Origin of the sequence: Pseudomonas sp. LSJ-87 (genome assembly GCF_032971465.1) — a bacterium.
GTDB lineage: Bacteria > Pseudomonadota > Gammaproteobacteria > Pseudomonadales > Pseudomonadaceae > Aquipseudomonas > Aquipseudomonas putida_Z.
Window position 1 is genome coordinate 53,662 of record NZ_JAWJYQ010000041.1, and the last position, 42,680, is coordinate 96,341.

Sequence of the window (42,680 nt, forward strand, 5' to 3'; positions counted from 1 at the left end):
GTGCAGGCGGCCGCTGCCAAGGACGCCAAGGCCGAAGACATCGTCAGCCCTGGCCACATCTTCCCGCTGATGGCCCAGCCTGGCGGTACCCTGGCCCGTGCCGGCCACACCGAGGCCGCGTGCGACCTGGCGCGCATGGCCGGTTTCGAGCCGAGCGGCGTGATCTGCGAAGTGATGAACGACGACGGCACCATGTCGCGCCGCGCCGAGCTGGAAGTGTTCGCCGCCGAGCACGGCCTGAAGATCGGCACCATCGCCGACCTGATCCACTACCGCATGATCCACGAGCGCACCGTGCAGCGCGTCTCCGAGCAACCGGTGGAGAGCGAGCTGGGCGAGTTCAACCTGGTCACCTACCGCGACGCGGTGGAAGGCGACGTGCACATGGCCCTGACCCTGGGCAAGATCTGCGCCGAAGAGCCGACCCTGGTGCGCGTGCACAACATGGACCCGCTGCGCGACCTGCTGCTGGTCAAGCAACCGGGCCGCTGGAGCCTGCGCGCCGCCATGGCCGCCGTGGCCGAGGCCGGCAGCGGCGTGGTATTGCTGCTGGGCCACCCGCTGGACGGCGACGTGCTGCTGGCGCACATCCGCGAAAGCGCGGGCGATGCACCCGCCAAGGCACCGACCACCTACAGCACCGTGGGTGCCGGTTCGCAGATCCTGCGTGACCTTGGTGTGCGCAAGATGCGCCTGATGAGTTCGCCGATGAAGTTCAACGCGATATCCGGATTCGATCTGGAAGTTGTAGAATACGTGCCCTCCGAGTGACTTGAGGCGGCAGTGACGCCCTCCAGCTCGAGTCCATACCCCTGTCGAGGCCGCCAGCATGCGGCCTCGCTCTTGAAGATGAGAATATCGGAATGACCCTGAAGACCATCGAAGGTACCTTCATCGCCCCCAAAGGTCGCTATGCTTTGGTGGTTGGCCGCTTCAACAGCTTCGTCGTCGAAAGCCTGGTAAGCGGTGCCGTTGACGCCCTGGTACGCCACGGTGTCAGCGAAAGCGACATCACCATCATCCGTGCCCCGGGTGCATTCGAAATCCCGCTGGTGGCACAGAAGGTCGCCCAGCAAGGCGCCTACGACGCGATCATCGCCCTGGGCGCCGTGATCCGTGGTGGTACCCCGCACTTCGAATACGTGGCGGGCGAATGCACCAAGGGCCTGGCCCAGGTGTCCATGGAGTTCGGTGTTCCGGTGGCCTTCGGCGTACTGACCGTCGACTCCATCGAACAGGCCATCGAGCGTTCCGGCACCAAGGCCGGCAACAAAGGTGCTGAAGCTGCCCTGTCCGCTCTGGAAATGGTCAGCCTGCTGGCGCAGTTGGAGGCCAAGTGATTAGCGACGAAAGCGATCGTTTCAACCCGCGCGATCCAAAACCTGCGGATGCCGGCAAGCCATCGAAGAGCGCCAAGCGCCGCGAAGCCCGCAAGCTCGCGACCCAGGCACTGTACCAGTGGCACATGGCGCAGCATTCGCTGAACGAGATCGAAGCGCAGTTCCGGGTCGATAACGATTTCACCGATGTCGACGGTGCCTATTTCCGCGAGATCCTACATGGGGTCCCGGCAATCAAGGGCGAAATCGACAAAGCGTTGGTGCCGTGCATGACCATCGCACTGGAAGAGCTCGACCCGGTCGAGCTGGCCGTGCTGCGCCTGTCCACCTGGGAACTGATCAAGCGCGTTGACGTGCCGTACCGCGTAGTGATCAACGAAGGCGTGGAACTGGCCAAGGTCTTCGGCGCCACCGACGGCCACAAGTTCGTCAACGGCGTGCTGGACAAGCTCGCCCCGGCCCTGCGCGAAGCAGAAGTCAAGGCGAACAAGCGCTGATCCTGGCGCTTGCGGACCATGGGTGAGTTCGAGCTGATCAGCCATTACTTCGCCGCCGCGCCCTGTGCGCAAGGCGGTGAAGGCGTGGCCCTGGGCATCGGTGACGACTGCGCCCTGCTGAGCCTTCCCGCCGGCGAGCAACTGGCGGTGTCCACCGACACCCTGGTTGCCGGAGTGCATTTTCCGGCGGTGTGCGACCCCTGGTTGCTCGGCCAGCGCTCGCTGGCCGTGGCGGCCAGCGATCTGGCTGCCATGGGCGCCACCCCCATCGGTTTCACCCTTGCCCTGACCTTGCCCGAGGTCAGCGCCGACTGGCTGCAAGCCTATGCCAGCGGCCTCAACCGCATGGCCGGCCACTGCCAGCTGAGCCTGATCGGTGGCGATACCACCCGTGGCCCCCTGAGTATCACCATGACCGTGTTCGGCCGGGTTCCGGCGGGGCAGGCGTTGCGCCGTGACGGCGCTCGCCCGGGCGACCTGCTGTGCGTTGGTGGCGAGTTGGGTAACGCGGCGGGTGCCTTGCCGCTGGTGCTGGGCCAGCGCCAGGCTGATGCCGTGCTGGCGCAACCGTTGCTCGACCATTACTGGTCGCCATCGCCACAGTTCGCCCTGGGCCAACTGCTGCGCGGGCGTGCCACCTCGGCGCTGGATATTTCCGACGGCTTGCTGGCCGACTGCGGGCATATCGCCAAGGCCTCCCGTGTGGCGCTCGAGGTGAACCTGGAGCAGGTACCGGTGTCAGCCGCTCTGCAGGGGTTCCTCGGTGCCGAGGCGGCCGTGCAGGCGGCGCTGACCGGTGGCGACGACTATGTGCTGGCGTTCACCTTGCCGCCAGCCGAGCTTTCATCCCTGCAGGCGCAAGGCCTGGCGGCGTTCCATGTCATCGGGCGGGTGCTCGAAGGGCAGGGTGTCAGCCTGCGCGACCGGCAGGGCCAGGACATCACACCGCGGCAACGCGGCTATCAACATTTTAGGGAGACACCGTGACCGATCACCCCAACCAGGTGCCTGCGGAGTTCGTTCCGCCTTCGGTCTGGCGCAACCCGTGGCACTTCATCGCCTTCGGTTTCGGTTCCGGCACCTTGCCCAAGGCGCCGGGCACCTGGGGCTCGCTGGTGGCCATACCGTTCATCCCGCTGTGGCAGATGCTGCCCGACTGGGGCTACTGGCTGTTGCTGGGCGTGAGCATGCTGTTCGGCTTCTGGCTCTGCGGCAAGGTCGCCAATGACCTGCGCGTGCACGATCATGAAGGCATTGTCTGGGACGAGATCGTCGGCATGTGGATAACCCTCTGGCTGGTGCCGGAAGGCTGGCAGTGGCTGCTGGCGGGGTTCCTGATGTTCCGCTTCTTCGACATCCTCAAGCCGTGGCCGATCCGCTGGGTCGACCGCCATGTGCATGGGGGCGTCGGGATCATGCTCGACGATATCCTGGCCGGCGTGTTTGCCTGGCTGGGGATGCAGGTTCTGGTGTGGGCGGTTGCCTGATACAGGGAGCGTGTGAATGGCCATGAGGACGGTGCTGCTGGCAATGCTGCTGAGCGTTGCCCCGTGGGCGGCGGCTGCCGAAGGTGTGCCGAAGCAGATCCACCTGGTCAGCGAAGAGTGGCTCGACTACACCAACGCCGACGGTACCGGGGTGGCCTGGGACGTGCTGCGCAAGGTGTTCGAGCCGGCCGGGGTCAAGGTGGTGACCCAGAGCGCGCCTTACAGCCGTGCGATCGGGCTGGTCAAGCGTGGCGAGGCTGACGCCTGGGTAGGCTCGTACAAGGACGAGAACGACGACAACCTGTACCCGCGCTGGCACTTCGACATGGACCACATCTACGCCCTGGGGCTGGTCAGCAAGCCTGTGCCTACCCAGCAGACCATAGGCCATTACCGCCTGGCCTGGGTGCGTGGCTACGACTTCGGCAGCTACCTGCCCAATGTGCATGACTTTCGCGAAGTCCAGCGCCGCGAAGGCATTTTGCCGATGCTCGAGCATGACCGCGTGGACTACTACATCGATGCGCTGACCGAGATCGACTACGTGCTCGGCCAGACCTCCCAACCCGAGCGCTTCCGTCGCACCCATGTGGCCGAGCTGCCGCTGTACCTGGCCTTTGCCCGCAACGACCAGGCCAAGGCCCTGCGCGACCTGTTCGACAAGCGCATGGCCGAGCTGGTGCCCAGTGGCGAGCTGAAGCCGATCTTCGAGCACTGGCAACAGCCGTATCCATTCAGCCCGAATAGCAAACCGCATTGAGGCGCAGAGCACCAAGGCCTGTGCGGTCCCTGTGGGAGCGGGTTTACCCGCGAACACCGGCGAAGCCGGTGCCAGGCACCGCGTTACCTTCTTCGCGGGTAAACCCGCTCCCACAGAAGCCCGCGTAGGGGGCAGGGTTGATCGATGGCCTAATAAGCATCGAACTTTTCGATCTTAAGCCACGGTATTCAGCCAGCCCACATCCCCCAACCTGCTGATACAATCGGCCCACGAGAAATTTTCAACTTATTCCAGGAGCACAACGTGCCCGTCGTCTTTGTTGCCGCCTCTAAACTCCCGACTCCCTTCGCGACCTTCACCATGCATGGCTTCCTCGACGAAGCCACTGGCCGTGAGCACGTGGTGCTCAGCCTGGGTGACATCGCGGACGGCCAGCCGGTGCTGGGGCGCCTGCACTCCGAGTGCCTGACCGGCGATGCCCTGTTCAGCCAGCGCTGCGACTGCGGCTCGCAGCTGGAAGCCGCGCTGCAGGCCATCGCCCGTGAAGGCCGTGGCGTGCTGCTGTACCTGCGCCAGGAAGGCCGTGGCATCGGCCTGCTGAACAAGATTCGCGCCTACGAGCTGCAGGATGGTGGCGCCGATACCGTCGAGGCCAACGAGCGCCTGGGCTTTGCCGCCGACCAGCGCGACTACGCCATGTGCCTGCCGATGCTGGAGCACCTGGGCGTGAAGTCGCTGCGCCTGATGACCAACAACCCGCGCAAGGTCAAAGCCCTGACCGACATGAACATCGTCGTCGCCGAGCGCGTACCACTGCACACCGGGCACAACCCGCACAACCGCTACTACCTGGCAACCAAGGCCGGCAAGCTGGGCCACATGCTGGGTAACGAGCACCAGGGCGAGGTTCCTCAGGCGTGACCCGCGCCGAGGTCAAGCGGCGCCTGGCGCTGGCCTGGTGGCAGTACCTGGCGGTGGGCCTGGTGCCGCTGCCAGTGATGGCCTGGGCCTTCGGTGGCGGTGATGCGCTGGCCTCGGTGCTGGCCATGCCACTGTTCATTGCTGGCGCGGCGACCATGTTCCTCAGCCTGCCGCGCTTCGGTGCCTACAAGCGCGCCCTCATCGCCACGTCCAAGGTGCTCGGCACTGGCGAAGAGCCTGCCGCCTGGATCGAGTTGGCGCGGGTGCGGCGCCTGGCCATGCTGTATGCCTGCTTCCCGGCCTGGGTCGCCGCCTTGTCGGTGCTGGTCGGCCTCGAGGCGGTGCCGCAGATCCTGCTGGCGTTGTCCACCGCAGTAGTGCTGTACCTCTATCGCATTCCACGCCAGCTCGGCTGATGCGCCTGCTGCCCGGCCTGCTGGCGCTGTTCGCCTGTTCCGCACTGGCCGCCGAACCCCTGCGGGTGGTCAGCCTGGCCCCGTCGATGAGCGAGATCATGCTCGAACTGCAGGCCGATGACCTGTTGGTAGGTGTGCTCGACGGTGGCGAACGGCCGGCGGCGCTGCACGAGCTGCCCTCGGTGGGGCGCCAGGGGCAGCTGGACCTCGAACGCCTGCTCAGCCTTAGCCCCGACCTGTTGCTGCTGTGGCCGGGCAGCGTGCCGCCGGCCCAACGCGACCAGCTCAAGCGCCTGGGTATCGCTACGTACAGCGCAGAACCCCATGACATCGACCAGCTGATCGAGCAGATCGAAGCCATCGCCGAACGTATCGGCCGTGCCGAACAGGGCCATCGGTATGCCCAAACCCTGCGTGACCGGCTGCGGCAGCTGCGCCAGCAGTATCGACGGGACGAGCCCCTGCAGGTGTTCTACCAGGTCTGGGACCGACCGCTGTATACGCTCGGTGGCCGGCAGGTGGTCAGCGATGCCCTGGCCGTTTGCGGCGCGCGTAATGTCTTCGCCGATCTCACCCAGCCGGCGCCGCAGGTGAATGTGGAGTCTGTGCTGCTGCGCAACCCGCAGGTCATTCTGGCGGGTGATGAGGCGCAGCTGGAGAGTTGGAAGGCCTGGCCGCAACTGCGTGCGGTTGCCGATGATCGTTTACTGGTGGTGCCAGACAAAGGCCTGGAGCGGCCTAGTGGGCAGATGATCGAAGCTACGGCGCGCTTGTGTGCGCTGCTCGAGTCTAAAGCGCCAACGCCCAGGTGAGGTTCTGCGAGGGCTGCGCCCTCGATCGCTGGCAAGCCAGGCTCCCACAGGGATAGCGCATGACTTGAGGCTGGCGCGGTCGAGGTGGGAGCTGGCTTGCCGGCGATTGGGCCGCAAAGCGGCCCCCGGGGATTACAGGCCGAGCTTGGCCATGCGGGCCTTCACCGAAGCCCCGATCCCGGCCGCATCAAGCCCACACTCAGCCAGCATCTGCGCAGGCTTGGCATGCTCGACATAGATGTCCGGCAACCCCAGGTGCAGCAGCGGTTTCACGATCGCCTGGCTGGCCAGGAACTCACCCACAGCCGCACCGGCACCGCCCATGATGGCGTTTTCTTCGATGGTCACCAGCAGCTCATGGTTTGCGGCCAGTTCCAGCACCAGTGCCTCGTCCAGCGGTTTGACGAAGCGCATGTCGACCACGGTAGCGTTGATCTGCTCAGCCACCTGCATGGCCTCGGCCAGTTGCACGCCGAACACCAGCAAGGCGACTTTCTCGCCCTGGCGACGGACCACGCCCTTGCCGATTTCCAGCGGTTTCAGGTCACCACTGATCGGCGCGTTCGGGCCGGTGCCACGCGGGTAACGCACAGCCGCCGGGCCGTTGTACAGGTGGCCGGTGCTGAGCATCTTGCGCAGCTCGTTCTCGTCGCTTGGGGTCATCACCAGCATGCCCGGGATGCAGCGCAGGTACGACAGGTCGTAGCTGCCCGCGTGGGTCGGGCCGTCTTCGCCGACCAGGCCGGCACGGTCGATGGCGAACAGCACGTCGAGGTTCTGTACCGCCACATCGTGGATCAGCTGGTCGTAGGCGCGCTGCAGGAAGGTAGAGTAGATCGCCACCACCGGCTTGCTGCCCTCGCAGGCCATGCCGGCCGCCAGGGTCACGGCATGCTGCTCGGCGATCGCCACGTCGAAGTAACGCTCCGGGTAGCGCTCGCTGAAGTCGACCAGGTCGGAGCCTTCCTTCATCGCTGGGGTAATGCCCACCAGGCGGTTGTCGGCGGCAGCCATGTCGCACAGCCACTGGCCGAACACCGCGGAGTATTTCGGGCCGCTGGCTTTCTTCGGTGCGGCGGGTTTGTCGGCCGGCTCCAGCTTGGTGATGGCGTGGTAGCCGATCGGGTCGATCTCGGCCGGGGCGAAGCCCTTGCCCTTCTTGGTCACCACGTGCAGGAACTGCGGGCCCTTGAGGTCACGCATGTTGCGCAGGGTGGCGATCATGGTCGGCAGGTCGTGGCCGTCGATCGGGCCGATGTAGTTCCAGCCCAGTTCTTCGAACAGCGTGCCCGGCACCAGCATGCCTTTGGCGTACTCCTCGGTGCGACGGGCGATTTCCCAGGCGCCCGGCAGGCGCGACAGCACTTTCTTGCTGCCTTCGCGCATGCTCGCGTAGGTGCGGCTGGAGAGGATCTTGGCCAGGTAGTTGGACAGGCCGCCGACATTGCGCGAAATCGACATGTCGTTGTCGTTGAGGATCACCAGCATGTCGGCGTTGACTTCCTGGGCGTGGTTCAACGCCTCGAAGGCCATGCCGGCGGTCAGCGCGCCGTCGCCGATCACCGCGATCGACTTGCGGTCGCTGTTCTGCAGGCGGGCGGCAATGGCCATGCCCAGTGCGGCGCTGATCGAGGTGCTGGAGTGGCCGACGCCGAAGGTGTCGTACTCGCTCTCGCTGCGGCGCGGGAAGGCGGCGATGCCGTCCTTCTGGCGCAGGCTGAGCATGCGGTTACGGCGCCCGGTGAGGATCTTGTGCGGGTAGGCCTGGTGGCCCACGTCCCACACCAGCCGGTCGTCGGGGGTGTCGAAGACGTAGTGCAGGGCGATGGTCAGCTCGATGACACCCAGGCCGGCACCAAAATGCCCACCGGTCTGACCCACGGTGTAGAGCAGTTCCTGGCGCAGTTCGTCGGCCAGGGTCTCCAGGTCGGCTTCGGCCAGCCGGCGCAGGCCGGCAGGCGTGTCAGCGCGGTCGAGCAACGGCGTGACCGGGCGTTCGCGGGGGATCTCTTGAAACGTCGTGGGCATCAGGCGAGTCGTTATAGGTGTGTGAAGACGCGGCAGTTTACCCCATTGTAGGAAATACTGCCCATTCAGACGGGTGTTGCATCGGGGCTGCTTTGCAGCCTATCGCCGGCAAGCCAGCTCCCACAGGATGTTCACAATGCTCAAGGCCTGTGGGGGCTCTGTGGGAGCTGGCTTGCCGGCGATGGGCCGCACAGCGGCCCCAATCAAATCAGTTGCGACGTTCGACGATGTAGCGTGCCAGCGCTCGCAGCGGCTCGGCCTTGTCGTCGAACCCACTCAGTGCGACCAGCGCCTGGTCGCGCAGTTCGATCGCATAGGCCTTGGCCGCTTCCAGGCCCAGCAGTGCCGGGTAGGTCGGTTTGTCACGGGCGATATCGGCCCCCTGGCGTTTGCCCAGGGTGGCGGTGTCGCTTTCCACGTCGAGGATGTCGTCCTGCACTTGGAACGCCAGGCCGATGGCCTGTGCATAGGTCTGCAGGGCATCCAGTTGCGCCTGTTCGGCGCGGGCGCTGGCCAGGGCGCCGAGGCGCACGCTGGCTTCGATCAGCGCACCGGTCTTGTGCCGGTGCATGAACTCCAGCGCCTGCTGGTCCAGCTTCAGGCCAACCGAGCCCAGGTCGATGGCCTGGCCACCGACCATGCCTGCCGGGCCGGCAGCCTTGGCCAGGGCCTGGACCATGGCCAGGCGAATGCTGTCGGCCTGCGGGCTCAGGCGCGGGTCGAGCAGGGCGCTGAAGGCCAGGCTCTGCAAACCGTCGCCGGCGAGGATCGCGCAGGCTTCATCGAAGGCTTTGTGGGTGGTCGGCTGGCCGCGGCGCAGGTCGTCGTCATCCATGGCCGGCAGGTCGTCATGCACCAGCGAGTACGCGTGGATCAGTTCCACCGCACAGGCTGCGCCGTTGGCCTGTTCGGCCGGGGCGCCCAAGGCTTCGCAGGCCGCGTAGGCCAGTAGCGGACGAACGCGTTTGCCACCGTTCATCACGCTGTAGCGCATGGCGGCGTAAAGGCGTTCGAGTTCCTTGGTCGGGGCGACGAACAACGGTTCGAGGGCGGCGTCGACCCGCGCCTGGCAGCTGGCCTGGTAGGTGCCGATCATGCTTCCGGCTCCGCGTCGAAGGGCTGTGCTGCCAGTTCGCCATCGCGTTCCAGCAGGATCTGCACCTTCTGTTCGGCCTGGGCCAGGGCGCCCTGGCAATCGCGGGTCAGGGCGATGCCTTGCTCGAAGGCGGCCAGCGACTCTTCCAGCGACAACTCGCCGTTCTCCAGGCGCTCGACCAGTGCTTGCAGGTCTGCGAGGGATTGCTCGAAATCGAGGGAGGCTTTTTTGCGGGCCATGGCGACTGTCTCGGTGGCATTCAGAACGGCGCGACACTAGCAGAGCGGGGCGGGGGGAGCAAACTTCCGGCAACCTGAGGTTGGACTTGCCGGCCTCTTCGCGGGTAAACCCGCTCCCACAGGTACTGCACCGGTTCCGAGTCTGCGCGGTCCCTGTGGGAGCGGGTTTACCCGCGAATGGGCCGCAAAGCGGCCCCGTGCGGTGGATCAGGCTGGCTCTGCTTCCAGCTCCAGCATGGCCTCACGGTACCGCGCCAGTTCCTCGATGGTCAGCACCGGCAGATTGTATTGCCGCGCATACACCGCCACCTGTTCGCCACGGGCCATCGTGCCATCGGGGTTCATCAGTTCGCACAGCACTGCCGCCGGGCGCAACCCGGCCAGGCGTGCCAGGTCCACCGAGCCTTCGGTGTGGCCACGGCGGGTCAGCACCCCGCCATTGCGGGCGCGCAGCGGGAACACATGCCCCGGGCTGACGATATGGCGCTGGTCCGCGGTGGAGCGCAGTGCCGCGCCAATGGTGGTGATGCGGTCCTGGGCGGACACCCCGGTGGTGATGCCTTCCGCCGCCTCGATGGTGACGGTGAAGCCTGTGCCATGGCGGGCCTGGTTGTTCTGCACCATGGGTGCCAGTTGCAGTTCGTCGACGGTGGCCTCGTCCAGGCACAGGCAGACGATGCCGCTGCAATCGCGAATCATCATGGCCATGGTCTGCAGCGAGATGTTCTCGGCGGCGGCGATGATGTCCGCTTCGTCCTCGCGGTCGTCGTCGTCGAGCAGCAGTACAGGGCGCCCGGCCTGGAAGGCGGCGATGGCGGCGCTGACATTTGGGAATTGCGGGTGGTGCCTGGTGGACATGAAACGCTCCTCGTGAATGATCGATGAACGTCTCGGGGCGAACAAAATGCGCGCGCAGGGGCGCCCGGATGGCCCCTGCCTGACGCCTTCTTTCATCCGGACTATGACCGTCGGCTCTGGAGTCTCACCAGATCTGCTGACCCCCGGCATGGCCGGGGCGCTCGCGGGCTCATCTTTCGATTTACCGCCGGTGGGGACTTTCACCCCGCCCTGAAGACCCGCCAAGCATACAGCACATTGCCACCTCGCTGGCAACCCACGGCTCTACGACCTTTGGCGGTATCATTCGGCTATGCATTCGAGGAACAGCCCCATGGACATTCTCCAGGTCGCCGGCGGCAAGCCGGTCAAGTTGTGGACCGACGGCGTACCGGTGGAAGACGACGCCCGCAAGCAACTGCTCAACACGGCCAGGATGCCGTTCATCTTCAAGCACCTGGCAGTGATGCCGGACGTGCACCTGGGCAAGGGCTCGACCATTGGCAGTGTGATACCCACGGTTGGCGCGATCATCCCCGCCGCGGTGGGTGTGGATATCGGCTGCGGCATGATCGCCGCGCGCACGTCGCTGCACGCCCGCGACCTGCCGGACAACTTGCATGGCCTGCGCAATGCCATCGAGCACGCCGTGCCGCATGGCAAGACCTTCGGCAAACATGACCAGGGCGCCTGGGCCGATGTGCCCGCCAAGGCGGACAAGGCCTGGGGGCAGTTGGCCGGGCGCTTCAAGGCCATCACCGACAAGTACCCGCGCCTGGAGAAGACCAATAACCGCCATCACCTGGGGACGCTGGGCGGCGGCAACCACTTCATCGAGGTGTGCCTGGACGAGGCCGACCGCGTCTGGTTCATGCTGCACAGCGGCTCCCGGGGCGTGGGCAATGCCATCGGCAACCTGTTCATCGAACTGGCCCAGGCCGACATGCGCCAGCACCTGGCCAACCTGCCGGACAAGGACCTGGCGTATTTCGAGGAAGGCAGCCGCCATTTCGCCGACTACGTCGAAGCGGTGGAGTGGGCGCAGGACTACGCCAGGCAGAACCGCGAGCTGATGATGCTGGCGGTGGTCGGTGCGGCTCGCAAGGCGCTGGGCAAACCGTTCGAGGCCAGCCTGGAAGCGGTGAACTGCCACCACAACTATGTGCAGCGCGAGCAGCATTTTGGCCGAGAGGTGCTGGTGACGCGCAAGGGGGCGGTGTCGGCGCAGAAAGGGCAGTTGGGCATCATTCCCGGCTCGATGGGGGCCAAGAGCTTCATCGTGCGAGGGCTGGGCAACGAGGAATCTTTCTGTTCCTGCAGCCATGGTGCCGGCCGGGTGATGAGCCGGACCAAGGCCAAGAGCCGCTTCACCGTGGAAGACCAGCGGCGGGCCACGGCGCATGTGGAATGCCGCAAGGACAAGGAGGTGATCGACGAGATCCCCATGGCCTACAAGGACATCGATGCGGTGATGCGCGCGCAGCAGGAATTGGTGGAGGTGGTGCACACCTTGCGGCAGGTGGTGTGTGTGAAGGGCTGACGGGGTGCTGCCTGTGCCGGCCTCTTCGCGGGTAAACCCGCTCCCACAGGGATCGAGTGAACCTATGGGGCACAGGTTGGCATGAAAAGATGAAGCCTGTGATGGCGCAGGTTGCAACTGAAAGTGAAGCCTGTGGGGGCTCTGTGGGAGCGGGTTTACCCGCGAAGGGGCCAGTGCAGGATTATCGAGACATCCCTTCAATCACCCGCTTCAGCGAAGCCGGCAACATCGGCCCATGCCCCAGCCCGTCAATCCGCTCGAACCGTGCCTGCAACCCCGGCACCTTGGCCAGGTCTGCCACCAGCTCCCGCGCTGCCCGTTCTCCATCCCCTTGCACCGGCATGCGCGGGTTAGCCGGCTCCTCACTCCCGCGCATCAGCAACAATCGAGGCCGGCTGCTACCCAAGCGCTGGTCAAGCCCCTGCGCCTCACGCACGATCGCACCGTCATGCCACCACAGCGAAGGGCTGGCTGCCACATAGTCACTGAAAGCCCCAGGCCGGGTGAACAGCGCATGCAGCACGGCCAACCCACCGTAGGAATGCCCCCACAACGTCTGCCGCTGCAGGTCGATCGGTGCCACACCCGCCACCAGCGGCCGCATGCGCTCGCTCAGCAGATCGAGGAACTCGTCCACGCCACCGCTCGGTTGCCCGGTCAACGGATCCAGTTGCGCAGCCGGCCCAGGCAACGCCGGGGTGTAATCATAGGTACGCCCGACCCGCTCGATCCGCTGATCGGTCTGGTACCCCACGGCCACCAGCAATGGCGCCTGGCCGGCGGCAAGCTTGCCCAGCAGCAGGCTGTCCAGCGCCCCCAGCGCGGCGTTGCCATCGAGCATCCACAGCACCGGGTAACCCGCCGCTGGCGCCGGGCGGTCTGGTTTGCCTACCCACAAGCGGTAATGACGCTGGCCATCGGCCGAGTCCAGGTCGAGCTGGCTGAAGCGGTAGGCCAGGTCCTGGCGCTGCAGCAGCGAGGTATCCATCCTCTGTTGATGCTCGGGCTGCGCCACGGCAGCAGGGGCCGCAAGGGCCAGTGCCAAAGCCAGCGTCAGGGTCATCTTGCTCATCAGGTGTCTCATCAGGGCTTTGCAAGGAGCGCAAGGCAGAAACGCCAAGATGATAATCAGTCCTGATTGAGCGTAAAGCGCATTAACTTTCTAAACAGTTCCGGGCCATCGGCAAAGTCATGTGCAGGCACAGGCCTGGGTGACCGTTGCTGGCCCACAAGCGACCGCCTTGCAGTTCGATGGCGCGGCGGGCGATGGCCAGGCCCAGGCCGAAGCCCGCGCCGCTTTCGGCCAGCCGCTGGTAGGGCTTGAAGATGCGTTCGAGCTCGGCGTGCGGCACCCCGGGCCCCTGGTCACTCAGGCGCAGGTGCCAGCAGTCGCCCTCCAACCAGCCATCCAGGCTGACCCGGCCCTCGGCCGGCGAGTGGCGGATGGCATTGCGCATCAGGTTTTCCAGGGCTTGGGCCAGGCTGTCCAGGTGGGCTTGCACCACGCAGTCGGGGCCGAGCGAGCAGGGCAGGCGGGCGCGGTCCCAGCCGCTTTCGAAGCAGATGTCCTGGCACAAGGCTTCCCACACCGAAACCATCAATACCGGTTCGGTCGGCAAGCTGGGCTGTTCGGTGTCCATCCAGGCGAGGTCCAGCGTGTCCTCCAGAAGCTTCTGCATGTCGGCGACCTCGCGGTCCAGGCGCTCGCGCAACTGGGCCGGCGGCAAGCCGCTGTCATGGGCGATGCGCAGCCGCGCCAGCGGCGTGCGCAGTTCGTGAGACAGCGTGCGCAGCAACAGGCGCTGCTGCTCCAGGCTCTGGCGCAGGCGCCCGGCCATGTGCTCGAAGGCCTGCGCCAGTTCGCCAAGCTCATCGCGCCGCTCCTGCAGGGGCAGGGCCGGGCTGTCGAGGTCGTCGGCGCGCAGGGCGTCGGCGCGGTCGCGCAGGCGGTTCAGTGGCACCACAAGGTGGCGGTACAGCGCCAGAACCAGCAGCAGGGCGAGTAGCGTGGGGGCAACGCCATGGGTGATCACATGGGTCCATGGGGTCAGGCCGGTAGGCAACAGGTGTTCGGGCAGTTGCATTACCAGGCGACCGTGCTCGGGGTGTTGCGGGAACTCGATGCTGACGTAGGGCAGTTCATCCTGCAGGCGCCGGCTCATCGGCCAGTCGAGCTTGCGCATGAAAGTCAGGTGGCTAGCTTCCTCAGCGCTCAGTGGGGTGCTGCCAAGGCTCTGCAGGTGCGGCCCGACCAGCGCCACCCAAGTGCCCTCGGCCTGTTCCAGTTGCCTGCGCCAGGCCTCGGCACCCTCCGCGCCGCCTTGCTCCCAGGCCTGTTCGGCTTGCTGTGCAAAGCGCGCCAGGTAGTCCTGGTCGGCTTGGGACAGGAAGTAGGTGCTGCGCTCCACCGACAGGCCCCAGGTCCAGATCAGCCAGGTCAGCAACAGGCAGAAGCCAACCTGCAGTACGGCCAGTTTCCATAGCAGGGGATGACGGCGCATCAGGCTTGTTCCGTGTCGACCAGGATGTACCCCTGGCCGCGTACGGCCTGGATCTGCAGGTGCTGGGCATCGATGTCGGCCAGCTTGCGGCGCAGGTTGCACACATGCACATCCAGGCCGCGATCCAGGCGGGTGTAGGCCCGGTGCAGCACGGTCTGGTAGAGAAATGGTTTGCTCAAGGCTTCGGCGGGGTGGGCCCGCAGGGTGGCCAGCAAGCGGAATTCGGACGCGGTGAGGCCGGCAGCCTTGCCGTTGTGGATAACGTCCTGGCGGTCCTGGTCGAGCATCACCTCGCCGACATCGGCACGCAGCGCCGTACCACGATCGAACGCCACACGCCGCAGCAATGCATCGACCCGGGCGTCCAGCTCGGCCAGGCTGAAGGGCTTGGGCAGGTAATCGTCCGCGCCCCGGGTAAAGCCACTGATGCGATCCTGCTCGGCCCCCAACGCCGACATCAGCATGACCGGCACCGCCTGCTGCTGGCGCAACTCGTCGAGCAGGCTGAGGCCGTCGATGCCTGGCAGCATGATATCCAGCAGCACCAGCTCGAACCGTGATTGCTGTATGGCAGCCAGGGCCTGGGCGCCGGTGGCGCATGCGTGCACCCGGAAACCCCGGTTGAGGAAATGGCGTTCCAGGTCCTGGCGCAGGCGTGGGTCGTCTTCGGTGAGGAGAAGTGAGGTGGGCACAGCGAGCCTTGAATGAGAATTCGTATCAGTTACGAATCATCCCATTGCCGGCAGGGCGAGGGCAACGCCTGGATGTGTTAAGAAGGTTAATCCTGCTGCACCCCCGATTTCCCTTCGGTATCGTTCGCAAAAAGCAACTTGTTTCGTTTGCGAATTACTACCATTTGGGGAAAGGGTGTGTCATGAGCAGTTTCAAAAGTTTGGGGGACTCGCGACGGGTTCGGGGCTGGCTGGTGCTGGGGCTGTTGGCGCCGTTTTCGTTGTCGGCACTGGCCGAGACGGTAGCGACTCAGGCGTCTGCCGAGGACAGCGCGCTTGACCTGCCGGCATTGACCATCGAAGGCAACCGCCTGTATGACATGCTGCCGTCGGAAGAAACTGGCGGCTACAGCGTGGATGCCGCCACCGTGGGCACCAAGACCCCCGCAGCGCTCAAGGACATCCCGCAATCGATCACCGTCTACACCCAGGACTACGTCAAGGACCGCCAGTTCGTGCACCTCGATGACCTGGCCAAGTACACCGCCGGCCTGCGAACCCTGACCAACGACAGTGGCCGTTCGTCGATCTACGCCCGTGGCTACGAGTACAGCGAATTCAATATCGACGGCCTGCCGGCGCCCATGGCCAGCATCTTCGGTACAGTACCGTCGCTGGCGGCATTCGACCGTGTCGAGATCATGCGTGGCCCGGCCGGGCTGTTCAGCAGCACCAGCGAACTGGGCGGCATCGTCAACATGGTGCGCAAGCGCCCGACCGCCGAGTTCCAGGGGCACGTCGAAGGCAGCTATGGCACCTGGGACACCAACCACGAAGAAATCGACCTGAGCGGGCCGCTGGATGATGCCGGCCGCGTGCGCGGGCGCTTCATCGCCTCGCGTGACGACAACAATGGCGAGGTCGACTACAACGCCAACACCAGCAACAGCTACTACGGTGCGCTGGACGTCGACCTGGACGACGCCACCACCCTGTCGTTCGGCCTGATTCATGAAGTGAAGAACATCACTCCGCACAATGGCTATCCGGCAACGCTGTCCGGCGAAGTACCCGACTTCAGCCATTCGAAGTTCCTGGGGGCTGACTGGAATTACTTCGACGGCAAGACCACCGACCTGGTCGCCGAGCTGACCCACCGCTTCGACAACGGCGGCTATGGCCGTGTCGCAGCCCGTGGCTCGCATCGCGACACCAATTACCTGTACGCCTTCACCGCGACCAACGCCACCACTGGCGCGAACTCCGAGCGCGCCAGCGCCCGCGATTTCACCCAGGACACCTACTCGCTGGACGCCAGCTACAGCCAGCCGTTCGAAACCTTCGGCCAGGTCAGCGAATTCGTGGTCGGCAGCGACTACAAGAACTACGACACCGAGTACCTCAACGGCACAACCAACCTGGGCGCCATCAACGTCGATACATACTCGCCCAAGCAGTTCGCCAAGCCATCGCCCAACTACAGCACCGAGACCGGTATGCAGGAAGAGGAATACGGCCTGTACTCCAAGGTCACCTTCCGCCCGGTCGAGCGTCTGGCGCTGATCGCCGGGGGCCGCTTCAGCTGGTACCGCGGTGATTTCTACACCACTACCCTCAGCAGCGGCGCCACCACCAACGACAGCAAGCGCGTGGATGGCCACTTCACCCCGTATGGCGGCCTGGTCTACGACCTGACCGAGAACCATGCGCTGTACGCCAGCTATTCGCAGGTTTTCAAGCCGCAGTCCGACACCGACAGCAATGGCCGGGTGCTCAAGCCGCGTGAGGGCGAGCAGTACGAGTTCGGTCTCAAGAGCAGCTACTTCGGCGGCGACCTGAATACTCGCTTTTCGGTGTTCCGCCTGACGGACAAGAACCGCGCGACCACCGTGTATGACGCCGACGGTGTCGCTACCACTGACTCTGTTGCATCCGGCAAGACCCGTGTGAAAGGCGCCGAAGTGGAAGTGAGCGGCAAGCTGGCGCCGAACTGGGAAGTGCTGGCCGGCTACACCTGGATGGAAACCGAAACCCTCAAGGGCGATGCCGAAACCACCTTCTTCATCATGCCGCGCAACCAGGCATCGCTGTGGAGCAAGTACACCATCAGCCAAGGGCCGCTGAACGGCCTGGCCATTGGTGGCGGTATTTCGGCGATGAGCAACTTCTATTCCGAGAACGGCGGTGTGCGCATCGACGCGCCAGGCTATGCGACGGTGGATGCAATGCTGTCTTATCCGGTTACCTCGAAGCTGACGGCCACCTTCAACATCAACAACCTGTTCGACCGGGACTACCTGTCGCGGGTGGGGTCGACCTCGACGTTCAACTTCTACGGGCCGTCGCGGAGCATGATGGTTGGGGCGCGGTATGACTTCTGATAATCAGATTTTTCCCGTTGCGCGTAGGCCATTTCTGAAATAGCTTCCTAGCGCCCTTGAGCCATTGCGGTGGTGTTCCTGGCGGCCTAGTGTGGCCCTGTCGTTGCCAAATCAGCGACCGGGCCTGCAAGCCCGCTCAGAGAACGATTACCGATCACCAATAGCCAATGGCATGCCATTGCGCGCGCTTGATGGTGGCTGCGTACGGGAGGTTTTCGAACCTGCCGGTTTCGTTCTCTGCCGGTCTTGCAGACCTGTACGTGGCCGCCACCCATCACACTGCAAGTAATGAGTGGCGGTTCTAGCCAATCAACTGAGAACCCCACCATGCTTAAGATTGTCCCCGATCCACCCCACGATATTCATTCCCTTGAAGACACCCTGATCCAGGCCACGGACTATGCGCTGTGCGCTGCGACCGTTGTGCATCAGGCCATGCTGCTGCAGCCCAAGTCGCCGGCGTCGGTTTTGATGATGACGTCGATGCATGAACTGGAGACGCTGCGGGCTTTGCTGGAGTCGGCATTGATTCAGGTGCAGATGCCCACTGGGGCCAGAACTTTGCACTGAGGCTTGAGAGATGTGTTGTCTGGGCGGGCCCTTTCGCGGGTAAACCCGCTCCCACAGGATCACCACAGTCTTCAAGACTTGCACAGTACCTGTGGGAGCGGGTTCACCCGCGAAAGGGCCCGTCCAGGCAGTCGAGAATTTTCAGGGGATTCAAAAATGACCACAGAAGACACCCATTTCACTGTCGGCAAGACCACGTTCTACCAAGGCGAACATGGCACCCACCCACTGTTCCGCATCGAGCCCGGCATCCCCTGCCGCGATGCCCGCGAGCAGTCCTCAGAGTTGATGGGCTATGTCCGCGAACTGACCATCACCGGCCTGATGGATGAGAAGCCGATGATGATCTGGGCTGCGCATTACTTGAGTGCGATGGCCAAGGCGCTGATGGATGATGCTGAGTTGGGTATGAAGCAGTGAGTATTTGCCTTCAGGTTGTGTGAAGGCCGCAAGGGGTTCGCCTTGGCAATTTCAGCGCCTGTCAGACCTGTCGGTATACACCTGATCGCCCGCTTGATTAGAGTGGCGCCTGGGGTAATACAGGCCAGTCAAGCCTTTCGACAAGCGAGGTGCAGGTGAGCGTTGATATCGAGTGTGTGGTGGTCGGGGCCGGTGTGGTCGGCCTGGCGGTGGCGCGTGCCTTGGCCCAGGCTGGCCATGAAGTGCTGGTGGTGGAGGCGGGCGAGGGTATTGGCGTCGGGGTCAGCTCGCGCAACTCCGAGGTGATCCACGCCGGCCTGTATTACCCCGATGGCAGCCTCAAGGCGCAGCTGTGTGTCGAGGGCAAGCAACGCCTGTATGCCTATTGCGACAGTCGGGGCGTTGAATACCAGCGCCTAGGCAAACTGATCGTCGCCACCGATGCGGCCCAGGTCGAAGGCTTGCAGCGCCTGCTGGAGCAGGGCCGGCGCAATGGTGTCGATGACCTGCAATGGCTCGACGCCGACCAGGCGCGTGAGTTGGAGCCGGCGCTGTCATGTGTCGCCGCGCTGTGGTCGCCGTCCACCGGCATCATCGACTCCCACGGTTTGATGCTCGCCCTGCTGGGTGACGCCGAGGCTGCGGGCGCCACCTTGGTACTGCATACCCCACTGCTTGCCGCGCGGGTGATCGAGGCCGGTTTCAGCCTCAACATGGGCGGTGCCGAGCCGATGAGCCTGACCTGCCAGCGGCTGGTCAACTGCGCTGGGTTATCGGCAGTTGAAGTCGCTGGGCACATCACCGGCCTCGACCCGGCCCATGTGCCCCAGGCCTATCTATGCAAAGGCAGCTATTTCAGCCTGAGCGGTCGTGCGCCATTTCGGCACCTGGTGTACCCCGCACCGGAACACGCCGGCCTGGGCGTGCACATGACCCTCGACCTGGGCGGCCAGGCGCGCTTCGGCCCGGATGTGGAGTGGGTGGAACATATCGACTACCCGGTAGACCCCCGGCGCGGCGACAGCTTCTATGCCGCCGTACGGCGCTATTGGCCCGACCTGCCCGACGCCAGCCTGCAACCGGCCTACAGCGGCATCCGCCCGAAAATCAGCGGCCCGCTGGACCCGGCGGCGGACTTTGTCATCAGTACGCCCGCCGAGCATGGTGTGCCGGGGCTGGTGAACCTGTTTGGCATCGAGTCACCGGGGTTGACCAGTTGCCTGGCATTGGCGGATCGCGTGCTGCATACCCTGCGTGACAACTGAGGGCAGTGCGAAGCTGCCTTCAGTCTTTATGCATGTGCTGCTTGCCATCGCGATGAGTATGGGCCTTTGAATGCCCCTCATCATGCTGGCCTGCGCCCGAGGCCTGCTCACCGTGGTGGCCAGGCACGTTGCCGCGGTGCTGGCCTTCATGGTTGTGCATTTCACTTTCGCCACCACCATGCTGGTGGCCGCCACTGGCCGCGACCATCGTTTTGTATTGTTCGGCGTTCAACTGGGGTAGCTGGTCCAGGAAGGCGACGATGCCCCAGATGTATTCATCGCTCATGCTCTTGCCCCAGGCCGGCATGCCGGAGGCCTTGATGCCGTGCTTGATGATCCAGAACGCCGCAGCGGGGTCGCCACCAATCCCGCTTTTGGCCAGGTTGGGGGGCGATGGATACAGAGCCTGGCTGAGCTCGGTCTTCTCGACGCCAGGGGCAAGGTGACAACCGATGCACATGGCATTGTAGTTACCGGCGCCGGTACCAATCAGCGCTTCATCTTTCAGGTCCGGCACCTCGATGTCCCTGGCCCGTACTGCGATCGAGCGGTCCCGTGCCATGGCCAGAAAGGCATGCACGGCGGGGAAATGGGGATCATCGGCCCCGACGTTGACCAAGCCGGAGTACGCAGCACCCAGCACGGCCGCGCTGGCCACCGCGCCTGCTGCAACAAGCGTTGTTATTGTTCTTTTCATGTCTGGTTCTCAAAACCACATGCGGATACCGGCCACGAAACGCGCTTCATCCACATCACCACCCTCGTCGCGGATGAAATCGGCGGTCTTGCCGTAGGAGCGGTTCCAGGTGACGCCGATGTAGGGGGCGAACTGGCGGACAATTTCATAGCGCAGGCGCAGCCCGACTTCGGTATTTGCCAGGCCGGAACCGACGCCGCGCACAGGGTCGTTCTTGCCGTAGAAATTGGCTTCAGCGGTCGGCTGCAGGATCAGGCGGTTGGTCAGCAGAATGTCGTAGTCGCCTTCCAGGCGCGCGGCAGTCTGGCCGTTCTCGCCAATGAACGCGGTGGCTTCGGCTTCGAAGTCGTAAAGCGCCATGCCCTGGATACCGAACGCCGCCCAGGTCTGGGGGGATTCAGGCTTGAAGTCCTGTCGCACCCCGGCAACCACATCCCACCATGGGCTGATCGAGCGGCCGTACAGCAGCTGCAATTCGGCATCCTCGGTGACACCGTTGGTACGTTCACCTTCGGAGCGGATCCACAGCCGGTTGATATCGCCGCCTACCCAGCCCGAAGCATCCCAGGCCAGCGTGCTGCCTTCATCGGCGTCCTGGTACTCGAGCTGGTCCAGCAGGAAGAAACTGTTGATAGCACTGTCGTGCATCTGATGCCCGCCCAATGGGGGGAAGGCTGCCTGGCGGTCGGCGTCGGTCAGGACCGGGATCGGGGTACGGCTGGTCGTCGGCGTATCCGTCGAGCCGTGGTTCATTTTCGAATGGTCCATCGCTTCATGGTTCATGGCTCCATGATCCATGGACCCATGATCCATGCCCGGCATGCTGCCATGATCCATCTTGCCGTGGTCCATCATCGAATGGTCCATTTCTTCAGCGGCGAAGCTGGGCGCAGCGCCCAGCACGCCGAGCGAAACGGTCAATGCCAGCAGCGATGGTCGTGCCAGGCTATTGAGCATCTTTCCCTGCCTTGGCTTTGTCGCTGCCATGGGATTCCATCATCTTGCCGTGGTCCATGCCTTGCATCGAGCCATGGTCCATTCCTTTCATGGCGTCGTGGTCCATGCCCTTCATCGAACCGTGGTCCATGCCCTTCATGGCGCCATGATCCATGCCCTTCATCGAACCATGGTCCATGCCTTGAGCACCCTTGGCTTTTGCGCCATCGGCAGGCTGCTGGTTGTCGCCAGACCACGACGGCGGGGCATATACGGCAAACAGGCCGGCCATCACGGCAGAAAGGAAAAACGCGCTTCGTTTCATTGGTTTGCTCATCTCGGATCTCCAGTTCATTCGTCCACACGGACTTCGCGGAACATGCCCATTTCCATGTGGAACAGCAGGTGACAGTGATAGGCCCAACGTCCTAAAGCATCTGCAGTGACGCGGTAGCTTCGTTTTGAGCCAGGCGGCATGTCGATCGTGTGTTTGCGCACCATGAAGTTGCCGTTCTCATCCTCCAGGTCGCTCCACATGCCATGCAGGTGGATGGGGTGGGTCATCATGGTGTCGTTGACCAGGGTGATGCGCAGGCGCTCGCCATACTTGAGGCGCAGTGGCTCGGCATCGGAAAACTTGATGCCGTCGAAGGACCAGGCGAACTTCTCCATGTGGCCGGTGAGGTGCAGCTCGATTGTGCGACCCGGCGCGCGGCCGTCCGGGTCCGGGAAGGTGCTGCGCAGGTCCGCATAGGTCAGCACACGGCGGCCGTTGTCACGCAGGCCGATGCCTGGATCGCCCAGTTTTGGTGTCGGGGTCATGGTCTGCATGTCGACCAGGGGGTTGTTGGTCTCGGAGTCTGGGTGGCTCTGCATGGGCGCGCTGGTACCAGCCATGTCGCCATGGTCCATGCCGGCCATGTCGCCATGGTCCATGCCTGCCATGCTGCCGTGATCCATGCCTGCCATGTCGCCATGGTCCATGCCCATATCGCTCATGGAAATGATCGGCCGTGGATCGACAGCTGGAACAGGGGCTTGCAAGCCTTCGCGAACAGCCAGGGTGCCCCTGGAATACCCGGTACGGTCCATGGATTGAGCGAAGATGGTGTAAGCCTGCTCGCTTTCGGGCTCGACGATGACATCGTAGGTTTCGGCAACGGCGATGCGGAACTCGTCGACCGCAACGGGTTTGACATGCTGCCCATCCGCCGCGACAACCGTCATCTTCAGGCCGGGAATTCGCACATCGAAATACGTCATGGCCGAGCCATTGATGAAGCGCAGGCGGATTTTCTCGCCCGGCTTGAACACGCCCGTCCAGTTACCGTCCGGGGCCTGGCCGTTCATCAGGTAGGTGTAGGTGTAACCGCTCACGTCAGCGAGATCGGTGGGGCTCATTTTCATCTCGGCCCACATCTTGCGGTCGGCTACCGCGGCGGACCAGCCCATTTCGCTCACATCGTTGACGAAATCACCCACCGTGCGCTTGTGGTAGTTGTAGTAGTCAGACTGCTTCTTGAGCTTGGACAGCACCCGTGCAGGGTCTTCATCCGTCCAGTCGCTGAGCATGACCACATAGTCCCGGTCATAGGTGAACGGCTCAGGCTCTTTCGCGTCGATGACCAGGGCACCATACACCCCGACCTGCTCCTGGAAACCGGAGTGGCTGTGGTACCAGTAGGTGCCGTTCTGCTGGACCTTGAACTTGTACTCATACATGCCGTCTGGGGCGATGCCATGGAAGCTCAGGCCCGGCACGCCGTCCATGTTCGCCGGCAGGATGATGCCGTGCCAGTGGATGGAGGTGTCCTGCTGCAAGCGGTTGCGCACACGCAGCGTGACGGTATCGCCTTCGCGCCAGCGCAGGATGGGCCCGGGAATGGAGCCGTTGATTGCCATCGCTGTACGTGCAGTGCCGGTAATGTTGACCGGCAGCTCACCGATGTAGAGGTCGAAGTCGGTGCCGCTCAGCACATTCGGTTGGCCGGGGCTGGTCACGGCCCAGACCGGCGCGCGCCACATGCCCAGCCCGCCAAGCAGTCCGGTAGCGGCCAGGCCTTTGACGAAGGAGCGTCTGGTGGTTTTGCTTTGCATGCCGTTGCGTCCAGTCAGTCGAAAAGTTGCTGGTATTCAGGCGGTTGAACGCCCCAGCCCGTGGGGCGAGAAGCCCCACAATCTTCCCTAACGCTAGCGGACCTGCGCTGTCAGCTGGCTGAGCTTCAGATTACTTTTCTGTAAGCTTGTGGTGGGTCAAATTCAGTAAGCGCGCCGCGCACCCTGTGGGAGCGGGTTCACCCGCGAACAATGTGACGCGGTGTATGGCACCGGCTTTGCCGGTGTTCGCGGGTAAACCCGCTCCCACAAGGCCCTGCGAAATTTTTGGGTTATGTATTCTGTGGGAGCGGGCGTGCCCGCGAAGGGCTGCAAAGCAGCCCCATCAAGGGGCTCTTTGGCCTGGCCGCTACTCGATGCGCAGCGCCGCCACCGGATGCAAGCGGGCCGCCCGCACGGCCGGGGCCAGGCCGGCAAGAATGCCGAGCACCGCCGCCAGCAGCAGCGCCAGCAGCAGAAACAGCGGTTGCAGCGCCAAGGGCAGGCTCGGCATGGCCAGGTGCAGTAGCCCCAGCAGCATGCCCATCAACAGCAGGCCAAGCAGGCCACCGGCCAGGGACAGCAGCGTCGCTTCAGCGAGAAACAACCCAAGTACCTGCCGCGGACTGGCGCCAATCGCCCGCAACAGGCCGATTTCTGCCGTGCGCTCGCCCACAGTGGTCGTCATGATGGTGAGAATGCCGACGGCGCCGACCAGCAGCGAAATGCCCCCCAAGGCACCAATGGCCAGGCTCAGGGTGCCGAGAACGCGGTTGAAGCTGCGCAGCATGTCGTCCTGGGTGGTCAGGCTGAAATCCTCCGCACCGTGTCGTTCGCCGAGCACCTCGCGAATCTGCCGGCTCAATGCCCGTGAAGTGGTAGCGGCGCCGAACACCACATGGGCTTTGACCACCCCGGTGCGGTTGAACAGGCTTTCCGCCCAGTCCACCGGGATGTAGGCGATATCGTCGAGGTTGAAACCGAGCAACTGGCCTTTCTCCGCCATCACGCCGATCACCCGGAAACGCACGCCGCCGACGCGGACCAGCTCACCCAGCGGGTTGCGCGCCCCGAACAGCTCGGTACGCAGCTGATGGCCGAGCACCACATAGGGCGGCGAACGGCCGTCACGGGCCGGGGGCAGGAACTCGCCCAGGCTCAGTTGCATGCGCCAGGCCTGCGCCATCTGATGGCCGCCACCGAGAATGTCGCTGCGCCGGCTCAGTTGACCGAACTGGATATTCCCGCTGCCCTGAATGATCGGCACCGCCGCCTCGACATGCGGCAAGCGCCGCAGGGCGTCGGTGTCACTGATGGTCAGTGGCCGCACGCTGCCAAGCAGGCCGCCGAGGCCGCTGGTCTGGGTCTTGCCTGGGCGCACGGTGATGATCCGCGTACCAAACTGCGAGAAGTTCTCCAGCACATAGCCGCGCACGCCTTCGCCTATGGCCGTGAGCAGCGCCACGGCGGCTATGCCGATCGCTACCCCGAGCAGGGTCAGCAGGCTGCGCAGCGGGCGGCAGGTCAGCGCCGAGCTGGTCAGCCGGAAACCATCTTGCCAGCGCATCAGTGCGCCCCCGGCGGGCGTAGCGCCGCCACCGGCTCCAGCGCCGAGGCCCGAGCGGCCGGCAGCCAGGCGAACAACAGCGCCGTACCGAGTGCCAGCAGCACTGCGCCAGCCCGCGCCCACCAGGGGGCATAGAGCGGCAGATCGAATGCCAGGCGCCCCAGACAGAGCAAGGTTTCGGCCAGCAGCAGCCCTGCCAGTGCCCCTGTCAGGGCCAACAGCGCCGCCTCGCCGAGGAACAGCAGGCGCAGCTGCGCCGCCGTCACGCCTATGGCTTTGAGCAGGCCGATCTCGGCGCTGCGCTGGCTTACTGCAATCCAGGTCACGTTCATGATCAGGATGCCTGCCACCAGCAGGCTGATCGCGGCAATGCCAGCCACCGCCAGGGTCAGCACCGCGAGTATCTGGTCGAAGGCGCTGAGCAGGCTGTCCTGGCTGACCAGGGTGACGTCCTCCTCATCCTCGTGGCGCTCCTTGAGCGCGGCGAGTATCAGCTGCTTGCTACGGTCGAGAAAGCTCGGACCATGCACCTCGACAAACACCCGCGACAAGCCCTCGCTATTGAACAAGGCCTGGGCGCTGGCCACCGGGATGATCAACATCTCGGCGAAATCCATCCCCAGCGATTCGCCCCGCTCACCGAGGATGCCGACCACCCGGAAGCGCCGGTCGCCAGCGCGCAACCATTCACCCAAGGCCGGGCGAGCCCCGAACAGCTCGCGCCGGAGTTTGCCGCCGATCACGCAGACGGCCTCGGCCTGTTCAGGGTCCAGCGTCGGCAGGGGTTGGCCCTGGACGACCGTCAGTTGGCGAATGGCGAAGAAGTCCCGGGTGGTGCCCAGCGTCAGCACCTCACGATTGCGGTTGCCGACTATCACCTCCATCTGCCCGGCCTGCTGCGGCGCGACCCGGCGGATGCCCGGCAACCGGGTGATGGCCTGGACATCCTGCAAGGTCAACTCGTGTGGCGTCAGCCCGGTGAGCGGCGGCATTCGCCCGGTGGTTTCCTTGCGCCCCGGGAAAACGATGAGGATGTCGCGCCCGAGCAGCGAGAACTCGTTCAGGACGAAGGCCCGCGCGCCCGCGCCAAGACCGGTGAGCAGGTTGACCGCGACCACCCCGATAGCGATGGCCAGCAGTAGCATCAGGCTGCGTGAGCGATGCCCACGCAAGGCACCTAGCCAGAAGCCCAGGGCATCGGCAGCGCGCATCAGGCCAGCGCCCACTGCGGCGCAATACTGTGGATCCGCCCGTCACGCATGTGCAGCTGGCGCTGTGCACGGGCGCCCAGGTTGGCATCGTGGGTTACCACTATCAGGGTCAGCCCCTCGCCGTTGAGCTCCTCCAGCAGGCTGAAGACCTCTGCGCCGGCCTGGCTATCGAGATTGCCAGTGGGTTCGTCGGCCAACAGCAGCGCCGGTTGCATGACCATCGCCCGGGCGATCGCCACGCGCTGGCGCTGGCCACCGGACAGCTCGGCCGGGCGGTGGGCAATGCGCTCGCCCAGCCCCAGGCGTGCCACCAATTGGCTGCTGCGCTTGCGCCTTTGTGCCGCACCAATGCCGGCGAGGACCATCGGCAGCTCGATGTTTTCCAGCACCGTCAGCCGTGCGATCAGGTGGTAGGACTGGAACACGAAACCTATCAGTCGGCTGCGCAACTGGGCGCGGCGCGCCTCGCTCAGCGCCGCCGTGGCCTCGCCCTGCAGCCAGTATTCGCCGGCGCTCGGCGCATCGAGCAGGCCGAGGATGTTCAGCAAGGTCGACTTGCCCGAGCCCGACGGGCCCATCACCGCCATGTAGTCACCGGCGGCGATGTCCAGGTCCAGGCCATCCAGGCCCATCACCTGCTGTTCGCCCAACTGGAAGCTGCGGCTGCCGCCGCGCAGGCGGATCATTTCTTGGTCTCCGCGGCATCCACCGGGATCACCGCCACCGTATCCTTGAGCCCTTCCTGCTCGTGGCTGGCAACTATGCGTGCGTCCTCGTCCAGCCCTGCAAGCACCTCGGTCCAGCGCCAGTTGCTCAGCCCGGTTTGCACCTGCACCTCGCGCAACACCCGGGCGCTCGGGTCATATCGCAGCACACGCTGCCCCTCCAGCAGGGTCTCGGTGGGGATGCGCAAGGCACCCGCGTGCTGCTCCAGGAGGATCTCGACATCGGCGCTATAGCCGGTGAGCAGGGCCAGGTCTGCCGGCGGCTGGTCGAAGCGCACCTCGACATCGACGGTGCGCGCCTGCTTCTCCAGTTCGCGCACATAAGGCGCGATGCGGCTGACGCGGCCGGTGAAATGCTGACCACGGAAGGCATCCAGGCTGATCCGTACGGCGGTTCCGGGGTGAACCCGGGCAGCGTCCACCTCATCGATCGGTGCCTCTACAAACAGGCAGCTGTCGTCGATCAGGTCGACTGCCGGCGGTGTAGGAATACCTGGCGGCGAAGGGGTGACGAACTCGCCGAGTTCGCCGTTGATTTCTGCGACGATGCCGGCGAATGGTGCACGCAGGGTTGTCTGTTCCAGCAGTGAACGCTGCAACTGCAGGCTGGCGTCGGCCTCGCGGATCAGCACGGCACTGGCACTGCACATCAGTTTCGCCAGGTTGGCCTTGGTCGCCGCCTGATCGAGGCGGTCGGCGGCAATCAACTTGCGGTCGGCCAACTGGCCGAGGCGATCAAGGTCGCGCCGGTCCAGCAGAGCTTGCTGGCAGCGCTGTTCGCGGGTGTTGCGCTGGGCCTCCAGCCGCGCCTCGGCTTCCTGTAGCCTGGCCTGTTGCTCGTCCTGCCGCAGGCGCATGAGCACCTGACCCGGCTGGACCCGCTGGCCCTCGCTGACCAGCAACTCGGCAACCTGGCCGCCGACATTGAAGGACAGGTGCGAGCGTCGACAGGACTTCAGCGTACCCGCGCGCGTGTTGGCCACCACCATCTCCACCGGCCCCCGCTCAACTTCCAGCAGCCTGACCGGCAACGGCTGCGGTCGACTCAACCAGCCGCCCAACACCACGAGACAAGCCAGGATCGACGAGCCAATCAATAATTTGCGCATGGACTACACCTCCTCCCATATGGCTTGAGCCTAGATCAGGAGGGTGAAAGCTCCACGCGAAACGTCATTTATCCGACGATTTTCGGATGAGCGTTAGTATAGTGTCAGATAAATGGCGAATGAGATTTTTTTCGCTAACGCAGCGGCGATTCCCCGGCGATGGAAAGGCTGCAGAAGGTTTCAGAGGATGAGAATGGGGGCATTAAAAAGCCGGCTTGTGGCCGGCTTCTCGGGGACGCTTCCGACTAATTTATGGTAAGCCGCAATCGCCTTAACTGTGTGGCCATCAAGGGCCTGAAAGAGATGGCAGATGCCCGTGTGGGATATCGCCGAGCCCTCTGGACCGCGGCTCGCGCCGGTCGGGGCTGAATGTGCGGCGTAGCATACAAGGGCGCGCGCAGGATGCCCAGCAAAAAATGGCACAGGTTGTTTCAGTCGGGCCGTTGCTGGCGGAAATGCGACCAGTGGAACACCCAGCCCAGAATCTCCAGCCCTTGTGTCTGGCGCTGGGCGGTGGTGTAGCGTTCGACCGCATAGTTGCGCCGATCATGGCTGTGCAGGTACAGCGTGCCGTGCTGGCCGAGGCTGAGGTTGTTCACCCTGAGCACGCCGTTGTGCAGCAGGGCATAGGTTTCGCCCTCGAACACCTGGGTCATGCCCAGGTCGATGGCCAGGGTGGCCTGCAGCGGAATCAGCGGTGTCATGTTGCTGGCGGGCATCGCCAGGCAGATGGCGTTGTCGGCATGCACTCCCAACCCTTTCAGGGCTTTTGCGGGCAGGCACATGTGCTTGCCCGCCACGGGCGACAGCAGGCCGTTGTGCAGTTCGTAAAAGGGCACCTTCAGTGCCCGGCCGCCTTGCGCCGACAGCGGCGTGCGCGGGTTGGCGGGCGCCGGCCCTGGCGGGCAGCTGCGCAGGATCGGGTTGTGGTGTTTGGGGCCTTCGCCCGTGCGCAACCAGCGACGATGCACGCAGAACAGGTCGGCCATTTCGTCCAGCCGGGCCAAAGGCACGCCGCGCTTGAGCCAGTTGTTGACGTGCTGGGGGGTGACGCTGCGCTGGGCGGCGAAATCGGAAGAGGTCAGGCCACATTCGTGGAGGAGGGCTTTGAGTCGGTCGCCGGATGTGTTCATGGCGGCGAGTGTAGCGGCGGGGTGCCGGCAAGGATATGAACCAGATGTTGATGGGGCTTGTGTGAAAAGCGCCTGTTTGTAGGGCGTTGGAGTAGGACTGCGTAGGATTTTTTACTCTCCCAAGCAAGTGCACGGTTCCTGTGGGAGCGGGCCAGCAATTAGAATTTGAGCAAGGCAGTTGCTTCTGCGCAGGCAGGTCATCCAGTGCCAGGGCGACCAGCCATCCATCAGGCATAAAAAAACCCCGCCGAGGCGGGGTTTTTCATGCAACCGGCATCAGCCCTTGTAGGCAGCAACCGATTTGGTGATCGCGGCACGGGCGGCGTCAGCGCCTTCCCAGCCTTCGATCTTGACCCACTTGCCCTTCTCGAGATCTTTGTAGTTGGCAAAGAAGTGCTCGATCTGCTGGATCAGCAGGGCTGGCAGGTCGGTGTATTCCTTCACATCGACGTACAGCTGCGACAGCTTGTCGTGAGGAACAGCGATGACCTTGGCGTCGCCGCCGCCGTCGTCGGTCATGTTCAGCACGCCGACCGGACGGGCGCGGATAACCGAACCTGGGGCTACCGGGTAAGGGGTAACGACCAGCACGTCCAGCGGATCACCGTCATCGGCCAGGGTGTTCGGGATGAAGCCGTAGTTGGCTGGGTAGAACATCGGGGTAGCCATGAAACGGTCGACGAACAGGGTATCGCTGTCCTTGTCGATCTCGTATTTGATCGGCGCGTGGTTGGCCGGGATCTCGATGGCGACGTAGATGTCGTTCGGCAGGTCTTTGCCCGCCGGAATCTTGCTGTAGCTCATTGGGCAGTGCCCCCGTGTTTGACCAAAAAAGTGGCGGCGATTATAGGCACATTCTGCATGGGCATGCCACGCCTGGCCTGATGTGCGGCCCCGTCAGGCGTGGCTTTCGCGGTATTCCGGGTGTTCGGCCTGCAGCCGGCACAGGCGCGCCAGTGGGTCCTGGCGGTAGAACAGCGACAACTGGCGGTAGACCTGTGGATAAGCCTGTTGCAGCAGGTCGGGGGCACTAAAGAAGTACTCGCTGGTGACGGCAAAGAACTCCGCGGGGTTCTCTGCGGCATACGGGTCGATGGCGGTTTCGGCCTCGGGGTTGGCGTCCAGCTGGCGGTTGAGGTCGTCATAGGCCTGTTGCATGGCGGTTGCCCATTCATCCACGGGCATGCCGCTGTGCAGCGGCGGCAGGCCGTTGGCATCGCCATTGAGCATGTCGAGCTTGTGCGCCAGTTCATGGATGACCAGGTTGTAGGCCTCCCAGCCACCACTGGCCAGCACGCCGTTCCAGGCGAGGATGATCGGGCCCTGCTGCCAGGCCTCGCCGCTGTGCTCGCCGTCCCACACGTGCTCCACGCCACTGGCATCGCGGTGGCGCTGGGGGCTCTTGAAGTCGTCGGGGTAGAGGATGATTTCGTGGAAACCCTGGTACCAGTTCAGCTCGCCCAGGTGCAGCAGCGGCAACTGTGCCTGGGCCGCCAGCAACAGGCGCTGCTCGTCATCCGGCTCGACGCCGGGCAGGCAGGTGAGGTGCTTGTCGAGCAGGAACAGGATGCAGGCTTCACGCAGCCAGCGATCTTCTTCGTCCGTGATGCCATCCAGCATCGGCAGGCGCTCGCGCACGGCCTGCCATTGCTGGGGGGTGATGGGGTAGCGCGCCAGGGTGCGCTTGCGCCGCCAGGCGCTGAACGACCACATCTGCAGGTTTCAGTGGGCCTTGGCCGTGCGGCCCAGGCGGCCACGCAGCAGGCCGAGGATCATCGGCACCAGCGACAGGATGATGATGCCCACCACCATCAGCGACAGGTGCTGCTTGATGAATGGCACGTTGCCGAAGAAGTAGCCCAGGGTCACCAGGCCGCCGACCCACAGCAGCGAACCGGCGACGCTGAAACCGAGGAAGCGCGGGTAGTGCATGTGGGCGATGCCGGCGACGAACGGTGCAAAGGTGCGCAGGATGGGCAGGAAGCGCGCCATGGTCACGGTCTTGCCGCCGTGGCGTTCATAGAAGTCGTGGGTACGCTGCAGGTAGTCGCGCCGGAAGATCTTCGAGTTGGGGTTGTTGAACAACCGCTCGCCGGCCGTGCGGCCGATCACGTAGTTGGTGCTGTCGCCGAGGATTGCGGCGGCCATCAGCAGGCCGGCCAGCAGCAACGGGTCCATGCCGCCACCGGCGGCCACGGCGCCGGCAATGAACAGCAGCGAATCGCCGGGCAGGAAGGGCATGACCACCAGCCCGGTTTCACAGAAGATCACGGTGAAGAGGATGGCGTAGATCCAGGGACCGTAATTGGTGACCAGCAGATCGAGGTAGGCATCGAGATGCAGGATAAGGTCCAGCGGGTTGAAATCCATGTACAGCACCTGTGTTCTTGGGCGTAGGCTCGGTTACCTGGGGATGGGTAAATTTTCACACATGACAGGTGGGCCATTATACGGCTAAGTCAGGAACATGCCCGGGGAGTTTGTAGCGGGGGGTTACGACAGGGGGGTATTCCTGTACCGGCCTCTTCGCGGGTAAACCCGCTCCCACAGGTACAGCACCGACTTCAGATGCGCCGCTATGCCTGTGGGAGCGGGTTTACCCGCGAAGAGGCCAGCACAGTCAATCCTGGCTGATCGGCAGGATATAGCTCTTGAACTCGTTATCCTCACGAAACCCGATGGATTCGTAAGTCTTGTGCGCTACCTCATTGTCCGCACTGGTCGACACCCGCATGCGCACGGCGTTGGTTTCCTTGGCCATTTTCTTCGCCTCGCGCATCAGGTGGTCGGCCACCAGCATGCGCCGCGAGTCCTCGGCCACATAGATATCGTTGAGAATCCATACCCGCTTCAATGACAGCGATGAGTAGCTTGGGTACAGCTGGCAGAATCCCAGCAGTTTGCCGTCGTCATCATCGGGTAGCGCCAGGTAGATCACCGACTCATCCCGCTTCAGGCGCTTTTCCAGGAAGCTGCGCGAACTGTCGGGGTAGGGTAGCTGCCCATAGAACTCACGGTATTTGACGAACATCGGCGTGAGCAGGTCGAGGTGTTCCAGGGTTGCCTTGATGATGCGCATGTGCGGCCCTCAGAGTCCATTAGGGGAAACAGCGGATTGCCATCAGCCTTCAAGGGCATGCTGCCCAATGCGCGGTGCAAGTGCAATCCGCCTTCCGTGACATGTTTTTTACCCTTTGCCGAGCAGGAAGTTACCTTTCTGGCCGGTGCTGTGTTCACTCTCCAGGCTATGGACCTCGGCTTCGTCCTTCAGATTCACCCCGGAAAGCTGGCGCCGGCAGGCTTCGCGCATCAAGTACAGCAAGCGGTGCGCCGCCATGCCATAACTCAGGCCCTCCAGGCGGATGTTGGAAATGCAGTTGCGGTAGGCATCGGTCAGGCCGACCTTCGGTGCATAGGTGAAGTACAAGCCAAGGCTGTCGGGCGAGCTGAGCCCCGGGCGTTCGCCGATCAGCATCACCGTCATCCGGGCGCCCAGCAGCTCACCAACCTCGTCGGCCACTGCCACGCGGCCCTGCTGCACCAGCACCACCGGGGCGCTGGTCCAGCCATCGGCGGCGGCCTGTTCCTCGAAACGCGCCAGGAATGGCAGGGTGTGGCGGTGCACGGCCAGTGCCGACAGGCCGTCAGCGACGACGATGGCCAGGTCGACCCCGCCGGGGTTGGCCTGGGCGTGCTGGCGCAGCGCGGCAACCGAATCTTCGTTCAGCCGTCGCCCCAGGTCCGGGCGTTGCAGGTACTGGTTGCGGTCGCTGGCGGCGCTGTGCAGCACCAGGCTTTCGCGCCCGCGGTCACTCAGCTGGGTAGCCAGGCCGGCATGGTCGAAGGCCAGGTGCACGGCGTCGCGGGCCTGGGCGTGGGCAAACTGGAAGTCCAGCTGCGCACCGGTCGGCAGGCTGGTGCCGGTGCGGCCCAGGGCTATGCGCGCCGGGGTCAGGTTGCGCAGGGCCAGCCAAGGGTTGTCGGGGGTAGGCGTGCGGTGGTCCATGGTCATCCCTATGCAAGCTGTGCCAAGGCCTGGCGGAAGGCCGGCGGCAGGTTGTCACCAAAGCGCACCCGGCCATCGGCCTGGGTGAAGATGCCGGTGCGGGCCAGCCATGCCTCGAATTCCGGCCCGGGCTTCAGGCCCAGGGTCTGGCGCGCGTACAGCGCGTCGTGGAACGAGGTGGTCTGGTAGTTGAGCATGATGTCGTCGGAGCCGGGGATGCCCATGATGAAGTTGATCCCGGCCACGCCCAGCAGGGTCAGCAGGGTGTCCATGTCGTCCTGGTCGGCCTCGGCGTGGTTGGTGTAGCAGATGTCGCAACCCATCGGCACTCCCAGCAGCTTGCCGCAGAAGTGGTCTTCGAGGCCGGCGCGGATGATCTGCTTGCCGTTGTACAGGTACTCAGGGCCGATGAAACCGACCACGGTGTTGACCAGGAACGGCTTGAAGTGGCGGGCCACGGCATAGGCGCGGGTTTCACAGGTCTGTTGGTCGACGCCGTGGTGGGCGTTGGCCGACAGCGCGCTGCCCTGGCCGGTTTCGAAGTACATCAGGTTCTGCCCGAGGGTGCCGCGTTTCAGCGAAAGGCCCGCTTCGTAGCCTTCCTGCAGCACGTTCAGGTTGATGCCGAACCCGGCGTTGGCCGCCTCGGTGCCGGCGATGGACTGGAACACCAGGTCCAGTGGCACGCCACGGTTGATCGCCTCGATCGAGGTGGTGACGTGGGTCAGCACGCAGGCCTGGGTGGGGATGTCGTAGCGCTGGATGATGGCGTCGAGCATTTCCAGCAGGGCGCAGATCGAGGCGATGCTGTCGGTGGCCGGGTTGATGCCGATCATGGCGTCGCCGTTACCGTACAGCAGGCCGTCGAGAATGCTGGCGGCGATGCCGGCCGGCTCGTCGGTGGGGTGGTTGGGCTGCAGCCGGGTCGACAGGCGCCCGCGCAGGCCCATGGTGCCACGGAACCGGGTGACCACGCGGATCTTCTGTGCCACCAGCACCAGGTCCTGCACGCGCATGATCTTCGACACCGCGGCGGCCATTTCCGGCGTCAGCCCGGGTGCCAGGTTGCGCAGGCTGTCCTCGTTGGCCTCTTCGCTCAGCAGCCAGTCGCGCAGGCCACCCACGGTCAGGTGGCTGACCGGGGCAAAGGCTTGGGCATCGTGGGTGTCGATGATCAGGCGTGTTACCTCATCATCTTCGTAAGGGATCAGCGCTTCGTTGAGGAAATGGGTCAGCGGGATATTGGCCAGGGCCATCTGCGCGGCGACCCGTTCGCCGTCGTTGCTGGCCGCGACGCCCGCCAGGTAGTCCCCCGAGCGGGCGGGGCTGGCCTTGGCCATCACTTCCTTGAGGCTGTCGAAGCGGTAGACCAGGTGGCCGACCGTGTGTACGAAACTTGCCATACAGACTCTCCAGAGCCGCGGGTTGCCCCGCGGCGGGTGGCGGCGATCAGTGCAGGGCCTCTTCGGCCTTCTGAATCGCGGCGAATTCCTCTTCCGGTGTACCCGCGACCAGGTGGTGGCGGCTGTAGAAAGCAAAGTAGGCAATTAATACCGCATAGATCACTGCGGCGCCAATCACCACCCGTGGGTCGACCAGGAAACCGGCGACCACGGCGATGCAGGCCAGTACCAGTGCCAGGCCCGAGGTGAAGATGCCACCGGGGGTACGGTATGGGCGCTCCATCTTCGGCCGGCGGATGCGCAGGGTGATGTGCGCGGCCATCATCAGCACGTACGACAGGGTAGCGCCGAACACCGCCACCAGGATCAGCAGGTCACCCTGGCCGGTCAGCGACAGGGCAAAGCCGATGATCCCGGGGATGATCAAGGCCAGTACCGGGGCCTTGCTCTTGTTGGTTTCCGACAGTTTGCGCGGCAGGTAGCCGGCGCGGGACAGGGCGAAGATCTGCCGGGAGTAGGCGTAGATGATCGAGAAGAAGCTGGCGATCAGCCCGGCCAGGCCGACCAGGTTGACGAAGCCGCCCATCCAGGTGCTGCCGCCATAGGCTTTGGACAAGGCTTCTACCAGCGGGTTGCCGGACGCTTTCAGTGCTTCGGAGCCTGCGCCGCCGGGGCCGACCACCAGGATCAGCAGGGCGAAGGCCAGCAGCACCAGCATGGCGCCGATCAGGCCGCGTGGCAGGTCACGCTTGGGGTTCTTGGTTTCTTCGGCAGCCAGCGGCACGCCCTCTACGGCGAGGAAGAACCAGATGGCATAGGGGATGGCCGCCCACACGCCGACATAGCCGAACGGCAGGAAGCTGCTGGCGCCCACGGCGTCCGTTTTGGCGATGTCGAACAGGTTGGCTGCATCAAAATGGGGCACCATGCTTACCAGGAACACGGCCAGGGCGATGGCGGCGATGGCGGTGATGATGAACATCAGCTTCAACGCCTCACCCACGCCAAAGATGTGGATGCCGATGAACACGATGTAGAACGCCAGGTAGATCATCCAGCCGCCGATGCCGAACAGTGACTGGCAGTAGGCGCCGATGAACACCGCGATGGCGGCGGGGGCGATGGCGTACTCGATGAGGATCGCCGTCCCGGTGAGGAAGCCGCCCCAGGGGCCGAAGGCACTGCGGGCAAAGCCGTAGCCGCCGCCTGCGGTGGGGATCATCGACGACAGTTCGGCCAGCGAGAAGCACATGCACAGGTACATGGTGGCCATCAGCAGGGTGGCGAGGAACATGCCGCCCCAGCCGCCCTGGGCCAGGCCGAAGTTCCAGCCGGCATAGTCGCCGGAGATGACGTAGGCCACGCCCAGGCCGACCAGCAGGACCCAGCCGGCGGCACCTTTTTTCAGTTCACGTTGCTGGAAATAGTCCGAGCCGACTTTTTCGAAGTCGACGGAAGAGCCTGCCGGCGAGCCGGCGGAATGATCGCTTGGCATAGATTCACCTGTTGTTTTTCTTGGTGGCCGGACGGGTTCCGGGCCGATGGTGATGGGTACTGCAGGAAGCGAGCCAGAGCGGTTGGTGCTCTGGATATTGTGTTTGCAGGTCCGGCCTCATCGCCGGCAAGCCGGCTCCCACAGGTACTGCACAGGTCTGGAATCCCCTGCGATCCCTGTGGGAGCTGGCTTGCCGGCGATGGGCTGCAAAGCAGCCCCGAGGCCATCCCAGGTTTAGAAGAAGCCCAACGGATTGATGTCGTAGCTCACCAGCAGGTTCTTGGTCTGCTGATAGTGGTCGAGCATCATCTTGTGCGTCTCACGCCCGACCCCCGACTTCTTGTAGCCACCGAACGCGGCATGCGCCGGGTACAGGTGGTAGCAGTTGGTCCACACGCGCCCGGCCTTGATCCCACGGCCCATGCGGTAGGCACGGTTGATGTCGCGGGTCCACACGCCGGCACCCAGGCCGAACTCGGTGTCGTTGGCGATCGCCAGGGCTTCGGCTTCGTCCTTGAAGGTGGTGACGCTGACCACCGGGCCGAAGATTTCTTCCTGGAACACGCGCATCTTGTTGTTGCCCTTGAGCAGGGTCGGCTGGATGTAGTAACCGGTGGCCAGCGAGCCTTCCAGTTTCTCGACCTTGCCGCCGGTCAGCAACTCGGCGCCTTCCTTCTGGGCGATGTCGAGGTACGACAGGATCTTCTCGAACTGCTGTTGCGAGGCCTGGGCGCCGACCATGGTGTCGGTGTCCAGCGGGTCGCCGCGCTTGATCTGCAGCACCTTCTTCATCACCACTTCCATGAACTGCGGGTAGATCGACTCCTGTACCAGTGCCCGTGACGGGCAGGTGCATACCTCGCCCTGGTTGAAGAACGCCAGCACCATGCCTTCGGCCGCCTTCTCGATGAAGCTTGGCTCGGCTTGCATGATGTCTTCGAAATACACGTTCGGCGACTTGCCGCCGAGTTCGACGGTGGACGGGATGATGTTCTCGGCGGCGCATTTCATGATGTGCGAGCCGACCGGGGTCGAGCCGGTGAAGGCGATCTTGGCGATGCGCTTGCTGGTGGCCAGGGCTTCACCGGCTTCGCGGCCAAAGCCTTGCACCACGTTGAGTACGCCTTTTGGCAGCAGGTCACCGATCACTTCCAGCAGCACGGTGATGCCCAGCGGGGTCTGTTCGGCCGGCTTGAGCACCACGCAGTTGCCGGCGGCCAGTGCCGGGGCAAGCTTCCAGGCGGCCATCAGGATCGGGAAGTTCCACGGGATGATCTGCCCGACCACGCCCAGCGGCTCGTGGATGTGGTACGCCACGGTGCCTTCGTTGATTTCCGCGGCGCCGCCTTCCTGGGCGCGGATGCAGCCAGCGAAGTAGCGGAAGTGGTCGACCGCCAGCGGAATGTCGGCATTGAGGGTTTCGCGGATCGGCTTGCCGTTGTCCCAGGTTTCGGTGATTGCCAGCAGTTCGAGGTTCTGCTCGATACGGTCGGCGATCTTCAGCAGAACGTTGGAGCGGTCCTGCACTGAGGTGCGGCCCCAGGCGTCGGCCGCAGCGTGGGCGGCATCCAGGGCTTTATCGATGTCTTCGGCAGTGGAGCGAGGGAATTCAGCGATCAGCTTGCCATTCACCGGGGAGGTATTTTCGAAGTACTGCCCCTTTACCGGAGGAACGAACTCACCACCGATGTAGTTGCCGTAGCGGCTCTTGAAGGAAACCTTCGCGCCTTCGGTACCGGGATGTGCGTAACGCATGGTGTGTCTCCTGGCTATTGTGTTTGTTAGGGAGTTGGAAAGCGTAGAGCAAAGGTTGGGCCAGCGTTTCGAGCACCAGGCAAATCAATGACTTGGCTCGGTTCTTTGGGCCTGGCCCACGGTCGCTGTGCCAGCGCCGGTACGCGCGGGGGTGACACTTTGTGCCATTTGCGACACGTAACCGGAGGGTGCATTGCAAAGCCTTCCCGGGTGGAGGATGCTGGCGGGACTCTCTATCTGCGGAGAACTACAACAATGCAGAGCAATCATTTCAGCCGCCATGCCCAGCAAGTCCATACCGTCGCCCATGGTGGGGCCGGGGAGGGCGGCAGTGACCCGTCCATCGCCCGCTCCTGGCTGCGCTGCCTGGAGGACTACCACCTCGACCCGTCGGTGATCGAGGCCCCGGTGGTGCTCGAGCATGGGCGCCTGCTGGAAAGCCGCGAGCGCCTGCGCCAGGTGCTGCAGATTGCCGACCATGAAATGAACAGCCTGCACCAGCAGCTTTCCGGGGCCGGCCATGCAGTGCTGCTGACCGATGCCCGTGGGGTGATCCTCAATTGCGTCAGCGCGCCGACCGAGCGGCGCAGCTTCGAGCGCGCCGGTCTGTGGCTGGGCGCTGACTGGAGCGAGGCGCGCGAGGGCACCAACGGCATCGGCACCTGCCTGGTCGAACGCCAGGCGCTGACCATCCACCAGAACGAGCATTTCCGTGGCCGCCACACCGGCCTGACCTGCTCGGCCAGCCCGGTGTTCGACCCGCATGGCGAGCTGCTGGCAGTGCTGGATGTGTCTTCGGCGCGGCCCGACGTTTCCCGGCAGAGCCAGTTCCACACCATGGCCCTGGTCAACCTGTCGGCGAAGATGATCGAAAGCTGCTACTTCCTGCGCCATTTCGAACAGCAATGGCTGCTGCGTTTTCACCTGCAGGCCGAGTCGGTCGGCCTGTTCAGCGAAGGCCTGCTGGCGTTCGACGGTGACGGGCGCATCTGCGCCGCCAACCAGAGCGCGCTGAACCTGCTGGGCACGGTGCGTGGTGGCGTGCTGGGCAAACCGCTGGAACGCTTTTTCGCTTGCAGCCACGACGAACTGTTCAGCCGCGCCACGCCCGGTGGCAGCACGGCCTGGCCGCTGCATACCCTGGACGGGCGGCAGGTGTTCGCCAGCCTGCGTGGCCAGGCGCGCGCACCGGTGTGGTCGGTGCCAGCCGCCCAGCCGCGACCCGCACGGGAAGTGGAACCGCTTATCTGCCTGCTCGACCCGGCCTTGCAGAACGACTTCCGCCGCAGCGTGCGGGTGTTCGAGCGCGATGTGCCGCTGTTGCTGCGCGGCGAGACCGGCTGTGGCAAGGAGGCCTTTGCCCAGGCCGTGCACCAGGCCAGCGAGCGGCGTGGCAAGCCGTTCGTCGCCATCAACTGCGCCTCGATCCCGGAGAGCCTGATCGAGAGCGAACTGTTCGGCTACCGCGGCGGCAGCTTTACCGGTGCGCGCAAGGAAGGCATGCGCGGCAAGCTGCTGCAGGCCGATGGCGGCACCTTGCTGCTGGACGAGATTGGCGACATGCCACTGGCCCTGCAAACCCGCCTGCTGCGCGTGCTGGAGGAGCGCCAGGTGGTGCCGATCGGTGGCGAGCCGCAGGCGGTCGACGTGCGCATTGTCAGCGCTACCCACCGTGACCTGCTGGAACGGGTGGAGCAGGGCAGTTTCCGCGAGGACCTGTATTACCGGCTGAATGGCCTGGAAGTGGCATTGCCTGCGGTGCGCGAGCGCAGTGACAAGGCGCAGTTGCTGGACTTTCTGCTGCGTCAGGAGGCGCAGGGAGAACCGATCGATATCGAGCCCAGGGCGCGGCAGGCACTGCTCGACTTCGCCTGGCCGGGCAACGTGCGGCAGATGCGCAACGTGCTGCGTACCCTAGTGGCACTTTGCGAAGACTCCCGCATCGTGTTCCCTGATCTCCCCGCCATTGTTCGCGAGGGCTTCGCCCTCGATCGCCGGCAAGCCAGCTCCCACCTCGACCGCGGTGGCTTCAGGCCATGTGCAATCCCTGTGGGAGCCGGCTTGCCGGCGATAGGGCCAGGGCAGGTAGCACAAGACAGTTGCTCCCTCAGGGTGAATGGGGCTTTCGAAGCTGGTGCTGTACCTGTGGGAGCTGGCTTGCCGGCGATAGGGCCTGCCGCGTTGGAGGATGCCGAGCGCCATGCGCTGCTGGCGACCTTGGAGGCAAAACACTGGCACCTCACCCGTGTCGCCGAGCACTTGGGCATCAGCCGCAATACCTTGTATCGAAAACTGCGCAAACACGGCATCACCAGGGCCGACTGAGCGAAACATCTGGTGCGATTTGTCGCGCCCTGGGCTACCCTGCCTCGATGTTTTGCGAGGTCGACCATGCATATTCACATTCTCGGTATTTGCGGCACTTTCATGGGCTCGCTGGCGGTGCTGGCCAAGGAACTTGGCCACCGCGTCACCGGCTCGGACGCCAACGTCTATCCCCCGATGAGCACCCAGCTCGAAGCCCAGGGCATCGAGCTGACCCAAGGCTATGACCCGGCCCAGCTGGACCCGGCGCCAGACCTGGTGGTCATCGGCAACGCCATGTCGCGTGGCAACCCGGCGGTGGAATACGTGCTGAACAAGGGCCTGCCCTATGTTTCCGGCCCGCAGTGGCTGGCCGACCACGTGTTGCAGGGCCGCTGGGTGCTGGCCGTTGCCGGTACCCACGGCAAGACCACGACCAGCAGCATGCTGGCCTGGGTGCTGGAACATGCCGGCATGAGCCCGGGCTTCCTGATTGGCGGTGTGCCGCAGAACTTCTCGGTGTCGGCACGCCTGGGCGATACGCCGTTCTTCGTGGTCGAAGCCGACGAGTACGACAGCGCCTTCTTCGACAAGCGCTCGAAGTTCGTCCACTACCACCCGCGCACGGCGATCCTCAACAACCTTGAGTTCGACCATGCGGACATTTTCCCCGACCTGGCCTCGATCGAGCGGCAGTTCCACCACTTGGTGCGCACCATCCCCAGCGAAGGCCTGGTCATCCACCCCACCACCGAGCTGGCGCTGGAACGGGTGATCGGCATGGGTTGCTGGACCCCGGTGCAGACCACCGGCGAAGGTGGCCAGTGGCAAGCCCGTCTGCTCAGCCCCGACGGCTCGCGCTTCGAAGTGCTGTTCGACGGCGAAGCGCAGGGCGTGGTGGACTGGGCGCTGACTGGCCAGCACAACGTCGCCAACGCCCTGGCCACCCTGGCAGCGGCGCGCCATGTAGGCGTGGTTCCAGCCATGGGTATCGAAGGCCTGAGCGCCTTCAAGAGCGTCAAGCGGCGCATGGAGAAGGTTGCCGAAGTGCAGGGCGTGACCATCTACGATGACTTCGCCCACCACCCGACCGCCATCGCCACCACCCTCGACGGCCTGCGCAAGCGCGTCGGCGAGGCCCCGGTGATCGCCGTGATCGAGCCGCGCTCCAACTCGATGAAGCTCGGTGCCCACCGTGACGGCCTGCCGGAAAGCGTCAACGACGCCGACCAGGTGATCTGGTACGCCCCGGCCAACCTTGGCTGGGACCTGGCTGCCACCGCCGCGCAATGCAAAGTGCCCAGCGTGGTGGCCGACAGCCTCGAAGCGATCATCGAGCGGGTCAAGGGCCAGGCTCGCCCAGGCACCCATGTGGTGATCATGAGCAACGGCGGCTTCGGCGGCCTGCACGGCAAGCTGGCCGAGGCACTGAAGTGAGCGGGCCGGAACGCATCACCCTGGCCATGACGGGCGCCTCTGGCGCCCAGTATGGCCTGCGCCTGCTCGACTGCCTGGTGCGTGAGGACCGCGAGGTGCACTTCCTGATCTCCAAGGCCGCGCAACTGGTGATGGCTACCGAGACGGACGTGGTGCTGCCGGCCAAGCCGCAGGCGATGCAGGCCTTCCTCACCGAATATACCGGTGCTGCCGACGGGCAGATTCGCGTGTATGGCAAGGAGGACTGGATGTCGCCGGTGGCCTCGGGCTCCGGCGCCCCGGCGGCAATGGTAGTGGTGCCTTGTTCCACCGGCACCTTGTCGGCGATTGCCACTGGTGCCTGCAACAACCTGATCGAACGTGCTGCCGACGTTACCCTCAAGGAGCGTCGCCAGCTGATCCTGGTGCCGCGCGAAGCGCCGTTCTCCACCATCCACCTGGAGAACATGCTCAAACTGTCGCAGATGGGCGCGGTGATCCTGCCGGCGGCGCCGGGCTTTTATCACCAGCCGCAGACCATCGACGACCTGGTCGACTTCGTGGTGGCGCGCATTCTCAACCTGCTGAACATTCCCCAGGACATGTTGCCGCGCTGGGGTGAGCACCACTTCGGGGTGGATGATTGAAGCGAGCGCTGGCGGGTTTGCTGGCGCTGGTGCTGCTTGGTGGCTGCGCCACGGTGCGCACGCTGGATGCCAACAAGCCCGGGGCACCGGTGGTGTATGCCGGTACCCGGTTGGACTTGTATGTGATCAATGGCGGGTGCTGCCCGCGGGATCATTACGGGGCTGATGCGCCGGCGTATCCCGGGCTGGACCTGCCGGGGAGCATGTTGCTCGATACCCTGTTGCTGCCGTTGTCTTTGCTGACAGCGGCCGGTGTAGGCTTCCAGGCCACCGGCGGCCTGTAAGGGCCCTTTCGCGGGTAAACCCGCTCCCACAGGTACTGCACCAGGTCTGAAATCGATGCAAATCCTTGTGGGAGCGGGTTTACCCGCGAAGAGGCCCTGGCAGGTAAAGCCTAATTCTTGCCCAACCTGCGCAACTCATCCGACTCCACAATCCGC

General features: G+C 64.4%; 42 protein-coding genes and 1 riboswitch (1 of these 43 running past the window's edge). Of the genes, 18 read left to right on the top strand and 24 right to left on the bottom strand.

Features of this window, described 5'->3' with window-relative positions:
* From ribBA to RYH74_RS21230, 9 genes are all read left to right on the top strand, one after another.
* Nucleotides 1-771, top strand: the 3' portion of a protein-coding gene (gene ribBA / locus RYH74_RS21190) for a bifunctional 3,4-dihydroxy-2-butanone-4-phosphate synthase/GTP cyclohydrolase II (RefSeq protein ID WP_016484697.1). 321 nt of this gene lie to the left of the window's left edge; only the last 771 of its 1,092 coding nucleotides appear in the window; its start codon lies off the left edge, out of view; the stop codon is at nt 769-771.
* A gap of 92 nt (nt 772-863) precedes the next feature.
* Nucleotides 864-1,340: a 6,7-dimethyl-8-ribityllumazine synthase gene (gene ribE, locus RYH74_RS21195; RefSeq protein WP_003255395.1), complete on the top strand. Its 477-nt coding sequence runs from the start codon at nt 864-866 to the stop codon at nt 1,338-1,340.
* A complete protein-coding gene (gene nusB, locus RYH74_RS21200; RefSeq protein WP_003255393.1) occupies nt 1,337-1,837 on the top strand; it encodes a transcription antitermination factor NusB in 501 nt (166 codons plus the stop codon). The genes ribE and nusB overlap by 4 nt, the downstream gene beginning before the upstream one ends.
* Before the next feature lie 18 nt (nt 1,838-1,855).
* Nucleotides 1,856-2,824, top strand: coding sequence for a thiamine-phosphate kinase (thiL, locus tag RYH74_RS21205; protein WP_075044457.1), 969 nt, complete (start codon nt 1,856-1,858; stop codon nt 2,822-2,824).
* On the top strand, nt 2,821-3,324 hold the full coding sequence (locus tag RYH74_RS21210; RefSeq protein ID WP_004376077.1) for a phosphatidylglycerophosphatase A: 504 nt from the start codon (nt 2,821-2,823) through the stop codon (nt 3,322-3,324). Before thiL ends, RYH74_RS21210 begins: the two co-directional genes overlap by 4 nt.
* 16 nt (nt 3,325-3,340) lie before the next feature.
* Entirely contained in the window at nt 3,341-4,084 is a 744-nt protein-coding gene (locus tag RYH74_RS21215; RefSeq protein ID WP_317410082.1) for a transporter substrate-binding domain-containing protein, read from the top strand.
* A 264-nt stretch (nt 4,085-4,348) separates the two neighbouring features.
* On the top strand, nt 4,349-4,966 hold the full coding sequence (ribA, locus tag RYH74_RS21220) for a GTP cyclohydrolase II (RefSeq protein WP_003260612.1): 618 nt from the start codon (nt 4,349-4,351) through the stop codon (nt 4,964-4,966).
* Nucleotides 4,963-5,382 carry an MFS transporter gene (locus RYH74_RS21225; protein ID WP_075044459.1) on the top strand — a complete coding sequence of 140 codons (420 nt, stop codon included), beginning with the start codon at nt 4,963-4,965 and terminating at the stop codon, nt 5,380-5,382. Before ribA ends, RYH74_RS21225 begins: the two co-directional genes overlap by 4 nt.
* On the top strand, nt 5,382-6,194 hold the full coding sequence (locus RYH74_RS21230) for a cobalamin-binding protein (RefSeq protein WP_317410083.1): 813 nt from the start codon (nt 5,382-5,384) through the stop codon (nt 6,192-6,194). Before RYH74_RS21225 ends, RYH74_RS21230 begins: the two co-directional genes overlap by 1 nt.
* Before the next feature lie 132 nt (nt 6,195-6,326).
* Here the strand turns inward: RYH74_RS21230 and dxs are convergent, their stop codons facing one another.
* The 4 genes from dxs to ribB all read right to left on the bottom strand — a co-directional run bounded on the left by dxs (nt 6,327) and on the right by ribB (nt 10,415).
* Nucleotides 6,327-8,222: a 1-deoxy-D-xylulose-5-phosphate synthase gene (gene dxs / locus RYH74_RS21235; protein WP_317410084.1), complete on the bottom strand. Its 1,896-nt coding sequence runs from the start codon at nt 8,220-8,222 to the stop codon at nt 6,327-6,329.
* Nucleotides 8,223-8,430: 208 nt separating this feature from the next.
* Entirely contained in the window at nt 8,431-9,318 is an 888-nt protein-coding gene (gene ispA, locus RYH74_RS21240; RefSeq protein WP_085591990.1) for a (2E,6E)-farnesyl diphosphate synthase, read from the bottom strand.
* Nucleotides 9,315-9,557, bottom strand: a complete 243-nt coding sequence (locus RYH74_RS21245; protein WP_003255380.1) for an exodeoxyribonuclease VII small subunit — start codon at nt 9,555-9,557, stop codon at nt 9,315-9,317. The genes ispA and RYH74_RS21245 overlap by 4 nt, the downstream gene beginning before the upstream one ends.
* A gap of 207 nt (nt 9,558-9,764) precedes the next feature.
* On the bottom strand, nt 9,765-10,415 hold the full coding sequence (ribB, locus tag RYH74_RS21250) for a 3,4-dihydroxy-2-butanone-4-phosphate synthase (RefSeq protein ID WP_025337529.1): 651 nt from the start codon (nt 10,413-10,415) through the stop codon (nt 9,765-9,767).
* An 80-nt stretch (nt 10,416-10,495) separates the two neighbouring features.
* Nucleotides 10,496-10,637: riboswitch (FMN riboswitch) on the bottom strand.
* Nucleotides 10,638-10,728: 91 nt separating this feature from the next.
* Between ribB and RYH74_RS21255 the strand changes: the two genes are divergently transcribed.
* Nucleotides 10,729-11,934 carry an RtcB family protein gene (locus RYH74_RS21255; RefSeq protein ID WP_085705910.1) on the top strand — a complete coding sequence of 402 codons (1,206 nt, stop codon included), beginning with the start codon at nt 10,729-10,731 and terminating at the stop codon, nt 11,932-11,934.
* Nucleotides 11,935-12,115: 181 nt separating this feature from the next.
* Here the strand turns inward: RYH74_RS21255 and RYH74_RS21260 are convergent, their stop codons facing one another.
* The 3 genes from RYH74_RS21260 to RYH74_RS21270 all read right to left on the bottom strand — a co-directional run bounded on the left by RYH74_RS21260 (nt 12,116) and on the right by RYH74_RS21270 (nt 15,127).
* Nucleotides 12,116-13,006, bottom strand: a complete 891-nt coding sequence (locus tag RYH74_RS21260; RefSeq protein ID WP_317410085.1) for an alpha/beta hydrolase — start codon at nt 13,004-13,006, stop codon at nt 12,116-12,118.
* An 82-nt stretch (nt 13,007-13,088) separates the two neighbouring features.
* Complete coding sequence (locus RYH74_RS21265; protein ID WP_317410086.1) at nt 13,089-14,435, bottom strand: sensor histidine kinase; 1,347 nt, start codon at nt 14,433-14,435, stop codon at nt 13,089-13,091.
* Nucleotides 14,435-15,127 (bottom strand): response regulator transcription factor, encoded by a 693-nt coding sequence (locus RYH74_RS21270; protein ID WP_286100953.1) that lies wholly within the window; start codon nt 15,125-15,127, stop codon nt 14,435-14,437. The genes RYH74_RS21265 and RYH74_RS21270 overlap by 1 nt, the downstream gene beginning before the upstream one ends.
* Nucleotides 15,128-15,309: 182 nt before the next feature.
* Here RYH74_RS21270 and RYH74_RS21275 point away from each other — a divergent pair, with 182 nt between their 5' ends.
* The 4 genes from RYH74_RS21275 to RYH74_RS21290 all read left to right on the top strand — a co-directional run bounded on the left by RYH74_RS21275 (nt 15,310) and on the right by RYH74_RS21290 (nt 19,742).
* Nucleotides 15,310-17,487: a TonB-dependent siderophore receptor gene (locus RYH74_RS21275; RefSeq protein ID WP_317410087.1), complete on the top strand. Its 2,178-nt coding sequence runs from the start codon at nt 15,310-15,312 to the stop codon at nt 17,485-17,487.
* 327 nt (nt 17,488-17,814) lie between these two features.
* Nucleotides 17,815-18,057 carry a hypothetical protein gene (locus RYH74_RS21280; RefSeq protein ID WP_085693277.1) on the top strand — a complete coding sequence of 81 codons (243 nt, stop codon included), beginning with the start codon at nt 17,815-17,817 and terminating at the stop codon, nt 18,055-18,057.
* Between the two features lie 156 nt (nt 18,058-18,213).
* Entirely contained in the window at nt 18,214-18,477 is a 264-nt protein-coding gene (locus RYH74_RS21285) for a DUF3077 domain-containing protein (RefSeq protein ID WP_085693275.1), read from the top strand.
* A gap of 155 nt (nt 18,478-18,632) precedes the next feature.
* Complete coding sequence (locus RYH74_RS21290) at nt 18,633-19,742, top strand: NAD(P)/FAD-dependent oxidoreductase (protein ID WP_317410088.1); 1,110 nt, start codon at nt 18,633-18,635, stop codon at nt 19,740-19,742.
* A gap of 19 nt (nt 19,743-19,761) precedes the next feature.
* Here RYH74_RS21290 and RYH74_RS21295 read toward each other — a convergent pair whose 3' ends face one another.
* The 17 genes from RYH74_RS21295 to RYH74_RS21375 form a co-directional block, all read right to left on the bottom strand.
* Nucleotides 19,762-20,439, bottom strand: coding sequence for a c-type cytochrome (locus tag RYH74_RS21295; RefSeq protein WP_317410089.1), 678 nt, complete (start codon nt 20,437-20,439; stop codon nt 19,762-19,764).
* A 9-nt stretch (nt 20,440-20,448) separates the two neighbouring features.
* Nucleotides 20,449-21,396, bottom strand: coding sequence for a copper resistance protein B (locus RYH74_RS21300; RefSeq protein WP_317410090.1), 948 nt, complete (start codon nt 21,394-21,396; stop codon nt 20,449-20,451).
* A complete protein-coding gene (locus RYH74_RS21305) occupies nt 21,386-21,730 on the bottom strand; it encodes a hypothetical protein (RefSeq protein ID WP_317410091.1) in 345 nt (114 codons plus the stop codon). The genes RYH74_RS21300 and RYH74_RS21305 overlap by 11 nt, the downstream gene beginning before the upstream one ends.
* Complete coding sequence (locus tag RYH74_RS21310) at nt 21,727-23,472, bottom strand: copper resistance system multicopper oxidase (protein WP_317410092.1); 1,746 nt, start codon at nt 23,470-23,472, stop codon at nt 21,727-21,729. The genes RYH74_RS21305 and RYH74_RS21310 overlap by 4 nt, the downstream gene beginning before the upstream one ends.
* Nucleotides 23,473-23,839: 367 nt before the next feature.
* Nucleotides 23,840-25,036: an ABC transporter permease gene (locus tag RYH74_RS21315; protein WP_317410093.1), complete on the bottom strand. Its 1,197-nt coding sequence runs from the start codon at nt 25,034-25,036 to the stop codon at nt 23,840-23,842.
* On the bottom strand, nt 25,036-26,247 hold the full coding sequence (locus RYH74_RS21320) for an ABC transporter permease (protein WP_317410094.1): 1,212 nt from the start codon (nt 26,245-26,247) through the stop codon (nt 25,036-25,038). The genes RYH74_RS21315 and RYH74_RS21320 overlap by 1 nt, the downstream gene beginning before the upstream one ends.
* Entirely contained in the window at nt 26,247-26,933 is a 687-nt protein-coding gene (locus RYH74_RS21325) for an ABC transporter ATP-binding protein (RefSeq protein ID WP_039614639.1), read from the bottom strand. The genes RYH74_RS21320 and RYH74_RS21325 overlap by 1 nt, the downstream gene beginning before the upstream one ends.
* Nucleotides 26,930-28,081, bottom strand: a complete 1,152-nt coding sequence (locus tag RYH74_RS21330; protein WP_317410095.1) for an efflux RND transporter periplasmic adaptor subunit — start codon at nt 28,079-28,081, stop codon at nt 26,930-26,932. Before RYH74_RS21330 ends, RYH74_RS21325 begins: the two co-directional genes overlap by 4 nt.
* A gap of 431 nt (nt 28,082-28,512) precedes the next feature.
* Nucleotides 28,513-29,214 (bottom strand): XRE family transcriptional regulator, encoded by a 702-nt coding sequence (locus RYH74_RS21335; protein WP_085705921.1) that lies wholly within the window; start codon nt 29,212-29,214, stop codon nt 28,513-28,515.
* Between the two features lie 276 nt (nt 29,215-29,490).
* The gene (ppa, locus tag RYH74_RS21340; protein ID WP_003255365.1) at nt 29,491-30,018 is read right to left on the bottom strand and encodes an inorganic diphosphatase; all 528 of its coding nucleotides are present in this window, start codon (nt 30,016-30,018) and stop codon (nt 29,491-29,493) included.
* 93 nt (nt 30,019-30,111) lie between these two features.
* Nucleotides 30,112-30,927 carry a zinc-dependent peptidase gene (locus RYH74_RS21345; protein ID WP_247846846.1) on the bottom strand — a complete coding sequence of 272 codons (816 nt, stop codon included), beginning with the start codon at nt 30,925-30,927 and terminating at the stop codon, nt 30,112-30,114.
* Nucleotides 30,928-30,936: 9 nt separating this feature from the next.
* Nucleotides 30,937-31,584, bottom strand: coding sequence for a DedA family protein (locus tag RYH74_RS21350; protein ID WP_025337547.1), 648 nt, complete (start codon nt 31,582-31,584; stop codon nt 30,937-30,939).
* 250 nt (nt 31,585-31,834) lie between these two features.
* Entirely contained in the window at nt 31,835-32,293 is a 459-nt protein-coding gene (locus tag RYH74_RS21355) for a GNAT family N-acetyltransferase (protein ID WP_003257044.1), read from the bottom strand.
* A 108-nt stretch (nt 32,294-32,401) separates the two neighbouring features.
* On the bottom strand, nt 32,402-33,220 hold the full coding sequence (gene eutC / locus RYH74_RS21360) for an ethanolamine ammonia-lyase subunit EutC (RefSeq protein ID WP_025337548.1): 819 nt from the start codon (nt 33,218-33,220) through the stop codon (nt 32,402-32,404).
* 8 nt (nt 33,221-33,228) lie between these two features.
* Nucleotides 33,229-34,623 (bottom strand): ethanolamine ammonia-lyase subunit EutB, encoded by a 1,395-nt coding sequence (locus RYH74_RS21365; RefSeq protein WP_025337549.1) that lies wholly within the window; start codon nt 34,621-34,623, stop codon nt 33,229-33,231.
* Between the two features lie 46 nt (nt 34,624-34,669).
* Entirely contained in the window at nt 34,670-36,118 is a 1,449-nt protein-coding gene (gene eat / locus RYH74_RS21370) for an ethanolamine permease (protein ID WP_013970695.1), read from the bottom strand.
* 234 nt (nt 36,119-36,352) lie between these two features.
* Entirely contained in the window at nt 36,353-37,873 is a 1,521-nt protein-coding gene (locus RYH74_RS21375) for an aldehyde dehydrogenase family protein (protein WP_025337551.1), read from the bottom strand.
* A 255-nt stretch (nt 37,874-38,128) separates the two neighbouring features.
* Between RYH74_RS21375 and RYH74_RS21380 the strand changes: the two genes are divergently transcribed.
* The 4 genes from RYH74_RS21380 to RYH74_RS21395 all read left to right on the top strand — a co-directional run bounded on the left by RYH74_RS21380 (nt 38,129) and on the right by RYH74_RS21395 (nt 42,524).
* Entirely contained in the window at nt 38,129-40,198 is a 2,070-nt protein-coding gene (locus tag RYH74_RS21380) for a sigma-54-dependent Fis family transcriptional regulator (protein ID WP_317410096.1), read from the top strand.
* Nucleotides 40,199-40,264: 66 nt separating this feature from the next.
* Nucleotides 40,265-41,614: a UDP-N-acetylmuramate:L-alanyl-gamma-D-glutamyl-meso-diaminopimelate ligase gene (mpl, locus tag RYH74_RS21385; RefSeq protein WP_075044477.1), complete on the top strand. Its 1,350-nt coding sequence runs from the start codon at nt 40,265-40,267 to the stop codon at nt 41,612-41,614.
* Nucleotides 41,611-42,240 carry a flavin prenyltransferase UbiX gene (gene ubiX / locus RYH74_RS21390; protein ID WP_013970698.1) on the top strand — a complete coding sequence of 210 codons (630 nt, stop codon included), beginning with the start codon at nt 41,611-41,613 and terminating at the stop codon, nt 42,238-42,240. Before mpl ends, ubiX begins: the two co-directional genes overlap by 4 nt.
* Nucleotides 42,237-42,524 carry a YceK/YidQ family lipoprotein gene (locus RYH74_RS21395; protein ID WP_025337554.1) on the top strand — a complete coding sequence of 96 codons (288 nt, stop codon included), beginning with the start codon at nt 42,237-42,239 and terminating at the stop codon, nt 42,522-42,524. The genes ubiX and RYH74_RS21395 overlap by 4 nt, the downstream gene beginning before the upstream one ends.
* The last annotated feature ends 156 nt before the right edge of the window (nt 42,525-42,680 follow it).

Excerpts from the sequence above, each read along its gene's own strand:
- ribE (WP_003255395.1), top strand. The coding sequence starts at position 864 with ATGACCCTGAAGACCATCGAAGGTACCTTCATCGCCCCCAAAGGTCGC.
- thiL (WP_075044457.1), top strand. The coding sequence starts at position 1,856 with ATGGGTGAGTTCGAGCTGATCAGCCATTACTTCGCCGCCGCGCCCTGT.
- RYH74_RS21215 (WP_317410082.1), top strand. The coding sequence starts at position 3,341 with ATGGCCATGAGGACGGTGCTGCTGGCAATGCTGCTGAGCGTTGCCCCG.
- RYH74_RS21230 (WP_317410083.1), top strand. The coding sequence starts at position 5,382 with ATGCGCCTGCTGCCCGGCCTGCTGGCGCTGTTCGCCTGTTCCGCACTG.
- dxs (WP_317410084.1), bottom strand. The coding sequence starts at position 8,222 with ATGCCCACGACGTTTCAAGAGATCCCCCGCGAACGCCCGGTCACGCCG.
- ispA (WP_085591990.1), bottom strand. The coding sequence starts at position 9,318 with ATGATCGGCACCTACCAGGCCAGCTGCCAGGCGCGGGTCGACGCCGCC.
- RYH74_RS21245 (WP_003255380.1), bottom strand. The coding sequence starts at position 9,557 with ATGGCCCGCAAAAAAGCCTCCCTCGATTTCGAGCAATCCCTCGCAGAC.
- ribB (WP_025337529.1), bottom strand. The coding sequence starts at position 10,415 with ATGTCCACCAGGCACCACCCGCAATTCCCAAATGTCAGCGCCGCCATC.
- RYH74_RS21255 (WP_085705910.1), top strand. The coding sequence starts at position 10,729 with ATGGACATTCTCCAGGTCGCCGGCGGCAAGCCGGTCAAGTTGTGGACC.
- RYH74_RS21260 (WP_317410085.1), bottom strand. The coding sequence starts at position 13,006 with ATGAGCAAGATGACCCTGACGCTGGCTTTGGCACTGGCCCTTGCGGCC.
- RYH74_RS21265 (WP_317410086.1), bottom strand. The coding sequence starts at position 14,435 with ATGCGCCGTCATCCCCTGCTATGGAAACTGGCCGTACTGCAGGTTGGC.
- RYH74_RS21275 (WP_317410087.1), top strand. The coding sequence starts at position 15,310 with ATGAGCAGTTTCAAAAGTTTGGGGGACTCGCGACGGGTTCGGGGCTGG.
- RYH74_RS21280 (WP_085693277.1), top strand. The coding sequence starts at position 17,815 with ATGCTTAAGATTGTCCCCGATCCACCCCACGATATTCATTCCCTTGAA.
- RYH74_RS21285 (WP_085693275.1), top strand. The coding sequence starts at position 18,214 with ATGACCACAGAAGACACCCATTTCACTGTCGGCAAGACCACGTTCTAC.
- RYH74_RS21295 (WP_317410089.1), bottom strand. The coding sequence starts at position 20,439 with ATGAAAAGAACAATAACAACGCTTGTTGCAGCAGGCGCGGTGGCCAGC.
- RYH74_RS21300 (WP_317410090.1), bottom strand. The coding sequence starts at position 21,396 with ATGCTCAATAGCCTGGCACGACCATCGCTGCTGGCATTGACCGTTTCG.
- RYH74_RS21305 (WP_317410091.1), bottom strand. The coding sequence starts at position 21,730 with ATGAACTGGAGATCCGAGATGAGCAAACCAATGAAACGAAGCGCGTTT.
- RYH74_RS21310 (WP_317410092.1), bottom strand. The coding sequence starts at position 23,472 with ATGCAAAGCAAAACCACCAGACGCTCCTTCGTCAAAGGCCTGGCCGCT.
- RYH74_RS21315 (WP_317410093.1), bottom strand. The coding sequence starts at position 25,036 with ATGCGCTGGCAAGATGGTTTCCGGCTGACCAGCTCGGCGCTGACCTGC.
- RYH74_RS21320 (WP_317410094.1), bottom strand. The coding sequence starts at position 26,247 with ATGCGCGCTGCCGATGCCCTGGGCTTCTGGCTAGGTGCCTTGCGTGGG.
- RYH74_RS21325 (WP_039614639.1), bottom strand. The coding sequence starts at position 26,933 with ATGATCCGCCTGCGCGGCGGCAGCCGCAGCTTCCAGTTGGGCGAACAG.
- RYH74_RS21330 (WP_317410095.1), bottom strand. The coding sequence starts at position 28,081 with ATGCGCAAATTATTGATTGGCTCGTCGATCCTGGCTTGTCTCGTGGTG.
- RYH74_RS21335 (WP_085705921.1), bottom strand. The coding sequence starts at position 29,214 with ATGAACACATCCGGCGACCGACTCAAAGCCCTCCTCCACGAATGTGGC.
- ppa (WP_003255365.1), bottom strand. The coding sequence starts at position 30,018 with ATGAGCTACAGCAAGATTCCGGCGGGCAAAGACCTGCCGAACGACATC.
- RYH74_RS21345 (WP_247846846.1), bottom strand. The coding sequence starts at position 30,927 with ATGTGGTCGTTCAGCGCCTGGCGGCGCAAGCGCACCCTGGCGCGCTAC.
- RYH74_RS21350 (WP_025337547.1), bottom strand. The coding sequence starts at position 31,584 with ATGGATTTCAACCCGCTGGACCTTATCCTGCATCTCGATGCCTACCTC.
- RYH74_RS21355 (WP_003257044.1), bottom strand. The coding sequence starts at position 32,293 with ATGCGCATCATCAAGGCAACCCTGGAACACCTCGACCTGCTCACGCCG.
- eutC (WP_025337548.1), bottom strand. The coding sequence starts at position 33,220 with ATGGACCACCGCACGCCTACCCCCGACAACCCTTGGCTGGCCCTGCGC.
- RYH74_RS21365 (WP_025337549.1), bottom strand. The coding sequence starts at position 34,623 with ATGGCAAGTTTCGTACACACGGTCGGCCACCTGGTCTACCGCTTCGAC.
- eat (WP_013970695.1), bottom strand. The coding sequence starts at position 36,118 with ATGCCAAGCGATCATTCCGCCGGCTCGCCGGCAGGCTCTTCCGTCGAC.
- RYH74_RS21375 (WP_025337551.1), bottom strand. The coding sequence starts at position 37,873 with ATGCGTTACGCACATCCCGGTACCGAAGGCGCGAAGGTTTCCTTCAAG.
- RYH74_RS21380 (WP_317410096.1), top strand. The coding sequence starts at position 38,129 with ATGCAGAGCAATCATTTCAGCCGCCATGCCCAGCAAGTCCATACCGTC.
- mpl (WP_075044477.1), top strand. The coding sequence starts at position 40,265 with ATGCATATTCACATTCTCGGTATTTGCGGCACTTTCATGGGCTCGCTG.